The following is a 57517-nucleotide window of genomic DNA, read 5'->3' as shown; positions in this document are numbered from 1 at the left end:
TATAATTATTGAAAAATACAGGGTTTTCAAACAAAAAAGGTTGTCTTTCGACAACCTTTTCTTTTATAAATACGTATTATTTATTCTTTGATTACTTTGAAAGATTTTTCTGAATCAGAAGTTTTAACTTTAACAATATAAACTCCTTTAGGAAGGTTTTCTACGTTAATATTAGACAAATTTTCTTTTTCCTTTTTAACCAATTTCCCATCCATTGAATAGAATGTTACTTCAGTCACTTTTTTATCAGCAGAATTAATTTTCAATAGCTCTCGCATTGGATTAGGGTAAACAGCCAACTGGGATTTGTTTGTGCTTGAAACTGCTAAAGTTTTTGGTAAAACATTTACCGTGTAATCTTCAGCCTGACCGTAGCCAGCAGTTGATCCCAAAACTAAGGTTCCAGAAGAGAAACATGGATTCGAATAGGCAACTGAACTAAAATTTTTCTTAATTCTCATTCTGGTATTTCCTAGAATTGCATTTTCTGGAATAGAAATAGAACCTAAAGCAATTTTACCATCAACACCAGTTGAATTTGTAATAATTAAAGGATTTCCAGAATCGAAATAAGTTTCACCTTCATCTAAAAAATCTCCATCTTGATTCCAATCTATAAATACCATAAATCTGGAAGTATAGTCTCCATCTGTATTTCCTTGAAGTTTAATCTCGAAACTACTTCCTTGTTTCACATTTGCAATTTTATCTGTGAATACTTCATGAGGAAGCGAAGTAAATTCATCAGAAGAAGCATTGAGCATTCCTCCAAATTCAACTGAAGTTATTGGTTCTACACCATTGCTGTAAGTTAATGGACCACAGTAAGGTAAAATAGGATCAATTTTAGTTTTGAATGTATTCACTAAACATCCCACAGATTCACCAGCAGCATTTTTCGCGATAACTTTCCAGTAATAAGTCGTGTTACTTAGAAGATTAGTAAGCAATGCAGTAGGATTTGTATATACTCCGATCTTAGTAGCAGGATTCGGACTAGTATCCAGATACAATTCGTAATAATCAACTTTTCCACCAGAATTGGAAGCAGACCAATCAAATATTGCGTTGGAGAAATCTACCTCAGTTGCATTATTTTCTGGCTTAGAAAGCGCAATTGGACAAGCCGGTGCAATATTAGGTGGTGTATCATTTCTCACATCATCAAACAATAACCTAAACTTATCCGCAGATGTTGCATGAAAAGCGATGTAAATTGTTTGACCAACATAAGGAGTTAAATTAATTGAAAACGGAGTCCACTCGCTTGGTGCACTAGCAGATGGTGTAAGCACTGTAGTAAAAGCCTCTGCAGTAGAAGTGGTTGTGGAAAGTTTAACTTCATAATTTTCTAAATATGAAGCATCCTGACTTTTTGCGAAGTAGAGCAGTCGATCATTAACTCCTGAGGTAACTGTAATGGGTGGTGTAATTAGATAATCATCATGTGCAGCGGAACTAAAATTAATCTGCGCCGCATTTGGCTGTGATAAAGCAGTACCTGGTGCGCCTTCAGTAATTACAAATTCATTAGAATCTCCACCGTTAATGACTTTCCATCCTGCCGGCAACGTAGTACCTGAATCGAAGTTTTCTGAAAATTGTGCAATTGCTAAAAATGGTAAAGCAAAAAGCAACAGTAGTAATGCTCTTTTCATTATAGTATATTTAATTTAAAGGTATGATGCAAAAGTAGAATAAATAAATTTATTATTTAAAAAAATCCACTTATAATTTATTAATACTGTTTAACTTAGACAAGTTACAACTTGGAATATGCAATCATTTCATTTATCAATTAAGAAAAATAATAAGGATCAATAGGTGCCATTGACTTTAAGATAAAGGAGATTTTTCAATGCTAAAAACACTAATCTTTCTTAAAAGAAATAACTACTATAAAAGATAATGATTCAAAGATATTGATGACAAAATTCAGAGGTAAAAAGAATCGAAAATTACGTTTTAAAACTCCTCCTTCTCAATTTTTTCTTTAAAATCGATAATGGTTTCTTCGATGGTTTTCATATATTTCCCACCAGCTGCATTAATATGTCCACCACCATTAAAATATTTCCGGGAGAATTGGTTTACATCAACATCCTCTTTGGAACGGAAAGATATTTTGATGAAATCATCATACAAATCTTCCATAAAAAATGCTGCGACTTGCGTTCCCATAATGCTTAAGCCATAATTAACGAAACCTTCGGTATCTCCCTTTTGAAAACCGAACTCTTTTAATTCATCTCGTTTCAACCAAAGAATAGCTACTTTACCCTCTTTTACCACTTCTATTCTACTAAGAATCAAGGCTAAAAGATGCAGTCGGGAAACGGTATTTGTATCCCACGTATTGGAAGTAATCATCGCAGGATCCGCTCCTTTTTCTATTAAGTTTGCCGTGATTCTATGCGTATCAGCACTGGTCGAGCGGAATCTAAAACCGCCAGTATCAGTCATAATACCGGTATATAGACACTCTGCAATATCTTTATTAACCAGATTTTCTTCATTTAATTCTTGTATAAAATGATAAATCATTTGCGAAGTTGCCGGAATGGTAACATCAGAATATACATAATGAAAATCGTCTGGCTGTTGATGATGATCAATTAATATTTTCGTAGCTCTGGCTTTATCCAGCCAAGGTCCAACCAAATTTCCACTTCTGTGTGAGGCGTTAAAATCTAAAACAAATATAACATCGGCATTATAAATCGCTTCTCCTGCTTGTTTTCTTTTGTAATCTGCAATAATGATCTGTTTCGCTTCTGGCATCCATTTCAAAAATTTCGGGAAATCATTTGGAACAATTACATCTGCTTCCAGACCTTTTTGTTTTAGAAAATGTTTCAAACCGAGACTAGAACCAATCGCATCTCCATCCGGATTATAATGTGTGATGATGACGATATTATGATTGGGCGTTAAAAGTTTTTGAATCTCTGAAATTTCGGATGAAGTAAACATTTATAGGGTATATTTTTAGAAGCGCAAAGATAGGTTTTGTTTTTAATTAATATAAAAACGGATGTTTAAAAATAAAAATTTTCAAGTGTTTACACCCTAACAAAAGGGTGATTTTCATTATTTTATCTAAATAATTATATAGAGTTTTGCTGAATACAAATTTAAAACAAGTAGTTATTCATCTATTATTTAGGACGTTCCTCTATTTGTTATTTCCTTAGGGAATTTAAAACTAAAGATTTGTATTACAATTTGAATAAAATTTAATAACCCATAAAAATTAATTACCATGAAAAAAATTACTTTATTGTTGCTCACCATTTGCAACGTACTTTTATTTGCACAGTCAAATCGAGATTCTGATGTTACTGCGCCAAAAGCAGAAAGAAAACCAGTAGTTTATAAATATCCTACTAAGGCATTTGTAACTCTACAAGATTATTACAATGAGTTTAACGCACAGAATCTTATTAATCCACGGATTTATGGTCAAACTCCTTTTTTGACGGACAATGTTACTTCACAGCAATTTGACGCTGGTAATAGTACATATACTGCTAATGCCGCAGATGATTTTAAAGTTCCTGCTAATAAAATTTGGAATATTACTGCAGTAAATGTAAATGGCTATTTGCCATCAGGGAACTATCCCACCGCTTATAATGTAACTTTTTACAGTAATAGTGGAACCAATCTCCCAGGGACCGTAATAAGAACAGAAACGGTAACTCTTGCTTCAGGCTCATCTAGTCCATCATTACCTTTAGCAACTACATTATCCTTAACCGAAGGCACCTATTGGATTTCTGTACAAGCAGTTATGGATTTAAGTAATGGGCAATGGTTCTGGAGTACTTACAATGATGCTGGTACATTAAGCCGGCCATTTGCATGGAAAAATCCAGGAGGTGGTTTTGGATCAACTTGTAGCACCACTTGGAACACTGCTTCTATTTGTATAGCCGGACAATTAAAAGACTTACAGTTTAGTTTAGATGGAACAGAGTCCGCTGGTTGTAAAGTATTTACAGGAAGAATTCTAACAACAGATCCTACTCATTCTCCAAGAATCAACAGAAATGGAGTTCATTCTGTATGTGGTACTGCGAAAGCGTATCCTGGAGATTTTGGAAGTGGGAATTTTCATTACAAAACTTATTCTTTACAAAACACTTCTGCAACTCCAGATTGTGTCACATTAATCTTAAAAAACGCAGATCCAGACGCTGCCAAACAAGTGCATCTAGTGGCGTACACAGGAAGTTTTAATCCAGCTAATATTTCTCAAAACTATTTAGGCGATATCGGAAACAGCTCTTTAAGTGGAACAGCGGAAACAATGAGCGTAACCATCCCTGGAAATACTACAATTGTACTTGTTGCAACTGAACCAGTTGCAAATACCGTATTTACAGCAGATTTTACAATCACTGTACTTTCTGCAAATTGTGGCACTCTTCTTAAAACAGTAGATAGCCCTAAAGGTGCGGTAAATGTTTATCCGAATCCTACAACAGGTGTTTTATTTGTAAATGGAATGCAACCAAAACAAGCGAATGTATTTGATGTAAGTGGAAAATTAATTCCAACAAAAGTGGAGGGAAATAAGATCGATACTCAAAAACTTCCAAAAGGAAATTACATTTTGAAAATGGAAGACAAAGAAGGAAAGAGCACCACGACTAAGTTTATTAAAAAATAAAAGAACTAAATTATAAGTGAAAAGAGATTTACTTTTAGGAGTGAATCTCTTTTTGTTTATAAATATTTAAAATATTGTTTGCAGTAAATAAAAAGTTTCCTATATTTGCAATCTGAAAAATAAGATAAAGTTTTTACTTAAAAATATAAGCAATGCCAAAAAGAACATTTCAACCATCTGAAAGAAAGAAAAGAAACAAACACGGTTTCCGTTTAAGAATGTCAACCCCTAACGGTAGAAGAATATTGGCTGCTAGAAGAGCAAAAGGCAGAAAGAGTTTAACTGTAAGTGCACAGCGCGCTAAGAGATAATCTCAGGAATTATCATAACAGATTATGCTTGAAAAGTAACTTTTCAGGCATTTTTTGTTGTTAAAATTTGCTAAAGTGTAGTCTCAAAAGAAAGATTTTTTCTACTTTTGAACTGCTGTTGCAGCAAACCCTTTTTCATCAATAACAATCAATCAAGATATGCCACATACTTATCAGGAAGGTCAAGATGTAATCCATCTAAAAAATGCAAAAATTGCACAAAAGAATTTTACGGTACTTAATGAAGTTAACCTTACGATTAAAAAAGGAAAATTTTGCTACCTCATCGGAAAAACGGGTTCTGGTAAAAGTTCGTTATTGAAAACACTTTACGGACACATTCCGCTCAGCGCCGGACAAGGAAATATTGCCGGTTTTGATTTGTCTAAATTGCGAACTTCAGATATCCCGAATTTGAGAAGAAAGTTAGGAATCGTATTTCAAGACTTTCAGTTACTGCCAGACAGAACGGTTGAAAAAAATTTAAAATTCGTGCTCGAGGCGACAGGCTGGAGTGATAAAACCAAAATGGATGACCGCATTAATGAAGTTCTGGCAAGTGTAGGAATGAAATCCAAAAAACACAAAATGCCACACGAACTTTCTGGAGGTGAACAACAACGTGTTGCGATCGCAAGAGCGCTTTTAAACCATCCAGAATTGATCTTAGCCGATGAGCCTACCGGAAATCTAGATCCCGAAACTTCAAACGAAATTATGACCTTATTGAAGCAAGTTGCTTTTGAAAATAATTCGGCTGTAGTTATGGCAACTCATGATTATCATATGATTCAAAACTTCCCAGGAGAAGCGATTAGATGTGAAGATGGAAAGGTGTCGGTTTTAGATACTGCTGAACTTTTCGAATAAACTTTAAGATAAATTGAAAATATAATAAATCCTGTAAGCAATTACAGGATTTATTTTTTGGTAAAATCGGTAAGTTTAGGCTAAAGCCAAAATTGGCTAACATAAAATAAACGGGCTAAAGCCCGTTTATCTTGATATTTAAATATTGAAAAAACAATATTTAATAAAATTGAAAAATTATTACTAACCTTTGAACTGACCCATCGCGATAAATTTATCTTGTCGCTGAGTTTCTAATTCTTTACCTGTAAATTTAGAGAATGCTTTAATATTTTGAAGAATCGACGCTTTCAAATGATCATAAGCAACTTGCGGTTCATAATGCGCTCCACCAAGTGGCTCTTCAACAATACCATCAATAAACTTTTCTTTCAAAGCATCAGCAGGAGTTAATTTCAATGCATTGGCAGCATCTTCTTTATGATCCCAGTTTCTCCAAAGAATTGATGAGCAACTTTCTGGTGCAATTACGGTGTACCAAGTATTCTCTAACATATACACTTTATTTCCTACGCCAATTCCTAATGCTCCACCACTCGCTCCTTCACCAATAACGTAAACGAAAATTGGAGTTTTCAACATGGTCATTTCAAAAATATTTCTGGCAATTGCTTCACCCTGTCCACGCTCTTCCGCTTCAAGACCTGGATATGCTCCAGGAGTATCGATTAAAGAGATTACAGGAATATGAAATTTTTCTGCCAACTTCATTAACCTTAATGCTTTTCGGTATCCTTCAGGATTACTCATTCCGAATCTTCGGAACTGTCTTTCTTTGGTTGTTCTCCCCTTTTGAGTTCCAATAATCATGACTCTTTGTCCATCTATTTTGGCTAAACCGCCAATCATCGCAGGATCATCAGCAAAGTTTCGGTCTCCGTGAAGTTCTAGGAAACTGTCTTTATCGGTAATTCCTTTTATAAAATCTAAAGTGTAAGGACGATCTGGATGGCGAGAAAGCTGAACTCTCTGCCACGGTGTCAAATTATGATAGATCTCTTTTTTCTTTTCTATAATTTTATCTTCGATTTGCGAGCAGGCGAGTTTTACATCTACACCACTTTCTTCGCCTACCAATGAACAGGTTTGGTACTGATCCATCAGGTCTTTTATCGGAAGTTCAAAACTTAAATATTCCATTTCTGTTATTAAAATTATCCTTCAAATTTACTAAAAATTAAAGGAATTTATTATATATTATTAACTGCATTTTTTATTCTGGCGATAGTTTCTTCTTTTCCAAGGATTTGCATAATATCTGGAACATCTGGACCTTTTAATTCGCCTACTAAACATAAACGAAGTGGCATCATAACTTTGCCCATTCCTAATCCTTTGCTTTCTGCAAAATCATGAATTTCCTGTTTTAAAGTTGCTGGCTCGAAAACCGAATCTTCTAACTTTAATGAAAACGCATTCATCACTTCTGCTGCTTGCTCATTCCAGGCTTTTTTCACTGCTTTCTCCTCATATTGAGTTGGTGCTTCAAAGAAAAATTTGCCGTCGTTATAAATATCTTTTGCAAAAGTCGCTCTTTCTTTCATTAATGAAATGATGGTCAATAATTGTGCATCACTAGAATTACCCAAGTTAATTCCTTCTACATTCTTTAATAAAACCAAAACTTCTTCATCAGATTTTGATTTCAGATATTCGCTGTTAAACCATTCTGCTTTTTCTTTATTGAATCTTGCGCCTGCTTTATGAACTTTGTGCAAATCAAATTCGGTAACCATTTCCTCCAAAGTCAAAATCTCTCTGTCGTTTGCCGGACTCCAACCCAAAAGTGCAACCATATTGATAAACGCCTCGGGAAGATAACCTTCTTCGCGATAACCTTTGGAAGTGTTCCCTGTTTCAGGATCCGTAAAATTTAATGGAAATACAGGAAAACCAAATTTATCACCATCTCTTTTACTCAATTTCCCTTTTCCTTCTGGTTTTAGAATTAAGGACAAATGGGCAAATTGTGGTCTTTCCCAACCCATTGCTTCATACAAAAGATAATGCAAACCAAGTGATGGCAGCCATTCTTCACCACGGATTACGTGGGTAATTTCCATTTCGTGATCATCAACAATATTCGCAAAATGATAAGTTGGCATTCCGTCATTTTTCACCAAAACTTTATCATCTAAAGTATTGGTATTGACAGAAGATTTCCCTCGAATGATATCTTCAAGATTTAAAACCCGATCAACCGGCATTTTGAAACGTACGACATAAGGAACTTTTTCATCGATTAATTTTTGAACTTCTTCTTTTGAAAGAGTCAAAGAATTTTTCAATCGATTTCTGGTAATATGATCATAAGCGAACACTTCTCCGTTTTGTTCAAATTCTTTTCGAACTTCATCCAGTTCTTCTGTCGTATCAAAAGCCAAATAAGCGTAATCGGTTTTTAACAGTTCAACCAAATGCTTATCATAAATATCCCTTCTTTCTGATTGTCGGTAAGGCGCAAATTTGCCTCCATGTTTTGGACTTTCATCGGGAATCATACCGCACCATTCGAGGGCTTCCATGATATATTCTTCTGCACCTTCCACGTATCTTGCCGTATCGGTGTCTTCGATTCTCAATATAAATTCACCTCCTTGATTCTTCGCAAAAAGGTAATCATATAAAGCAGTTCTTACTCCTCCTAAATGTAAAGGTCCGGTTGGACTCGGTGCAAAACGCACTCTAACTTTGCTCATTCTCCTTTATTTTAAGTTGCAAATTTAAAGAAAAATTCAGCGTTGCGTATTATTTCTTATTTTTGCATATTAAATAATGTTTTATATGTTAGAAATCGGTGAAAGACCTTGGGGAAAATATTATGTTTTGGCAGATGAACCTCATTATAAATTAAAGAGAATTGAAGTCAATCCTGGTCAGCGATTGTCTTACCAATTCCATCATCACCGACAAGAATTCTGGACCATTGTAGAAGGAGAAGCAGTTGTAATACTAGACGGAGAAGAAATCACTGTAAAATATGGTGAGAGTATTCATATTCCTTTGGGTGCAAAGCATAGAATTGAAAACCGAACATCAGAAGTAGTTGTATTTGTAGAGGTACAAACTGGAACTTATTTTGGCGAAGATGATATTGTGAGATTGCAAGATGATTATGAACGAGGATAATCAAAGGAATAAATAGCAAAAGAAAAGTCAAATTTTCTTTTGCTATTTTACAATCTTACCAGTCTTATCGATTGAATGATTTTAAAAGTTTGGAGAGAATAGAAGTAGAGTTAGTCGTTACAGACTGCCAATTGCTTTGAAAGATGACACCGAGATATATTTTCTTTAACTTATTAATATCATAGTATTCTTGCTCCAAGTGGTACTGCTCCTGGTAATGGTAAACTTTGAAAAGACCTTCGATAGGATAAATATTAATAATTTTACTTTTCAGCAAATACTCGCCGTAAATTACGCACTCAGAAGGTGAAGTTATCTGATCGATTTCATTAAAAAAATCTTCAAAACTTTGGTTTCTTTCTTTTAAAAATTTTGTATTGAAACTTTCCCAAACTTTGCAACTCCATAAATAGGGCGACGGACCATAATCCCATTCTTTTCCCTGAATACCAAATAATGGCCTTGTTGCTCGCAATGCTTCTTTAAAAAAGATATTTTCTGAATCTTTCCCAATATTCTCCATGTCTTCTAAAAATGCTTTTGATTCATGCATGATCGTGTAAGGAGTTTCATCATCGAATAGAAAATCACTGTAAAAGAAATCACGAATAAAATCGGAATCGGAGTCTAAACATAAGTAATTCCTACAAATATTCAAGCGATAAACATTGGCTTTAACAATTTGTTGATAACGCCAAGGATCTGAATTTTCACTAAAAAAAATAGATGAATCTTTAATAACATTAAAAGAATTTTTATATTTCTCATTGAAAAAATCAAAATCCTCATCATTAACAGAAATCCAAACTGGAATCGAATCTCTATTAAATTTCTCAATAGACTTTAAAAGAGCATCAACATTTTCAAAATCTGGTCGATACGTTTTTATAAATAAGATTAGTTTTTCCATTAATTCAAGATATTCTTCCAGTCATTTTCTACTTCTTTTTCGGTAAAGTGATTATCGAAAAATGTAATTCCTTCCTGTACTATTGATTGATAGAGACTTTCTGTAGAAAGTAATTTTACGATATTTTCTGCAAATTCGCTAGCATCATTACTGATCATACATCCATTTTGGATTTTAGAATTAAAGCCATCTACCGCTTTCACGGTTCCGACTACAGGCAATCCATAAGAAAGTGCTTCTACAACCTTAATTTTAATTCCAGTTCCTTCCAACATCGGACAAATTGCAATTTTCGAATCGTAATAGTAATCATCAAGATTTTCTGCAAAAGGGATTAAATGAACATTGGGCTCCTCTTTAAAATATTCACAAATTTTTCCGATAAAACAAAGATTCAAATTTTTCGGTAAAAGTGGATAAACCATTTCGAAAAACCATTTCACTGCCTGTACATTAAAAGGATTATTTGAACCAACGAAAATTAAATCAAATTTCTTCTCAGAAAAGGTCTTGGGATTTCCTTCGTAATGACTGGGGAAACCTTGTGGAATATTAACCACTTTATCTCCCAAAAAATTAGAGAAAACTTGAAATTCATCTCGGGAAATCGTAACCACTTTATCGTAGAAATTTAAATTCTGAATCTCTTCATTAAATTTCTTACCAATATCTAATTTAGGATTTTTGTAATATTCATTTAAAGTAATCCAATCGTGGGTATCTACAATTTTTGTCGCCCCTTTTAAATTAACATTTCTAATAAGATCAGTCCAAAATTCATAACTAATAACGATATAATCGTAAGAGTTTTCGGCGAGAATTTTGTTAAAACAATCTTTAAAATTAGCCGTTAAAAAGAAATTACTTTTATTTTCTTTACTAAAGAGTTTGATTATTTTATATTTCCAATAAATAAGACTCAACAAGTTTTTGGTGGGTTTTCTTCCGACCAGATGAAAGTTTTTAATATAATTATAATCCAATCCAAAACCTTCCCCAGAATCTTTGTAAAAACCTTCACAACCAACCAAATCAACATCAATATTGAGTTTTTTAAATATTCTCAAATTGGAGTAAGCGCGTATAATGTTACCTCCTTTTTTCGAAAAGGGATTTTCGGGAAAGAAGAAGAGCATTTTTTTATTCATTTAAATCTGCTTAAAATAATTATAAACTTTACGTTTTAAATGGTGAGAAGAATTTTTAACCGTTGTCAATTTTATTTATAAATCACTTATTCCCAAAAGTACTTTCTACTTTTACCACTGATTTTATTCTGAAAATCCCTAAACTTCAATTTGATTTGAACTCCAAATAACGTTTTCATTTTATCAATTTTCTTTTGCAAAAGTTCATTTTCAAATTTATAGTATTGCAAATCTGCAGAATTCCCACTGCTTTTTTTAGGAATAATGACATCATTGATATACTTTAACCGTGCCTCAATCTTCTCGCCTATTTTAGTTGGACTCAAATTTTTCAAAACGTCTGCTTGACCTTGCAATGCGATTTTTTTTACTTCATCGGGATGTTCAACTGCATATTTCATGAGATCGGCAGCGTGGTTAATATCAGCATCTGCCCAGAAATCTTTGTCTGTGCTAAAAGAATATTCATTTCCGGTTTTCACTAAATTGTATTTCACCAAATAACTGTTGTTAACAGTCATAAATTCGATATTGGCGGAATAACCCGTTGCAATCACCGGTTTGCCCAAATACATCGCTTCTGCCATCGTTAGACCAAAACCTTCCGAGCGGTGAAGAGAAACAAAACTGTCACAACAATTCATTAAACTGTACAGTTTATCTCGCTCCATAATTTCCTCAAAAACAAAAATGCTTTTATTATCAGCAATTCTATTCATGAGTAATTTCTTTTCTTCTGGAAACTCATTACTCAACGAGGTTTTTATAACCAATAAAACATCACTGTTATTCTTACCAAAAGATTTCTCGTAAGCATCGATGGTAGCCAAAGGATTTTTTCTGGTCATCGAACTATAGTAATCAAACATGGTCATGAAAATAAACGAATACTCTGGTAGATCAAAATCACGTCTTGTCATGGTCGTTTTTTCAAGTTCGATCGAGTGCATTATTTTAATGACAGGAACTGGAGAAACTTTGGAAATTGCTTCTGTACAAAAATTACTTGGAACCCATATTTCATCAAATAACGAAAAAAACACTTTTGATTCTTCGGGGAAATTTTCTAGTTCCCAAGCCCAAAAAGCAATATTGTATTTGTCTTGAAAATAAGACTTATCGGTTTCCTGCAAAACGGAATGCAGCCGATCTATATTGATCTGAACTAAATTTATATTGTATGGATTCTCACATGAAGTTTCGATGGCATTTTGCAGTTCATCCTGAATATGTTTTGAAATAACAATATTAAAATCATTAATTACAAATGGAATAGAAGTGGTTTTTATGGCTCTAATATTGGAACGAACACCTTCTCCCAATCCAAACTGCTTATTGATGTAGCCCGAAATATTTACTCCAAAATTATTTTTTTTATCTACCATAAAATTATTTCTGAAAATAAAACAGTTTAAAAAATAAGAATTTTAAATAACTTTTACTTTTTAAATCTTTCTTTAAATTTATTTCAAAATTGTTAATAATTCGCAAAGCCTCACTAAAAACCTGATTTGTATTAAACTTATTTGCTAAGATGAACTTTTTTCTATTCTGTTTTACCGATCTTATTTTTCTTTTAATTTCCCCAAAATTAGTGCATTCATTATAAACATTAAACCTGTTCAATAAACTCATTTCGGTATTTTTGTTACGATCAAAAAAAACTCCACCAACCTGTTGAGTCTCGTGAATTCTATAAAAAGAAGGTTTTTCTTGTAAAAAACCAAAACGCTTGTTTGAACTTGCAAACAATGAAATCCACTCATCATGATGAAAATATTTTTCTGGAAAAGGCAAAGCGTTTGAAATAAAAGATTTTCTAAAAGCCATATTTGCGCCAGTGGCTAAATTACCAACGACTGAAAAAATCGTAAAAAAATCATATCGAATGTTTTTTTTATCCAAAAAACTCACTACATCCCAAATCGTATTTTTATCAATGACTTTATCATTATCGTCAATAATATTTGCGTTGGAGGCGAATACATCTATCTCACTATTTTCTCTAAATTTCTCTAAAAACAAACTCACCTTTTCTGGTTTCCAAAAATCATCTTGATCACATAAAAAAATAATTTCATTTTCGCATAACGAAATTGCCTTTTCGAAATTTTTTACACTTCGAAGGTTTTTTTCATTAATATGGATTTTAAAAATAGTTGGAAATTTCTCTTTGTAGGAATTTAAAATAAAAACGGTTGAGTCGGTAGAAACGTCATCGCAAATCACAATTTCATCAACCGGAATGGTTTGATTTAGAATAGAATCAATCTGTTTCTTTAAGAATTTCTCTCCATTATAAGTACAAAGCGCAACGGACGTTTTCATAAATTTAAACTAAAGACCGTTTCAACCCAATTCTCAATCGTATATTTTCGATACAATTCTTGCGGCAATTCTTGATAATTACCGTCGAAAAAAGATCGATCTACATTCGAAAAATCGTCGTTCAATACTAAAATATTTTCTGGTCTGTAAAAATCATAATCCTTTATAGTAGGATTGTTGGTAATGATTTTCTTTTTCAATGCCATCGCTTCGAAAAACCTAAAACTTAATCCTGTTTGATTTTCCCGCATTAAATCCAGTAAAACTTTTCCTTGACAGTAATAACCTTGAATATCCTGATGTTGAATTCGCTTTCTTGTAAAGTTGATTTGTTTATTATTTTGAACATTAATGTTTTTAGTCCAGGTGTTTTTTCCAACAACTACAAAATTATAGGTCAGTTTTAAAGAATCAAGTTTTGTAATTATTTTAGATAGAAATGTAATTCGTTTATCATATGAACCCAAATAAATTAAATCATACTTCACCGGTTTACAATTATTTACTTCTGGAAGATAATTATAATTGGTTATTAATTTAAAATTATTTTCTTTGGCATCTGCCTTGTCAAAACTAAAGATCTCATCGAACATATCAAACAAATGATTCGCAGGACAACGCGCTAAACTATCATACAAATAAGCGATATATTTCTGGGTGAATTTCTTTATTTTAAAATGGAATTCCCGGTCTATCAACTCTGGATTAATGACGAGAATTTGGTCTTGAGGGCCTAATCTTTTAAGTTCCTTCAAAATCATTTCCTGCCGCAATTCATTTTTAATGTTGCGTTTCATCAAAACTTTAGAGATGGTGTTTTTAACCCTTGCCGATAAATTTTCATGTTGATACGCACCAATATTGATGTGATGTGCATCCACACCTTTTCTGCGAAGCTCTTCTACGATATGAGCATCGTAATTCCAGAAATCAAAACTGATTACGCAGATTTTCATTGTCTAAACTTACTTTTTGTTTGTTCTCTTTTCAACGATTCATAGGTTTCATAAACACTCAGAGTTTGTAATACCGACAATTGATAACCTTCTTTCCCATCTAAAAATCCGAAACGTAAAATATAAGTTTTAAAAAATTTAAAAGCAGATTTAAGGTATTGAGTTACCACACTAAAATGTTTGCCTTTGGCAAAAAGTTCTTGTCCCTTTAATTCACCGTAATGAATCATTTTCTTTCTATAACTATCATAATCTGAAACGGAAAAATGCTGGAGTTTATTATTAAAAACTCCAATCGATCCATTTACTGCTAAAGTTTCATGTACTTTCTTTTCTGCGATATATCTGCATTTACTTTTACGAAAAAGCCGAAAATTCTTATCGGTTTGTGTTCCTGAAAAATTTACTTGCTTCCCAGCGAAATAGAATTTTCGATAAAAATAATAGGCATCTTCTTTTTCAGATTTATTCAACTCTGCAATTATTTCCTGCTGAAGTTCTGGAGTAATTCTCTCATCACCATCTAAGAAAAGCACCCAGTCATTTGTCGCAGCATCTAAAGCGATATTTCTTTGTTTGGTGAAATCTTCGAAAGCGTGTTGGATGATTTTAACCTTTGGATTTTGTTTGGCGATAGTGACCGTTTGATCAGAACTGAAAGAATCAACCACGATAATTTCGTCACAAATAGAAAAATCATCAAGAATATCCTGAATGTTTTTTTCTTCATTAAAGGTGATGATCAGACCGCTGATTTTTTCTTTCAGTTCCAATTTCTAATTTTTCTTATACTCCAAAACGGTTTTTTCGATGATCGACACACATTCTAAAAGTTGTTCCTCGGTAATTACCAAAGGTGGTGCCAATCTGATGATATTTCCATGAGTCGGTTTTGCAAGCAAACCGTTTTCTTTTAAATTTAAACAAAGATTCCAAGCAGTTGAACTTTCCGGAGTATCATTAATTAGAATTGCATTTAATAAACCTTTACCACGTACTTTGGTGATCAAATCTGTTTTAGCAATTAGTTTTTCGATTTCCAAACGGAATAGTTTTCCTAATTCTTCTGCTCTTTCAGAAAGATGTTCATCTTCTACAACGTCCAACGCTGCCATGGCAACAGCACAAGCAATTGGGTTACCACCAAAAGTTGAGCCATGCTGTCCTGGCTGAATTACATGCATGATATTGTCGTTTGCCAATACTGCTGAAACAGGATACATCCCACCAGAAATCGCCTTCCCTAAAACCAAAATATCAGGTTGTACATTTTCATGATGACAAGCGATTAATTTTCCTGTTCTTGCAATTCCGGTTTGTACTTCATCGGCAATGAAAAGAACATTGTATTTTTTGCAAAGGTCTGAGGTTGCTTTTAAATAGCCTTCATCCGGAACATAAACTCCAGCTTCCCCTTGAATTGGTTCTACTAAAAATGCAGCGATATTGGAAGCATCATTTTTCAAAACTTCTTCTAAAGCATTGATATCATTATAAGGAATTTTAACAAAACCTGGTGTAAATGGACCATAGTTTTTGCTGGCGTCCTCATCATTAGAAAAAGAAACGATTGTTGTAGTTCTTCCGTGGAAGTTATTTTCGCAAACGATTATTTTTGCTGAATTTTCAGAAATGCCTTTCACTTCATAACTCCATTTTCTGGCTAATTTCACTGCAGTCTCCACTGCTTCAGCGCCAGAATTCATCGGCAAAACTTTATCAAAACCAAAAAGAGAGGTTATCTTTTTTTCATACTCTCCTAATTTTGAATTGTAAAATGCTCTAGAAGTTAAGGCCAATTTTTTCGCCTGACTTACCAATGCATCAACAATTTTCGGATGAGAATGTCCTTGGTTTACTGCGGAATACGCAGAAAGAAAATCGTAATATTTTTTCCCTTCAACATCCCATACATATACTCCTTCCCCTTTGTCTAAAACTACCGGAAGTGGATGATAATTGTGCGCGCCATACGCATTTTCTAAATCAATATAATATTGGGCGTTCTTTAATGATACTGTTTCTGACATATATTTACTTTGTACAAATTTAATGATTATTATTGAAATTCTTTGAAACAAAAATTGCCTCAAAATGAGGCAATTTTATTATTTCGAAATACAAGTCTTTAGACATCATACATTTTATCCATCACAAAATCCTCCATAAATTTCGTGGTATAATTTCCAGCAATATAATCTTCATTTTCCATCAATTGTCTATGGAAAGGAATGGTTGTTTTTACGCCTTCAATATAAAATTCTTCTAGTGCACGTTTCATTTTCGCAATTGCTTCTTCCCGCGTTTGTGCAGTCGTAATTAATTTAGCAATCATGGAGTCGTAGTTCGAAGGAATCGTATAACCTGAATAAACATGAGTATCTACACGAATACCATGTCCTCCCGGAATATTTAATTCAGTTATTTTTCCTGGTGAAGGTCGGAAATCATTAAAAGGATCTTCTGCATTAATTCTACATTCTATTGAATGAAGTTTCGGCAAATAATTCTGTCCTGAAATCGCCGTTCCTGAAGCCAAAAGAATTTGTTCCCGAATCAAATCGTAATCTACAACTTGTTCTGTAATAGGATGCTCAACCTGAATTCTGGTATTCATCTCCATGAAATAAAAATTCCTGTGTTTGTCAACCAAAAACTCGATGGTCCCCACTCCTTCATAACCGATATATTCCGCAGCTTTTACAGCGGCATCACCCATTTGTTGGCGGAGTTCGTCAGTCATAAATGGTGAAGGTGTTTCTTCAGTCAATTTCTGGTTTCTTCTTTGAACAGAACAGTCTCTTTCTGATAAGTGACAGGCTTTTCCGTATTGATCACCAGCAATTTGAATCTCGATATGACGTGGTTCTTCAATCAATTTCTCCATGTACATTCCACCGTTTCCAAAAGCAGCAACTGCTTCCTGAACCGCAGATTCCCAATGTTCTTTCATATCTGCTTCTTTCCAAACAGCGCGCATTCCTTTTCCACCACCACCGGCGGTTGCTTTAATCATCACCGGATAACCGACTTCTTTAGCAATTTCTATGGCGTGTTCGTAAGAATCGATCAATCCATCAGAACCGGGAACACAAGGAACTCCCGCTTCTTTCATGGTTGCTTTTGCGTTGGCCTTGTCTCCCATTCTATCGATCTGTTCAGGCGTGGCACCAATAAATTTGATTCCGTTTTTCTGACAAATCCTGGAAAAGTTAGCATTTTCTGATAAAAATCCATACCCTGGATGAATCGCATCAGCATTGGTAATTTCCGCTGCAGAAATAATATTCGGGATTTTCAGATAAGAATCTTTACTCATCGGCGGTCCAATACAAACTGCTTCGTCAGCAAATCTCACATGGAGACTGTCTTTGTCGGCAGTAGAATACACGGCAACGGTTTTGATTCCCATTTCTTTGCAGGTACGAAGAATTCGCATTGCAATTTCGCCGCGGTTGGCGATTAATATTTTTTTGAACATCTATTTAAGAATTTTAAATTTTGAATCTTGAATTTTAAATTATTTTAAATGAGTACACTCATTTAAAATTTATCATTTATCATTTAAAATTACTTAAGAAGGGTCTACTAAAAATAATGGTTGATCGTATTCAACAGGAGTTGCATCATCTACTAAAACCTTCACGATTTTTCCTGAAACTTCAGATTCGATTTGGTTGAATAATTTCATTGCTTCAATTACACAAACTACTTTTCCTTCGGTAACTTCGTCTCCTACATTTACAAATAGGTCTTTGTCTGGTGCAGGTTTTCTGTAGAACGTACCAATCATCGGTGATTTGATGGTAATGTATTTACTGTCATCGGATGCAGATGACTCTGGTGAATTTGAAACAGGTGCAGCAACTGGAGCAGCAGCAACTTGTTGTTGTGGCGCAGTATGATAAACTGCTGGTGACGCCATATAATTCGTTTCGCTTGCTGCGAGCGGAGTTTTGATGGTGATTTCGAAATCTTTTGTTTTGTATTTTACTTCTGATACTTCTGCTTTCGATACAAATTTAATAAGATTCTGGATGTCTTTAATGTCCATATAATTGGTATTTGTTTATTATGCCAAAGATACTAAAAAACAATAAAAAACCACCCAAAATTGAAAAAATTGAGTGGTTTATGTATAAAATTGAAGTTTTTCTTAGGTTTTAAGCCTAGTTCTCTTCTGCAGTTTCTACTTCTTTTTCGATCACTACTTTACCTCTGTAGTATAATTTACCTTCATGCCAGTGTGCTCTGTGGTACAAGTGCATTTCACCTGATGTTGCATCTTTTGCTAATTGAGGAACTACTGCTTTGTAGTGAGTTCTTCTTTTATCTCTTCTTGTTGACGATTGTCTTCTCTTTGGATGTGCCATTTTCTAATAATTTTTTAATTTGATGAGCGATGAGTATTTGATTTCTCAATTCTCATCATTTTAAACTATTTAATATTAATCTTTAAATTTCTTCAATGCTTCCCACCGTGGGTCAATTGCTGGTTCTTCTTCTATCTCTTCCTGCGGACTGAACTTTTCAAGTATCTCTAAATCTTCCTCAGAAATATCTGGAGAAACTTTTTTCATTGGGATTGACAACATGACATCTTCATAAATCAATTGCGAAGCATTGAAGGCGTGATCCGTTCTTGGAATGGTAATCACATCGACATTACTGTCATCAAATTCTTCCCCGAAATTTACCAAAACTTCAATCTCATGTTCGATAGGATATTCAAAATTTTTGTTTGTAATATCACAAACTAAACTGACGGTCCCCGAAGTTTTAATCCAAAATTCTAAAAAAGTAGTATGCTTATCCATAAGGATATCAGCAACTATTTTAGGTTCTGTAAATTCCTGTTCAGTATCGAAAAGTTGAAAGAACTTCTTATCTATCTCAAACCTGAACTCGTGTTTTCCGTTTTTAAGTCCTGAAAACACTATCTCGTAGTTTCTAAACTTGTCCATAAAATGAGTGTGCAAAAATATGCATTTTTTTTAATATTACAAATTAATCTTAAACAAATATCTAGTAAATGTTTTTTGGAGTAATTTACTATGCCCGATCAACCGGCAAATCCTCTTCTGCATTGTTGCTAGAGTTACTTCTACGAGGTTGCATCCGGTTAGTCATTAAGTCATTATATTCCTTTCTATTCTTAAAAATTTTAATTGCCATAAAGATCGCTTCTGAAAAACTCTGTTCATCTGCAATGTTTTTTCCGGCAATATCATAAGCAACTCCGTGATCTGGAGAAGTTCTTATAAAAGGTAAACCTGCAGTGTAATTTACACCTTCTTCATAAGCCAGTGTTTTGAACGGCGCTAATCCTTGATCATGATACATCGCTAAAACAGCATCGAAATTTTTATATTTACTTGGCTGAAAATAACTGTCTGCTGGATAAGGTCCAAAAACCATAATCCCATTATCGAATAATTCACGAATTGCCGGTTCTATAATTTCAATCTCTTCTTTACCAATTGCACCGCCATCGCCAGCGTGTGGATTTAAACCCAAAACTGCAATTTTCGGTCTTTCAATACAGAAATCTTCAATCAAACATTGGTTCAAAAGTTTAATTTGTTTTTTAATTTTCTCTTTAGAAATATTTGCCGCAACTTCTGAAATTGGAATATGATGGGTAGAAACTGCAACTTTCAAATCATCAGTAACTAAAAACATGAGTCCTTTTTTACCAAACTTTTCTTCTAAATAACCAGTGTGGCCAGCATGCTGAAAACCGTGCTTCATCATTTCCTCTTTGTTAATGGGAGCCGTAACCAAAACATCAACTTCACCATTCATCAAAGCGTTAGTTGCTGCTTCTAAAGAATCGATTGCCATACGCGTAGATTCTTCTGTAGGCGTCCCCAAATCAACATTCACATTATCTTTCCACAAATTAACCATATTGATTTTATCATCCTGAGCCTGGGAAACTTCTGTGATATAATTAAAATTATGTTGAAGTTTAAAAATATTTTTCTGGTAGGTAAATAATTTTCCGGAACCAAAAATAATGGGTGTAAAAAAATCGGTAATTGATTTATCTTTCAGAGATTTCATGATGATTTCTGGACCAATTCCATTGTAATCACCGATAGAAATTCCCACTTTTATTTTATGTTGTTTCGGACTCATTTTTATTATCTTTGAAAATTAATTGAATTTTACAAATTTAACAATTTAGGATGAACTACTATTACTTTATCGAATTAATCGATTTTTAGTTCATCTTTTCTTTTAAAAATATTAAAAACATGTTCACAGGAATTGTAGAAGCCACTGGAATCGTGGAGGCGATCAATCATAACGAAAGCAATATTGATTTTATTTTAAATTGCCCTTTCACTCAAGAATTAAAAATCGACCAAAGTTTAGCACACAACGGCTGTTGCTTAACGGTGGTGGAAATTACGGAAACCAATTATCGGGTCACTGCGATTGATGAAACTTTAGAAAAAACAAATCTCGGAAAGTGGAAAGTTGGAACCGAAGTTAATTTGGAACGCTGTTTGAAGTTCAATGGTCGGCTCGATGGTCACTTGGTTCAAGGACATGTTGATAGAACAGGTATCGTAGAAAATATACAAGACAAAGATGGAAGTTTTATCATGACTATTTCCTATGAAAATTCAGATGAATACACGACTGTTCCACAAGGTTCGATTACGTTGAACGGAATTAGCTTAACGGTAGCAGAAAGTGGATCAGATGATTTTTCAGTAGCAATTATTCCTTATACTTGGGAATTCACCAATATGAAAAATTTAAAAATCGGAGATACTGTAAATCTTGAATTTGACATTATTGGGAAATATGTAAATAAACTGATGAAAAAAAATGCCGTTCTCTAAATACAAAGGTTATAGTTTAAGAAACAGAGTTTTTTGGGGATTTCTGCTGATTTGTTTTCTAAGCATCACAGGTTCTTCTACGCTCTCCTATTTTATTTTAAAGAGTAATGCTACGGAGCAAAGCAAAACCGACTTGCAGAAAAGATCAGAGTCGCTCATGTCGGCTCTGGATTATGCAGTAAGTCACACTCAGGTACAAACTGATAATCTTCCGAAAATATTGTCGAACACAATTTTCGAGATTGCAGACATTAATAGTCAAGATATCATTATTTATGATTTAGAGGGTGATTATCTTATATCTAATAAAGACGTACACTTAATTCCTATTAAGAAAATCCCTTTAGAAGTAGTAAATCAGGTTTTAAAAAGCGACAAAAGAGTAGATTTCAGAAGTTATGATAAGAAGACTGAAGCCAATGTAACTTCTTCTTATATGATTTTAAAAAACAATATGTTGGAGCCCATCGCTATTGTTTATTTCCCCTATTATCACAACGATTCTTCTTATGTGGATGTTTTCAATAAATATCTGAATTATATCATCATCGTTAATCTTCTCGTAATTGGTTTCGGTGTATGGCTGAGTTGGATCATCTCTAATAATCTGACCAAAGCAGTAACCAAGTTTTCTGACTTAATTAATCGGATTAATGTTTTTGATGACGACCCCAAACCCATTCGATATTATAAAAATGATGAATTGAATCAATTAGTGAAAGCGTATAATAAAATGATTCTTCAGATTAACGAACAAAAGGAAAGGCTTAGTTTTAAAGATAAAGAAGAGGCGTGGCGGGAAATGGCAAAACAAGTTGCACATGAAGTAAAGAATCCTTTAACTCCAATGAAATTAACCATTCAAAATTTCGAAAGAAAATTTGATCCAAATGATCCGAAAATCCTTGATAAAGTAAAACATTTAAGTAAAACAATGGTCGATCAAATCGATTTGGTGGCAACCGTTGCAAATGCATTTTCTCAATTCGCACAGTTGCCGGAAAAAAACAAGGAGATCTTTAACTTAAACAAAGAAATACGCAACATCATAAATATTTTCAGCGATGAAAAAATTTATTTTCATGCAAACAAAGAAAAAATAATGATAGAAATGGACAAGATTTATTTGTCCAGGATAATCACCAATTTGGTTTCGAATGCAAGACAAGCGAGTGATGATGAGCGAGAAAACATCATTAATGTTGACATTGAACAAAGACAAAAAAGAATTATCATCACGGTAGAAGATAAAGGTGTTGGAATACCGGAAGAACATCTCTGTCGGATTTTCGAACCAAACTTCACCTCCAAATCGAGCGGAATGGGACTTGGCTTAACCATGGTTCGTAAAATGGTTGAGGATTACAAGGGAGAAATTTCTGTAAAATCTGAAGTCGGAAAAGGAACATCATTCATCATTTCTCTTCCAAATAATTTATAAAATTATTCCTTTTAGTGAAACCTTTTCAGTTTAAACAATTCAGCATTCAGCAATCAAAAGACGTATTCCGAGTAGGAACTGATGGCGTTTTGCTCGGTGCATGTTCAAGCACAAACAATGCAAAAAAAATTCTGGAAGTTGGAACTGGAACGGGTTTAATTTCTTTGATGTTGGCTCAGCGAAATCCTGCAGCAAAAATTCATGCCATCGACATTAATGAAAATGCAGTAGAACTTGCAAAAGAAAATTTTGAAAACGCTCCTTTTAGAGATCGATTAAAGGTTAATCTACAAGATTACCGAAATTTTAATTCGACCGAGAAATATGATTTAATCGTTTCTAATCCACCTTACTTTGAAGAAAACCAATCAAGCAAAGACATCATTGCAAGACAGCAAACTGAACTTTCCTTTGAATTTTTAATTGAGAATTCGGCAAAATTCTTGTCCGAAAACGGATTGTTCTCTGTAATTATACCTTTCGATTCTGGCGTACTTTTCGAAAAGCATTGTAATAAGCATGCCTTATATTTAGAAAAGAAGATATTGATTTACGGAATCAGAGATTCTAAACCTAAAAGATTAGTATTAGAATTTGGTTTTCAGAAAAAAGAAGTAATCGAATCTGAACTCGTATTAGAAAAAACACCACGAAAATACACAGACGAATATCTAAAACTCACTAAAGACTTTCATCAATTTTTAAAATAAAATTATTTCGGCGGATTTAAAGTGATTACAATATCTTTTCCAATATTTTTTGTTGAAGAATATTTCGCATCACAAACCATCGTTGTTATGGAATAACTTCCTTTATCTACCATAATGAAATTTTCGTTATTTGCCGGAACATTCAGATTATAAAATCTCTTTCCACTAAGTTTTACGATCAGATTGCATTTGGATCTATTCACAATTTGAACATAAGCAGTTTTGCTGCTGGAATCAGTATTGAAAAGATGATTTAGTAAATCTTCGGTTCTTTTATGGTTGGTATTCGTTCCGTTTTTACTGACATCTCTTTTTACTTCATTTTTAAGTTTGCTCGTACTGACTGGTGTAATGCTAGGTTTAGCAACTTTTGCCTGTTGCGCCGGAGTTTTATCACTGTTGATTACTGCAAAAAGTTTTCTTTTAAATTCAGGAGTCTTGGGATGATTCGGATTGAATTTAATAAAATTGGCAATTACTTGCGGGTCTTTACTATTTTCAACTTGGCCAACGGTATATTTTGATTGCGCGTAAGAAAAAATTGAAATAAATAAAAATAGGAAATAGATAAATCTTTTCATCAATGGATTAGTTTTTAGATTTTTAGATATTTTTAAGAACGAAAAATTAACCTTTTTAGTTTGTGCGAAATTTATTATCTTTGCAAGGCTTAAAAACATAGCTAACTTAATCAATTTTTAATATAAAAAACAAGAATATGTATACACCAGTTGCTGCAGATGTAGCTAAATTAAGAAACATTACAGGCGCAGGAATGATGGACTGCAAAAAAGCGTTGGTAGAAGCGGAAGGAGACTTCGATAAAGCAATTGAAAACCTTAGAAAAAAAGGTCAGAAAGTTGCCGCTAACAGAGCAGACAGAGATTCTCACGAAGGTGCTGTAATTGCAAAAGTAAACCAAGACAACACCATGGGTGCAATTATCGCTTTAAATTGCGAAACAGACTTCGTTGCAAAAAATGATAATTTCGTTGAATTAGCACATGAATTGGCTGAGCAAGCAGTTATGTATGCAAACAAAGAAGAATTTTTGGCTTCTGATTTCCACGGAATGACGGTTGCTGAAAAGTTAATCGAGCAAACCGGTGTTATCGGTGAGAAAATTGAAATCGGTGCATTCGAAAGAATTGAAGGACCATTCTTAGGTGCTTATATCCACGCAGGAAATAAAATTGCTGCAATTACTTCTTTATCTGCAAACGTAGATGGTGCAGTAGAGGTTGCAAAATCTGTATCAATGCAAGTTGCTGCGATGAACCCAATCGCATTAGATGAAACTATGGTTTCTCAGGAGACGATTGATAAAGAATTAGAAATCGAAAGAGAATTATTGACAAAAGAAGGAAAACCTGCAAACATTATCGATAATATCCTTAAAGGTAAAATGCAGAGATTCTACAAAGACAACACTTTGGTTCACCAGTCTTTCATTAAAGATTCAGCAGTGTCTGTTGCGGACTATGTAAAATCAGTAAACAGCGATTTAAAAGTTGTAGGTTTTGTAAGAGCAAGTCTTACTTAATAATAAACTTTAATATTATTATAATCTCTTTCTATAATTTAGAAAGAGATTTTTTTATCGGGTAATTAGAAGTAATTTTGTAGCCTTAATTTTTATATCATTGAAAAATTTACTTTCTTTAGTTTTTGCCCTATTTTTCACATTCGCATCTGCACAGATGGATACCGAACATTGGTTCGCTCCAATGGCGGGAAGCCCTAGTACCAACGGCTCATTTCAACCAGAGAGTTATCTTTATCTTTCCACCAGCGAGACTACACCTTTTACTGTTGAAGTTTATAATAGCAATGTACTTTACACAACGGTACAAATCGCCAAAGGAAGACCGCAAGCGATTGACATCCCTTTTAATTTCATGATGACGGTTTCAGCCGCAGAAATGTTAACGCCAGTTCCAATGGGTCTTCATGTTAAAGGGACAAAGAAATTTTTTGCAAACTATCGATTTTCTGTACCTAATCACGCAGAAATTATCACCTCTAAGGGGTTAGCAGGAGTTGGTAAAAACTTTTTTGCAGTTATGGCACCTCTTACCGCAGCCAAAGATTACATTAATGCAACCATAGGAATTATTGCGACCGAAGACAATACTACGGTAAAACTATCTGGCTATAATCCAGCGGTAGTTTTTGCGGATGGAACAAGCAGCCCAACAAAAACATTCAACTTAAATAAAGGCGAATCTTATATTATTGATGCTATTAGTGATTTTGACCAAGCAAATAGAGCAGGTTTAGTTGGTGCTAAAATTGAAGCAACGCAACCTATTGCCGTGACTAACGGTAACTTCAATGCCATCTACACCAATGAAAACAACAGTAACAATGATATCCTAATGGATCAGTCTGTCCCAGTAGAACGACTGGGAAATGAATTCATTATGGTAAAAGGAAATGGACCTTCTGACAACAATATGGAATCTGCTCTTATTGTAGCCTCAGAAGACGACACTCATATTACTATAAATGGCGTAGATACAGGAGTTGTACTAAATGCCGGGAACTATCACGTTTTTGGCGCCAGTAATTATGTTGATCAATTAAAAGATCACTACAACATGAGCATTTCCACGACTAAAAATGTATATGTCTATCAATTATTGGCGGGAGTTGCTACCGGAAATGTTTATGCAACAGGTGGCTTTAATTTTATTCCTGCACTCAGTTGTTTTTTACCAAACAAGATTGATGAAATTTCTGCGATCAATCAAATTGGTCAGGATACTTATAATGCAAAATTGAATATCATCTCCGAAAAAGGAGCAACAGTAAGTGTAAATGGAAGCGTACTTTCCGGCTTCCAAGGTCCTTTTCCGGTGACAGGAAATCCGAACTGGGAAACTTACACCGTTTTAAATGTGAGCGGAAACATTACCGTAAATTCCACTAAATCGGTAACAGCAGGTATTGCTTCTGGAAATGGCGCAGTAGGATACGGTGGTTATTTTGCAGGATTTAGTTCTGTACCCGTTATCTCAAAAACAGGCGATTGCTATTCTGGAGTTTTATTACAGGTTGATGATTCTTATGACCAATATCAATGGTATTTAGATGGAGTAATAATTCCAGGTGCAACTACCTATTTCATTAATCCTGACCTCCATGGAGTTGGAAATTACACCTGTAATATTTCAAAAACGAATTGCGATACGAAGTTAACGACTGCTTACCAGTTTGCAATTTGTCCGCCAATATCTACAACAACTTTAACTATTGGCTCTTGCAAAACGACTACGGTTACGCCAGCATTTACAAGTTCAACCCAAACAATTAACACTAGCAAAACTAAAGTTACCATTAAACCACTTTATGGAAATGCTACTGTAGATTTAGCGACTGGGATTATTACTTATACTCCGAATGCTACTCTAGCCACAAACGTCTCAGATGTTTTCGTATATTATATCGAAGGTAAAGGAACACCAGAAGACAGCGAATATTTTAAAGAAATCATCAATGTCAAAACGCTACAAGTAACTGATGACACCATTCGTGTTTGTCCAAATTCTGATGGAACTGGAACGTATAATTTAAGTTTAGCAACTATTTCTTCAGATGCAACCGATACCATTCTTTACTATTCTGATCAGGGATTAAACAACATAATTTCCAACTTCACCATTTACAATACAAATCCAGGAATTGTTTATGCAAAGGTAACTTCCGCATTTGGATGTACGAAAACGGCCAAAATCACTTTAGAAATTACCAGTCCACCGATTCTGAATATAAACAACTATAATTCTAATTTTTGCGATGATCATTTTACTGGAAGTATTCCAATAAAATTCTCTACAATTTCCTCGCAGATTATATCAAATTACACCAACTCATTTATCGTAAAATATTATCTAAATCCAACGCATCAGCAAAACGGAACACCAAACTTTCTGCCAGATGACTGGTCTTATTCTACGAATACCTCTGTTTATGTAAGAGTAGAAAACACTTCGGGTTGTCCAGTTGTTTTGGGTCAAATTAATTTTACTATCGACGCTAAAATTCCATTAAGCAAAACTTTGGTTACAGATTCGGTTTGTGACGACAAACTTACCGGAAACGTAAGTGTGGATTTAAGTAATTATCTGTCAGAATTTACAGTAGACCAATCAGTTTTCCATACTTTCTACTCAACGGAAACCGAGGCAAAAAATAAACAAAACCCGATTTCTTCAAATCAAGATCTGAACGCTTCAAAAACATTTTATATTAGATTTGAAAGCAATAATGCATGCCCTAATATTGGCACTTTAACATTAAACATCAAAACGCCTAAGAAATCGACGATGTTGAAAAACGAAAAAATCTGCCCTACTTTTACCGTAGATCTAGATGCTGGTTCTGGCTTTGATTCTTACAGATGGAGCACTGGAGAAACTGCGCCAAAAATTAATGTAGGAGTTGGGACTTACTATGTAGATTTAGGTTTCAGTGGTTGCATCTATAGACAAACTGTTGAAGTCACCGGCTCCGAACTTCCAATAATTAACTATGTAGAAGTTACTGGAAACACAGCAACTGTTTTCGTAACTGGCGGAAATCCTGCTTATCTATATTCACTTGACAATATAAGTTTTCAGACTTCAAATATCTTTACTAATCTTCCACGTGGACTGCAAACCGTTTATGTAAAAGATTCCCAAAATTGCGAAACCATCACCAAAGAGTTTCTTATTCTCAATCTAATTAATGTGATTACGCCCAACGATGATGGCAAGAATGATGTTCTGGATTATTCGGATTTAAACATTAAAAAGGACGTGAAAATAGAAATCTATGATCGTTATGGAAACCAGATTTTCATCTCCCAAAAACAACCTTATATCTGGGACGGAAAACTGAATGGTCGCGTTCTTCCCACCGCAACATATTGGTATATTCTAAACTGGATCGAGCCTGGCACAAACTTACCCGTGACTTACAAAGGCTGGGTTTTACTAAAAAACAGAAATTAAATTAGCCAATCGAAATATGGTCAAAATGCTGAAACCCATTTAAAAAATCTTTAACCGACATTCTTTTCTTTCCTTCCAGTTGAAGTTCTTCTGGCAAATATAAACCGTCTTTGGTATAAATCTTAAATTGATGTTTGTCTATTTCTAAACTTCCTGGATTTTTATCATGAGTTAATTTTTCGAAACTACCTTTATAAATTTTTAAGAATTTTTCATCTTCACCAATTTTAATAGTTGTAAAAGCGGCCGGATAAGGTGACATTCCACGGATGAAATTATGCACCGTTTCAGCATTCTGATTCCACGTAATTCGAGTATCTTCTTTAAATATTTTAAAGGCATTTTTTGGATTTTCAACCATCGGTTGCGGTTTCTCTTGAATCGAATTTTCTGATAATCCATCTAAAGTTTCAACGACTAGTTTCGCACCCATTTCCATTAAACGATCATGCAATTCTCCCGCATTTTCTTCCGGAAAAATTTCAAGTTCCTTTTGTAAAAGAATATTTCCTTCATCTATTTTTTCATTAATAAAGAAAGTAGTTGCCCCCGTTTTCTTCTCTCCGTTAATAACTGCATAATTAATCGGCGCCGCACCGCGATAATCTGGCAGCAATGAAGCATGAAGATTAAACGTTCCTATTTCAGGCATTTCAAATAAAATCTTTGGCATCATACGAAATGCTACGACGACAAAAACATCTGCGTTTAAATTTTTGATATTTTCTAAAAACTCAGGATCTCTTAATTTTTCAGGTTGAAATACAGGCAAATCATTTTCTACTGCGAATACTTTCACCGCAGACTGGTGAATTTTTTGTCCACGACCACTCGCTTTATCAGCAACTGTAACAACTCCAATAACTTCGTGATGAGATTGATGAATCGCTTCCAGTGAAGTTTTTGCAAATTCTGGTGTTCCGAAAAATATAACTTTTAATGATTTCATTCTGTTTAATAATTGTTGAAGTTTAAATAAGAATCAGATTAATTTTAATCACGATTATAGCAATACGTTCTAAAATTGAGCATTTTTACTTTTCCTGAATCGAGTAAATGAATCAGATTTTCTAAAATATTTTCTTTGGCAAAATAGTTTAATTTAATTGAAATTTCTTCCACATTTGCTGGACTTAATTTTAAAGTTTCTAAAATCTCTTTAGAAATATCTCTTCCGAAAACGGTTTCTTTTTGTTTTTGGCAAACCGAACAATGACCACAGTTCTTCACATTCTTTTCTCCAAAATAAGACAGGATCAGTTTCATTTTGCAAAAATCATTATTTTCCACAAAAAACTTCATCTCTTCCCATTTTTGAATCTTATTCTTTTGAATTTGGGCAAAAAGATTCCAGTATTTTCCTTCTATCGCTCGCTGATCACGATGTTTTAAAAACTTCACACTCGACAATGCTCCGTCAATATAATCCAAATATCCTTTGTGCTGCATTTCCCGTAACCTTTCTTTGACTAAATGTGGATCTGATTCAATTTTATTACTGAAGGATTTCTCGCTAAACATTATTTTGTGAGTCGTAAGTCCCGACAGATTTCGCAATAAAAGTTCAATAAAATAAGCATCTTTTTTTGGTAGTAAATCGATTTCATCAGAACCAATTTGAAGTTCCAATGATGACAGAGAATTTTGATAGTTATAGAAAATAATTTCCTGATGATGAAGAAAATTAAGTACGTTTCTGATTTTTGCTAAAGATACTTTTGTAAATTTTTGTATTCTGTGAATATGAAGTTGAAAGACATTTTCTGGCAAATCATTTTCGGCGATTTGAAAAGTGGAATATAAATAAGAAACGATATTCTGAAACTCTGATTTCGACGGAATTTGATTCATTAAAATTTGATCAAAATTCTTTAATTCCTGCTCGTTCCACATCAAAAAGACATAGGAATCTGCACCATCCCGACCAGCCCTACCAATTTCCTGGTAATAATTTTCAATGGACGCCGCAGGAGAAAAATGGACGATAAAACGAACATTATCTTTATCGATTCCCATTCCAAAAGCGTTGGTAGAAATCAAGACTTGGTTTTGACTTTGCAGCCATAAATTCTGTTTCGCATTTTTTTCTTTCACCGGAATACCAGCATGAAAAAAATCTACATTGGTGATTTGATTTCTATGGAGAAAACTCGTGAGTTCTTCAGCTTCCTTTCTAGTTCTTACGTAAATAATTCCCGAACTGTTATTATACTTTAGAAGATTTTTAACCCTTTCATATTTGTCTGAAATTTGGTCAGAAATAATAACCAGATTATTTCTTCTAAAACTTTTTTGAACAATAAGAGGATTTTTAAGATTGAGTTTCAACTGAATTTCCTGCAAAACTTTTGGCGTTGCGGTAGCTGTTAATGCTACACAGGGAATCTTTTCCAAATTATCTCTGAACGCTTTGATATGCTGATAACTCGGTCTAAAATCCTGTCCCCATTCTGAAATACAATGTGCTTCATCTACCGCGATAAAAGAAATTTGAATCTCTTTTAGATTCTGTAGAAATAATCTATTGGTCAAACGTTCTGGTGAAATGTACAGTAATTTAGTGAGCCCATCTTTGCAACGGTTAAAAATCACTTCAGCGTCAAACTCATCTAATTCTGAAGAAAGATATTCGGCTTCAATACCAATGTTTTTCATTTGATAAACCTGATCTTTCATCAAAGCCAAAAGTGGCGACACGACGATACAAGTACCTTCTAAAATTAAAGCCGGGAGTTGATAGCATAGTGATTTCCCACCACCTGTTGGAAGTAAAGCCAAAGTATCCTTTCCAGCAATAATTGAATTAATGATTTCTTCCTGTGAATCCCGAAAGGTATCATAGCCCCAAAAATGCTTTAAGGTTTGCTGTTTTAGTTTTTCAAAATCTAGGTGGGAAATCATCGAGTAAAATTACTGAAACAAAACTCATTTAACAAGAAAAAGCCACGATTAACGTGGCTTTTTCTTTAGTATTTAAAAGCGTTTGAAAATTATTTACCTTCGAAGTAAACTCTTCTGTTCGCTCTGTTTTTCCATTCTGGACATTTAGTCGCTGGTTCACATTCTGGATATTTAAGGTTTGTTTCACCTCTACCTATGGCATCTAGTTTACCTGAATTAACACCATTTTGGATTAAATAATTCTTAACGTTATTTGCTCTTCTTTCAGACAGTTTTTGGTTGTAAGCATTAGTTCCTCTTGTATCTGTACCACCAATTACATTGTAAGTTCCTTCAGATGAGTTAATATAATTAACTGCATTGTTAAGAATTGGAGTATTTGATGGAAGGATTCTATCTGAGTTTAAATCAAATTCAATTCCTTCTAAAACTCTGGTATTATCAGAAACGGTTGATTTCGTATCTAATGGACAACCATCATTTTCAACTGGTCCTGGAACCGTAACACACTTGTCATACAAGTCGATTACACCATCTAAATCAGTATCAAGAGCAACACCAGCACCATCAACTCTCGCACCTGCAGGTGTGTCAAGTTGTCTGTCCCAATCGTCACAAACTCCGTCATTATCAGCATCTCCTTTTTTACAAACTTCTACATCTTGGTTTTTATCAGCCAAAACATCTAATTTGTAATAAATTTCTTGAAGTGGGTCATGCCAGAACAAATGTGATTCATGTTTTCCTAAATTCAACGTTGCTCCTAAAGTAATATTGATTAAGTTATCTGAAGGATTATCATTAACTTTTCCGTTATAAGAAGCACCGCCTGCTCCATCAAAAGTATCGTCACCAGAAAGAATATACATTCCTCTTGCTTCAAGATCTAAAGATTTTGTAGCACGGTATTTTAATCCCGCACCAGCTTGTCCGAAAAAACTACCTAATTTAAAAGGTTTTACTTCTGAAACTAAACTTTGATTATAGGCAGAACCAGCGTTTTGTCTGTATGCTCTATACGCTAAAGTTCCTGCTCCTGCATAACCGTGTAGAGCCCAACGGAATGGCGAGTGATTATCTACTCTTCTCAAAAGATTTGAAAAGTTAATATCTCCAAGAAGAGAAATTGCATCATACTGTGTTCTTGCGCCATCTCCTGTTGGAGATGCGACTTTATCTTTTGTATTTACAAATCCTTGTCTTGACTCTCCTTTATCATATTGAAGTTTAAGCCCAAAAGCGTGTGTAATTGCTTTATCAACACTTAAATACGCAGACCAACCAAAAAGATTTTTCCCTGCTCCATACCCTTTAAGTGAAGTAAGGTCAGAAGACTGCATCAACGGTACACCGGCACCTGCTGAAATCGCCCAATCATTAAATCTTTTAGATTCCTGTGTAAAAGGAGACACATTTGCAGAACCGGAAGTATAAGAATTTGGATAGTTCTTGGTTGAACTCACAATTGAATCCTGTGCAAAAACTGCTGCCGGAAATATTAAAGCAACTGCAATACTTGTTAAATTTAGTTTCATATTTTTGTTATTTTTTTATTAAATAAAAGTTGTCTTGTTCGTATTGATAACGACATGTCAACTTCTTTTGTGTTTAATTTATTATTTTACATTGACTGGACAGCCGTTGTTTGATGCAGGACCTGGAACAGTCACACATTTATCGTAAAGATCAATAACACCATCTAAGTCCATATCTAATGCGACACCAGCACCATCAACTCTTGCACCTGCAGGAGTATCAAGTTGTCTGTCCCAATCATCACATACCCCATCATTATCCAAATCTCCTTTTTCACATACAACGAAATCAATTTCTTTACTGTCTAAAATAGAAATTCTATCATTAATATTATTTAAAGGATCAAACCATTGAAGATTTGGACTTTGTTTTCCAAGTTTAAATGAAAGACCTAAGTTAACAGTAAACATGTTATCCGAGTGTCCATCTTTAAGTGCATTATATCTCGGAACTCCGTCTTTTCCAAAACCACCTCCATCGAAAGAATCATCACCAGATATGATGTACATTGCCCTAGCTTCAACATCTATTAATTTTGAGGCATTAAACTTAACTCCTGTTCCTACTTGATAAAAGAAAGTATCTAGTCCTAATTTTTGTTCAATCTGAATAGGTATTCTTGCAGGTGTCGTGCTCCATCTCGACATATCATTATCAAGCAGTAAAGTATCATAACCTTGTAATCCAACTCCAGCATAGCCATGTAATGCCCATCTGTAAGTTGAATGATTATCAACACGGCGCATTAAATTAGAAAAATTAATATCTCCTAATACTGCAACTTGATGATATTTAGTGTAAGCAGTTGCTACACCTGCTGCTGCACCTGCCGCTCCTGGCAGTAAAGCTTTCTGATTGGTCTTACCCATTTGATATTGGACACTCATACCAAAAGTATGAGTGATCTGCTTATCTATACTTGCGTAAGCGTTCCAGCCAAAATCTACTTTTCCATCATAGAAGGAATTAACGTCGGCATTTTGTAAAAAAGCACTTCCACCTCCTATAGACACAGACCAGTCGCTAAATAATCTTGATGAGTTATCAAATCGATATACATTTGCAGAGCCGCTGGAATAAGCGTTTGGGTAATCCCCAGTAGTATTAGCAGCGGAATTATTTTGACCAAAGAAAGCCGTGGGTAATGCTAGTGCTAATAATAAATTTAATTTCATATTATTGTGTTTTAATGTGTTTTATAAGACATTTAACAACTTTCTAGAAAAATCACGCTGATAGAAATGCTTGTGATGCGGAATTGCTAATTCTTTACAACAAAAATGAAGATTACCAAACAATACGATATCTATATCGATTATCCTGTCTTGGTACTCTCCTGCAATCAATGTATCATCGCCTCTGCCCATTTCTCTCTCAATTAATTTTATTCTATTTAAGAGGGATATAGGAGAAAATTGTGTTTTTATTACTATTGCAATATTACAAAAAATATTATTACTAACAAATTCCACAGGGTCAGTAAGTAACATTTCAGTTCGTTTTAAAATGACTCCAATTTCTTTTTCTATTATCGCTAGCGCTAATTCAATATTCTTTTTAGGATCTCCTAAATTACTACCGAGTAACAAAGTGACATCATGCTGCGACATATCGTTCAAATATATATAGATTATGAAGAGTTTCTTTAAAAACGTTATGGCAAATATAGTAGCTATTATCATTATAGCCGCAGTGTTTTCACTGTTTTTAATAATGATTATTACAGCAAGTGCCTTTAGCGGAGACCAAAAACCCAATATTAAAAACAATACGGTACTCACACTCGATTTTAAAACCAATATTATCGACAGTCCTACTGAAGATCAAGAAGATCTATTCGCTTTTAGCAGTAAACAAAAAAACGTACTTATTCTTGATATGCTTGAAGCCATTAAAAAAGCGAAAACAGATGATAAAATAAAAGGCATAAGCATAGAGACCGACGGAATTCGTGCTGGATTCACGCAATTAGATGATATTAGAAATGCTTTAGAAGACTTTAAAAAAAGCGGAAAATTTGTTTACGCATATGGTAATTCTGTATCACAACCCGCCTACTATTTAGGCTCTGTCGCTGATCAGTACATCTTAAATCCCGCAGGTGGAATTGATTTAAAAGGCTTATCGATAGAGGTTTTATATATGAAAGACTTTGCAGATAAATACGGAATTGGCATTCAGGTTATTAGACACGGAAAATACAAATCTGCAGTTGAACCATACATGAGAGAAGACATGTCTCCAGAAAACAAGGAACAACTTTCTACTTTGTTAAATGACATCTGGTCTATTAATGCAAAAAAAATAGCCACTTCCCGTAAAATTGATTCCGCGCAGTTCCGAGTTGTAGTTGACAGTCTTTACGGTGTTATTCCTGATTTAAGTATTAAGTACAAATTAGCAGATCGCTTGATGCAGAAATCAGAATACGATCAAATGATTAAAACAAAATTAAACCTTAAAGAAAAAGATAAATTAACCAAAGTTTCTTTTAAGAAATATATTAATTCATTCAGCGAAGATTCTTCTAAGAAGGACAACCAAATTGCAGTACTTTATGCTTCAGGGGCAATCTACAATGGTGAAGGATACCAAAATGTTTATTCAGATAATTTTATAAAAGAAATTAAAAAGATTACGGAAGATAATAAAGTAAAAGCAGTAGTCTTTAGAATAAATTCTCCCGGTGGAAGCGCAAATGCCTCTGATGAAATATTGTTCGAACTGGAACAACTGAAAAAGAAAAAACCAATCATCGTTTCTTTTGGTGATTATGCTGCTTCAGGTGGCTATTATATCGCAATGGCTGCAGATAAAATTTATTCAGAACCCAATACCTTAACAGGATCAATTGGAGTTTTCGGAATGATTCCCTATTTTAAAGAACTTGCAAATAAAAACGGTCTTTCTGCACACGCCGTTACAACCAATGCGAATTCTAACATGTATTCAACAATTAATGGAGTTACCCCTGGTGGAGTTTCTATCATGACGAAAAGCGTAGAACAGACTTACAAAAGATTCGTTCATTTTGTAACAGAAAATCGTAAAAAATCATTTGAACAAATAGACGAAATCGGTGGCGGAAGAGTATGGAGCGGAACTCGTGCGAAAGAAATTGGTTTGGTCGATGAATTGGGAACCCTTCAGGACGCCATTACTTACGCCGCACAAAAAGTAAAGTTGAAAGAATATGGAGTAACGAATTACCCGAAAAAACTGACTGCATTCGAGCAAATATTTAAGGACATTGATGAAGATGAAATTTCGGCAAGACTGATTAAAAATAAAATTGGTACAGAAAACTATAAGATGTTTGAACAAATAACCAATCCCAAATTACAAGAAGGCGTAATGATGCAAATGCCTTTCGACTTAAAATTCGATTAGGAATAAACTAATTATTAAAACTAAATATCCCGCTAATAAAACTAAATATCCCGCACTGAAATTCAGTGCGGGATATTTTATAATGTTTTTTGGTATTAACCGCGTTTGGTTGCCATACCATAAATCCATAGAACAATTAAAGCTCCCGCAACTGCTAAGAACATACTTCCTATATTAAAGCCTGTTACATCACCTAAACCTAATAGTTGACCAACAAATGCTCCTACGTATGCACCTACAATTCCTAAAATAATTGTCAATAGCCAACCCATACCTTGATTACCTGGCATAATGAATTTTGCTAATGCTCCTGCGATAAGACCGAAAATGATCCAAGTTAAAATACCCATAGTTTTAAATTTTTAATGTTAATATTAAGTAATTATTATTTCTATTGAATTATCAAACATAAGACCAAAATAATCAAAAACATGATTTTTATCATTTTTAAAATAATAAAAAACACTTCTAAGATCAGTAAAAACTCAACCTAAACGCCTGTAGATCATCTCTTTTTAAAGAAAGAATCAACAAACTCTGCTCCATTAAATAATTGTAAATCCGTCATTTTTTCTCCAACTCCAATATATTTTACTGGAATCTGAAACTGGTCAGAAATCCCAATAACCACTCCACCTTTCGCAGTTCCATCTAATTTGGTTACTGCCAAAGCATTAACTTCAGTTGCAGCCGTAAAGTGTTTTGCCTGCTCAAAAGCATTTTGTCCCGTAGAACCATCCAAAACCAATAAAATTTCATGAGGAGCGTCTGGGATTACCTTTTGCATCACTCTTTTAATTTTAGTCAACTCATTCATCAAGTTGACTTTGTTATGCAATCTTCCCGCAGTGTCTATTATCACAACATCGGCCTGATTTGCAACCGCACTTTGCACCGTATCAAAAGCCACCGACGCAGGATCGCTTCCCATATTTTGTTTTACGATTGGTACGCCAACTCTTTCGCTCCAGATCACCAACTGATCCACCGCCGCAGCACGGAAAGTATCTGCAGCGCCAAGAACCACGCTTTTTCCTTCTGATTTGAATTGATGGGCAAGTTTACCAATAGTTGTCGTTTTCCCAACCCCATTTACACCCACAACCATAATTACATATGGTTTTTTAGTTTCGTCGATATTCCCAGTCCCAGCGTGTGGATTTTCTAAAAGCAAACCTGTAATTTCTTCACGAAGAATTTGATCCAATTCGTCAGTTCCCACAAATTTGTCCCTTGCAACACGTTGTTCAATTCTTTCAATGATTTTAATGGTGGTAGACGCACCGACATCAGATGCGATAAGGATCTCTTCTAGATTATCTAAAACATCTTCATCAACCGTAGATTTTCCAACAACCGCTTTAGAAATTTTTTCAAAAAAACCTTGACTCGATTTTTCTAAACCTTTATCTAAAGATTCTTTTTCCTCCTTCTTAAATATTTTTTTATACCAACTCATAGTTCATTTTTAAAAAAAATTGCGTCTTTATTACAAACGCAAACAAAGATAAAATAAAAAAACTATCCATTTAGGATAGTTTTATATATTCTCGTGTGAGTGAAAATTATTTTTTCAAATAAGAATCAACTTCATCAGCGTTCATTACTTTTTCATCAAAAACGTAAGCTCCACTTTTAGCAGACTTTACCATTTTAATAACTTTGGTCATTTTCTTTGAACCTGCACCACCTTGTAGGGTTGCTACTACTTTTTTTGCCATTTTTTATTCTTTAAAAAATTACTTAATTTCTTTGTGAACAGTATATTTCTTAAGAACAGGGTTGAATTTTTTCAACTCTAATCTTTCGGTAGTGTTCTTTTTATTTTTAGTAGTGATGTATCTTGACATTCCTGCTACTCCAGTTTCTTTGTGCTCAGTGCACTCCAAAATCACTTGTACTCTATTCCCTTTTTTTGCCATGATTATGATTTTTTAATGAAACCACTTCTGATTCCTCTTAGTATTGCTTCGTCAATCCCTATTCTATTGATAATTCTCAATCCATGAGCTGAAACTTTTAAAGTTACAGATTTCTCTTGCTCTGGAAGGTAAAATTTCTTTTCCAATAAGTTAATTTCAAAACGACGTTTCGTTCTGTTTTTCGCGTGAGAAACATTGTTTCCTACCATGGCACGCTTTCCTGTTATTTGGCAAATTCTTGACATATCTCGATGTTCTTATTTCTGAATGAATATTTGAGAGTGCAAAATAACGAAGAATATTTTAGTTAGACAAATATTTATAGATTAAATATTTAAATTTCTTAAAAAGTTTTTTGTGCGCTTTTCTAAAAAGTCTCCAAACCTAATTCCTATGCTAATTGTTTAAATCTTTTGCCCGTTTTTCTGCGCTCAAAATTCCTTTTATTAAAATCTCTTTTAACTGATAATCTTCAAAGGTTTTTAGTGCCGCTTCAGTTGTTCCGCCTTTTGAAGCAACATCTTGTATTAAATCATCCAAATTTTTATCTGAATTATTTAGGAGATGATACGCACCAAGCATAGTTTGCTTCACAAAAAGTTTAGAAAGATTTTCCTCAATTCCCATTTGTTTTCCTGCTTCAATCATGGCGGCAACGATATAATAAAAATACGCAGGACCACTTCCAGAAAGTGCTGTAACACCATCAAGCAATCCTTCATCTTCTAAATAAACAGACCGCCCAGTAGAGTTCAGAAAACGTTCAATCTGAATAAGATCCGCAAAAGAAATTCCTTCTGCAGAAGTGTAACCTGTAATTCCCATTCCCAAAACGGTAGGCGAATTTGGCATGGCTCGAACTACTTTTTTATGGTTTAATAAATGCTGAATTTTCTCAATAGAAATCCCCGCCATAATCGAAAGAACCATTTGGTTTTCATTCAGTTGAAAAGGTAAATTCTCTGCCACAAATTGAAAATCCTGAGGTTTTACGGCAACGATCACTAAATCTGCATCGATGGCAGAAACATCAGCAAAACAAGACACTTTCGCACTAGGAAATTGCTTTGAAATCTTCTGAATCTTTTCTTTTTTCCGCGTAATTAAATTTAGGTCTTCTGGCCGAATCAATTCAAACTTTAAAAAAGATTTTGAAAATGATAAACCCATATTTCCGGCTCCGAGAACGGCTATTTTCATTGTTTTTGTGTTTTTAGTATTTTATTTTGGAAATAAAGAAGTAAATAAATGAGAACAACAGCAACAGCAATAATGCTCTTCATATTGACAATTGCAGCACATAAATCACTTCCCGAAATTAGAGAAATGCAATCTCCAGGATTAGCAGTTTCATATTTCAAACTGGTCATTGCGTTTACGATTCCAAATGCATTAAGCAGAGCCGAAAGGATTAAAACAATAAGGAAAACAAAATAAATTTTCCTTTTCATCTAAATAATATTCACCTCTCTTTCCAGATCAATTCCAAATTTCTCTCTCACCGACTCAATAATCGTGGTCGAAAAATCATAAATCTCTTTTCCTGAAGCCAAGCCGGTTTTATTGACGATTACCAAACTTTGAAGTTCGTGAGAAGCCACATTACCGATTTGTTTTCCTTTCCATCCACATTGTTCAATCAACCAACCGGCAGGAACTTTTACCAAGTCTCCATTAGGATAATGAGGCATTTCAGGATATAATTTCTGGACTTCTAAAAACTGCTCCATCGGAATCGATGGATTCTTAAAAAAACTACCCGCATTTCCAATTACTTTCGGATCAGGAAGTTTGCTTTGTCGGATATTAATAACGGCTTTAGAAACCTCTTGAATCGTTGGGTTTTCAATTCCTAAATTTTTCAATTCAGATTGTATCGCGCCGTATTCCGTTTTTATTAAATGATCTTTCCGAGTCAATTTAAAAGTCACGTCCAGAATCACATATTTCCCCTTTCCTTCTCTTTTGAAAATTGATTCACGATAACCGAAATTGCATTTTTCATGATTAAATATTTCAACGACCAAAGTCTCCAAATTCAACACTTTGCAACTTACAAACCTATCTTTTATTTCAGTTCCATAAGCACCAATATTCTGCATCGGCGAGGTTCCTACATTGCCTGGAATTAATGATAAATTTTCTAAACCACCGTAATTTTTATTTAAGCAAAACTGAACAAATTCATGCCAGTTTTCACCCGCCTGCGAAGTCACCAAAACCTCATTATCATTCAGAATCTTTTCCGAGATACCTTTCAAATTTAACTGAAGAACAACTCCATCAAAATCTTGAGTGAATAAAACATTACTTCCTCCACCGAGGAAAAGTAACTTAAATTTCTGAACAGAAGTATTCCGAAGAATCTGAGTCAAAGCATCCAAAGATTTCACTTCTGCGAAATATTTAGCAGAAACATCAACACCAAAAGTATTGTGATTTTTAAGGGAATAATTTTCTAGAATATCCATATTTTATTAAGAAATAGTTGCGGGCATTTTGTGAATTCTTTTTTCGGCTTCCTCTTTGGTAATTCCGTGATAAAAATCAACCACAAACGGATGGCTAAAATCCAGTTGAGGATAAACTTCCGGTCGCTCATTCCCTGGTTTTGTTTTAACATCCATGGCAATACTTTTTTCAAATTGATAATCCGGCAGCGCATTGCTCAGCCAACCAAAGTAAACCGTTTCGTGATTTTCATTATTGAAATTGGCCTTATAATCTTCGAAATCTTCTTGATTTAAATAAACCCAAAGTCCGTATTCCAAATAACGGGAAGACTGCATAATCTTCTGATTCAACACGACCCGAATAAACCGATCCGTTCGATCCGGATATTCAATCGTACAAAAATCACCATCAATATGAATTTTGTACGTATTTTTTTGTTCTTCTGTCAGCCAATAATACGAATTGGGATAGGCAAAAGTGAGCGCGGGATAAGCATCATGCACTTCACCGCAAACCGAACATTTATTTTCTAAACTCATTTTTAAAATTGATAAAAATTCTATTATTAAAAATATCAAACTAATTGTAACTACAAATTATTTACAATCTTTGCTAAGTGAAACGCCTTTGCGCCCGTAATTTCAGCAGCATTAAGAATTAAATCTTCGCGCCTTTGCCTTAAAATAAAAAGCGGGCTAAAAAACCCGCTCTTATTTATTTAAAGACCAAATTCAATCTTATATTTTTGCAGTGCATCATTCAATAACTCAACACTTCTTCTTAAATCTGCTTCATTCAAAACGTAAGCAATTCTCACCTGTTTTTTACCCAATTCCGGATTGCTGTAAAAACCACTCATTGGCGCTACCATAATAGTTTCGTTGTTATGCGAATAACTTTCAAGCAACCATTGCGCAAACTTATCAGTATCATCAACCGGAAGTTCAACCGCACAATAAAATGCACCTTTAGGTTTCGGACAAATAACGCCCGGAATTCCGTTCAGTAAATCTACCAAAACATTTCTACGGTGTGTATATTCCGCACGAACTTTCAAGATATATTCGGTGTCATTTTGGTGAGCCGCTGCCGCTGCAATCTGCCCCAATAAAACCGGACTCAATCTCGCCTGTGCAAAAAGCATCGCAGCATCGTGAATTGTTTTCGAACGCGTCACCATAAAACCGATTCTTGCGCCACACATCGAATATCTTTTTGATTCAGAATCAATGATGATACAGTTTTCCGCAATTTCAGGAAAATCCAACATCGAAACCGCCTGCTTTCCATCATACACATATTCTCTGTAAACCTCATCAGAAATAATGACGATATCGTGTCTCAAAGCAATGTCAGCCAACTTCTGCAACTCTTCTCTGGTATATAAATAACCGGTTGGATTTCCAGGATTACAAATTAAGATCGCCTTTGTTTTGGGCGTAATTTTTTTCTCAAAATCCTCAATCGGAGGCAAAGCAAATCCAGTATCAATCGTAGACGAAACTGCCACAACATTCACATTGAAAGTATTTGCAAAACCGTTATAGTTCGCATAATAAGGTTCCGGAATAATAATCTCATCACCATCATCACACAAAGTAGAAATCGCAAAATTCAATGCCTCCGAACCACCATTGGTAACGATGAAATTATTGGTTGTAAGATCCGTAAATCCAAGAGAATGATAGTAATCGTTCAAGGCTGTTCTATAGTCCAGATTCCCTTCAGAAAGTGCGTATTCAAAAATTTTCAATTCATTATTTTTCACAGCATCCAATGCAGTTTGCGGTGTTTCAATATCGGGTTGACCAATATTCAAATGATAAACTTTAATTCCTCTTTGTTTTGCTTGTAAGGCAAAAGGAACTAATTTTCGCACTGGCGAGGCAGGCATATGTTGTGCTCTTTGAGAAATTTTTGGCATGATGCTATATTTTTTGCAAAATTAAGGATTTTTTTTGGAGCAAAAAGATTTTCGCTTCTTAGAAAAATCGGGCCGGCTGTCCATTGCAATCTTTTTTTTCTGCCATCCTGAACCCTGACAAAAAAAAGGATTTCCATATCCATCCGGGCTAGAAGTTCAGGCGGTTTGTCTTTCCATATTTTTTTAAACACAAATGGCACAAATGCTTTTCACTAATGACACTAAATTTTAAACTAGAAAAATATAGAACTTCTTGAATGATTATAATAATTTTCAACATTTTAATATTTAACTCTGTATTCGAGAATGAAAAAAATTAGAAATCGTGGATTTAAACAATCACTTTCTGTAATTATTACAAAAATTATTTTATCTTCATATTAGAAAAGGGTTCGTCTATCAATAGTAATATCTGGGAGATGCTGGTCTTTTAAATTTTAACAAATAAAACAATAAGTAAATGATCTATAAAAACCTCTTTCTTTTAGCAATGTTATCTTTTTGCATCTTTGGGTATTCTCAAGATTACGAAATTGTATACAAAGTGAATTTCAGACCTCAAAAAAGCTCTAAAGTCATCAAAACATAATACATGGCTTTGCAAAATTCAGATAAACAAAGCCTTTTCTATAATCTTAATTTAAAAAAAGATAGTGCGCAAAATTCTAAAATTTCAGAAAAACCTTATTTGAAATTCACCATTTTAAACGATTTCAAAACAAATACTTATTACGGAACTTTTAATGGTTTCAACTTTAAATATACCGAACCAATTCCTCAACATTGGAAAATCTTAAATAAAACTTCGGATTATGAAAGTTACAAAACACAAGAAGCAAGTTTAGAATTTGAAGGCAGAAAATGGATTGCTTTATTTGCACCTGAAATTTCTGTTTTTACTGGACCTTATAAGTTTTCTGGCTTGCCTGGTTTAATTTTAAAAGTATTTTCTGAAGATGGTGATTATAGTTTTGAAATGGTAGAATTGTCTAAAAATAAGAAACATGATGATTCCAAAATTCTAAATTCACAATCTGCATTCATCAAAAAAAAGGATTTAGAAAAAATGATTTCAGAATTTATTAAAGATCCTGGTTCTCATAATATTGTAATCATGGTAAGTGAAAACGATCGATTCGATTATGAATTTAGTGGTCAAAAAGATGAAGCCTACAAAGACATGAATAATTATGTGAACGATCTTATCTCAAAATATGATAATCCGATTGATAAGAAAACTTATTTACTAGTTTATTAAATAAATTGTGTGTTTTAAAAAAAATCCAAAACAAAAAAACCGCAGAAATCTCTGCGGTTAACTAATACCTATTATCTACATCCTACGACCTATTTAATAAATCCTTTATCTTTCAACAACGGTTTTAAATCTGGATTTCTTCCGGTAAAGTTTTTAAATGCTTCGTTTAAATCCATTGAATTTCCAACAGACAAAATATATTTACGGAAACGGTCTCCATTTTCACGGGTCATTCCGCCGTGTGTCGTAATCCAATCCCAAGCATCAGAATTCAACATATCACTCCACATGTAAGCGTAATATCCGGCTGAATATCCACCGCCCCAAATGTGAGCAAAATACGGAGAATGATATCTTGGCGGAACTTCTTTCAAGTTAAAGCCATATTTCGCCAACACGCCTTTTTCAAATTCTAACGTTGGTTTAAACTGAGACGCATCGGTTACTGAATGCCAGTTCATATCAATCGTTGCTGCAGAAACCAATTCAGTTGTAGAATATCCTTGGTTAAACGTTCCTGCTTTTTTAATTTTATCAACTAAGGCCTGTGGCATCGGTTGTTTGGTTTGATAATGTAAAGCGTAATTTTTCAACACTGAAGGTTCCAACGCGAAGAACTCATTAATTTGAGAAGGGAACTCAACAAAATCACGCGGCACATTGGTTCCGGAAATTGAAAGGTATTTTTGATCAGCAAACAATCCGTGTAAAGTATGTCCGAACTCATGGAACATGGTTGTCACATCATCATACGAAATTAAAGAAGGTTTTCCTTCTGCCGGTTTTTGATAATTAAAGACATTTACAATGACCGGTTTTTGACCTAGCAAATGAGATTGCTCCACGAAGTTGCTCATCCAGGCACCACCATTTTTATTATTTCTCGTATAGAAATCCAAGTAGTAAATCGCTAAAGATTTTCCATCACGATCAAAAACTTCGTAAGCCACCACATCCGGATGATAGACTGGTAAATCGTTTCTTTCTTTAAAAGTGATTCCGTAGAATTTTTCAGCAGCATAGAAAACTCCTTTTTCTAAAACCGTTTTCACTTCAAAATAAGGTTTGATCTGATTTTCATCTAAATCGTATTTTTCTTTTCTAACCTGTTCTGCATAGAAATTCCAGTCCCAAGGTTCAACCGTAAATCCACCTTTTTGCTGATCGATTAATTTCTGAATTTCGTCGCTCTCTCGTTTTGCAGTTGCTACTGCAGGAGTTGCCAATTGCGCAAGTAGATTCATCGCATTCTCCGGAGTTTTCGCCATTTGATCCTGAAGTTTCCATTCAGCAAAAGATTTCTTGCCCATTAAATGTGCTTTATCCATTCTCAGTTTTGCTTCTCTTTCGAGGATGCTTCTGGTGTCGTCAGCATTTCCTTTTTCGGCGCGGTACCAAGATGCTTTAAATAACTTTTCTCTCGTTGCTCTATTTTTCAAATTCTGAAGAAGTGGCTGTTGAGTCGTATTTTGCAATGCGAGAAGATAACCTTCTTTTCCGGCTTCTTTTGCATCAGTCGCTGCGGCCGCAATTTCGTCAGCAGAAAGTCCATCTAATTCTTTTACGTCGGTAATTAAAAGTGCTCCATTTTTTCTCGCATCTAATAACTTATTAGAAAACTGGGTAGAAAGTGTCGCTAATTCTTCATTCACTTTCTTCACTTTCACTTTGTTTTCAGGTGATAAATTAGCGCCGGCGATTTCGAAATTAATCGTATATAAATCCAGAACTCTTTTTTCTTCGGAACCTAAGTTGTCTTTTTTAATGGCTTTAATTCTGGAAAACAATTTCTCATTTAAATAAATTTTATCAGAAAGTCCCGCAAAAATCGGTGCATATTCTTCTTCAATTTTCTGAAGTTCCGGATTGGTATTTGAACCTGTTAAATTATAGAAAACGATTTGTGCACGTTTTAAAACCTCACCACTATTCTCTAAAGCGAGAATGGTATTTTCAAAAGTTGGTGAATCTGTATTATTAGCAATTTGATCGAGTTCTGCCAGTTGAACTTTTATTCCGTATTCAAAAGCAGGTTTAAAATGCTCATCTTTAATTTTATCGAATTCGGGTGCTTGATATTGCAACGAACTCTTTTTCATGAAAGGATTGTTCGCCATATCAGCAGGAACAGTAATTTCTGTGGAAGTATTTTCTGTATTTTTCATAGTAGTACAGGCAGTTGTAATCGCCAGTGATGAAATTAAAAAAACTGATGTAATGTTTTTCATTCGTAAATTGTTATTAAGGTATAAAGATATTAATTTTAATTTTATCTTTAACATAATAAATCCCAAACACTAATCAACCATGAAAATCTTATCTATTTCTATTTTTTCTGCGTTCTTATTACTTACCTCTTGTAACGTAAAATCAGACGGTGGATTTCCATTTAACATCACTCCAAAAGAAGGAAACGGCATCATAAAAAACAAAGAATTATTAATGTCTTTTGACGAGATTAAAGTCGCACAATCCATCAACGCAGAAATCGTAAAATCTGATGAAGAAAAAGTTATAGTTACGGCGCCATCTGATATTTTAGATGAGATTTTAGTGGAAAATTCTGGTGGGAAATTGTACATCCATTTTAAACCAAACCTCAATATTTCGGCACGAAATGTATCGGTGAAAATTTTTGCGAAAGATTTCTCGGCGGTTAAAGCAAGTTCGTCCGCCACCATTACTATCCGTGATCAGTTCACACAGGAACGCACAGCAATTGAAGCCTCCAGTTCCGGAACGGTAAAAGGAAATTTAGAAGCCAACGATTTATCGATTGATGTTTCGAGTTCAGGAACTTATAAAGGAAAAATCTGGGCGGTCAATTTAGAATCTGCCGTAAGTTCTTCAGGCGACATCATTATTTCGGGAAAAACAAAGAATGCCAATTTGAAAGCATCCTCATCAGGTACTTTAAACGCTAAAAATGTTATTGCTGAAAATGCTGAAGTTAGCGCTTCGAGCAGTGGCGATGTAAGTTTATCTGTATCTAATCAGTTAAGAGCATCTGCAAGTTCTTCGGGTGATGTTTCGATTACGAAAAAAGGTTCATTAAATATTATCAGTCAGAATAAAAGTAGTGGCGGAAGTATTTCAATTCAATAGATCTTAATTACTTTAATGAAAATCAGCCAACTATAAGGGCTGATTTTTTTATTGATGAAAATATAATCCATCCAGATCCTTACGTTATTAAGCGTTTTCATTTATAATAAGTTTCGGGTAAAACCACTATAAAACGTCATAAAAAAAACGGGCTAAAGCCCGTTTCTATTGAATGTAAATTTTTAATTAGCAGAAATACTTTTTAATTAAAAGCATATTCTCAACTTGGCTATAACAATATTACCAACCTCCGGAAGCACCACCACCGCCGAAACTTCCGCCGCCGCCAAAGCCGCCGAATCCACCACCGCCACCTGAGCCACCGCCAAATCCCCCGCCACCGAAACTACCTGGGAACGGGAAGAATCCGCCCGGATAAGTCCGTCGACCTCTTCGGGAAAGAATGACATCGTCATCATCATCGTAACGACCGCCATTGCCGCCGCCACCTTTAAATAAGATGCTTATAATAATGAAAACAAAAAACGCAATCATTAAAATTTGCGCTGGACTTAATCCTTCCTGACTGGTATCTTTAGCAATGGGTTTAAATTTCCCTTGCACGGCTTCCATCAAAGCATCTGTGCCCTGATTAATTCCATTATACCATAATCCTTTTTTAAAATTCGGCGTTACGATATAGTCTAATATTTGTCCGGCTACAGAAGCAGTTAAATAGCGCTCAACGCCTCTTCCTTGCTGTATAGCAAACTTCCGATCTTCGGTAGCAATCAGAAAAACGATTCCGTTATCCTGTTCCTTTTCTCCAATTCCCCATTTCTCGCCATACATCGTTGCGAGATAATTAATGTCTTCTCCACTTGTGGTTGGAACAATAATTACCGCAATTTCTGTGGACGTAGAATCGTAAAACTTAATAAGTTTTTGATTGATTTGATCTTTCTCTGTCTCCGTTAACAATCCAACATTATCCGTAACAGGAAATATCTTTGCCGGTTTTTTAGGTATTAATTGGGCAAAAACAAGAATGTTTAAACCTAATAAAAGAAATGCGAAAAAGTATTTACGAGAACGTAATCTCATTAGGAAGTTCATTTGGATTTTCTCCCACGATTGGGAAATGATTTTTTAGTTCGATACCCGTTTCCAAAATGGCTTTTTTCAAACCATCAAAGTACTTGCCTTTGGAAAATGCCGTCGTAATTTCGTCATGCATATGATCCCAGAAACTTTGGTGAACTTTCTTATGAATGCCTTCATCACCAATAATCGTAAGATATTGCTGTTCAAAGTTGACATGAAAAAGGACTGCATTTTTTTCAACAGTTTTATCCTTGCACAGTCTTTTGAAAACTTCAAAAGCAATCTCTGCATTATGACCTTCAGTAGTGGCATCAATGTGCACCCGAATTTCTCCAGTAGAATGATTTTCGGCTGTTTGAATGGCTTCTACAAGAGAAGCCATTTGATAATCTGTAAGAAAAGTATTCATTAATTAGTAAAAACTTCCGGCGCCTTTTGTGCACCTGCTTCTGCTTTGAAATATGGTTTTTCTTTGAAGTTTGTAAAGTTGGCCAAAATGTTATTTGGGAACGTTTTAATCGAAGTATTATAATCCTGCGCGGCTTCGTTATAATAAACAGTTTCGCTTCTGATGCTGTTTTCGATCGCCGTATATTCTCTTTGGAAATTGATGTACTGTTGATCTGCTTTCAAGTTTGGATAACTTTCAACTACCGCCATTAATCTGCTTAAGGCTCCACTTAATTCACCTTGCGCTGACTGGAATTTTGCCAGATCTTGCTCCGTCATATTCGTTGGATCTATAGTTATTGAGGTTGCTTTTGAACGCGCTTCAATTACTTTGGTTAAAGTTTCCTGCTCGAATTGAGAATATGATTTTACGGTGCGTTCTAAGTTTGGAATTAAGTTCGCTCGTTTTTGATAAACCGTTTCTACATTCGACCATTTTGTGTTCACCGTTTGCTCTTTCGTTACAAAATTATTGTACCCATTTTTTCCCCAGAAAAAAACCAAAACGGCAATTACAAGAAGAGCAATACCGATTGTCCCGGCGCTCATACATCCCTTATTTCTCATAGTTTATTATTTTTTTTAATTTAATGTGATACCCAAATATACAAATTATGTGCTAAATTTGTAAAAATTATATAAGAATGATAACAATTGTTGTGGCAATGGGGTTAGACAATGAAATTGGTGCAGATAATCAGTTACTTTGGCATCTTCCAAAAGATCTCAAACATTTCAAAGAACTTACGTCTGAACATCCAATTATCATGGGTCGAAAAACTTATGAAAGCATTGGTAAACCACTTCCGAACCGCACAAATATTGTAGTCAGCAGAAAAAAAGACTGGTTTGAAGAAGGAATTTTAATTGTTGGAAGTGTAAAAGAAGCCGTAAAATTTGCCAAGAAAATCGATGAGCAGATTTTCATCATCGGAGGCGGAAACATCTACGAACAAACGCTGGACTTGACGGATAAATTAGAAGTGACTTTAGTTAAAACCAAATTAGAAGCAGATACTTTTTTCCCGAAAATCAGTCCGAAAATCTGGAATAAGACCGAAGAAGTTTGTCATGAAAAAGATGAAAACAATGAGTTTGATTTCTGTTTTCAAACCTACGAGCGAAAAGTACCATTAGTATAGCATTTAAGAATTCTGAACTTGACTTCTACTTTCGGTACAAATTATTATCTTTGCACCACTAAAATTTAACAATGAACAAATACATAAAATTCGTCATCACCGCAATAATGATTGCTTTCGGGATTTACCTGATGATGAACAGAAATATCGGTTGGGGAATCGTGGTGGTTATTTTATCTGCCATTCCTATTTTGCTTTTCTTTAAAAACGAATATATCTTAATGGCATTTTGGTTCTTAAGAAAACAGAACATGGTAAAAGCGGCAAGTTGGCTGACTAAAATCACCAATTACAAATCACAATTACACAAATCACAATATGGATATTTTCATTATTTACAGGGATTGACATTAGCACAGGACAACCCAAGTAAAGTGGAGCCGTTCATGAGAAAAGCGCTGGAATATGGTTTAAATATGAAACATGATCGCGCCATGGCAACTTTAAATATTGCGGCCGGAGCGATGCAAAAAGGCAGACGGCAGGAAGCGAAAAACCTATTGGAAGAAGCGAAGAAATTAGATACGGCAGGAATGATGACGGATCAGATCAAGATGCTGAAAGATCAGTTGAAAATGCCATCAATGCAGAAACACATGCACAATCCGAATATGAGAAACAGAGGGAAATTCTCTTAAAAGAACAGTACTTAATTAAGGTAAGTAATATATGGAGTCCGAATTAGTTCGGGCTTTTTTTGTGGGGAGGCGCGAGCGAAGCGAGCGCGAAAAAGAATGATTGTTTTATGTGAGATAAGTTCTCAATGAGATTCTATTTTCGGGAGAATCTTAAATATTGTTCTGTGGCTTTTGAAATAACAAACTGAAAGATATTCTAGCCGCGATCGTAACGGCATTCTTTTTTTGAGGAGGAACGACGAGAAAAAGATAGAGTGAAGAGCGGGACTGATATTTAGAAGAAGCGAAAATCCTGTTGCTCCTAAATAAAGCAATAATGATTTACATTTCCGAACTATTATCGACTCCGTAGAATTTCGGGATTTGCCACTGAAACTTAACGGCAAGCGTTCTGATTGCTACAATGAGGAGAATCGTGAAAACCTGTGCAAAAGCATAAGTAAGCGAGGTATATTTCACTAATGCAATAAAAATCCCACCTCCCACAATACAAGCGGTTGCATAGATTTCTTTATGGAAAATTAAAGGGATTCTATTCAACAAAATATCACGACTGATTCCACCAAAACATCCGGTGATTGTTCCTAAAGTAATACATATTAAAGGGTGCAAATCAGCGTTCATTCCTTTTTGAATTCCAACAATGGTAAATAATCCCAAACCGAAACTATCGAAAAGAAATAAGGTGACTTTAAATTTTTTCTCGAGCGATTTAAAAATCATCGAGACGATACAGGTGATAAAAATTACGGTACAAATGACCATATCATGCATCCAAAAAACAGGAACATCTAATAATAAATCACGGATTGTTCCGCCACCAACAGAAGTTACGAAGGCAATAATGAGGACACCAAAAGGATCCAGGCGTTTTTGCATCGCCGCAAAACTACCGGACATCGCAAAAGCAATTGTGCCTAAAATCTCGATGATTAAACTAAAGTTTTCCTGTACCATATTTTTAATTAGTAATGAGTAATGTACAATGTTAATTTGCAAAAAATAAATAATTAGTAATGCATAATTTATAATGACTAATCAATACTGTACATCACCTATCGTCCATTGCTATTTCGGTGAACTATCCGAAAGTTTCTTTTTGTAAGTTGTCATTACTTTTACAATTTCATCACATTCTATTTTTAAATATTTTAATTTTTCCGAAGGTAAGTACGAAAGTTCTTCGATTATTTCTAATTAAAATTGAGTTTAATCTGCTTCTTCTGCGACAATGCACAGTTAAGCAAATTTTTCTTTTTCTGATCTTGCTCGTGCAACAGATCTATAATTCGCGGCTATCGAAGTTGAGGAGCGATAAATTTGTTTTCTAATGACGATTGCTTATTATTTATTGCTCATTTTATTAACGCGAACCGCTGGCGGAACCAATATTTCATAATTACCACCAAAGGTAATAATCTCCCGAACAATACTGCTGCTGATAAATGATTTCCCGGAAGATGTTAATAAAAATATGGTTTCAATTTTATTATCTTTCGTCAATTCTCTGTTGGTTTGAGCAATCGCTTTTTCGAATTCGAAATCGGCGGGATTACGCAGTCCACGCAGAATAAAATTTACATTTTTACTTCGACAATAATCTACCGTTAATCCTTCAAAATGATCCACTTCGATATTGGGGAATTTCTCAAAGGATTGGCGGATAAATTCCATTCTTTGCTCTAAAGAAAACATATATTTCTTTTGTGAATTCTGTCCAATCGCAATAATAATTTTATCGAACAAAGGATAAGCCCTTTCGACAATATCATAATGACCAAGCGTGATAGGATCGAATGAACCCGGAAAAACTGCTACTCTCATAAATTATTTATTTTCGTTAGACCGTTCAAAAAACAATTTTAAATTTTCATCATCTATTGAACAGTCATTATTTAAAACCTGATTTGAAGACAGGTTTAATATGAATGGATTTCTACCTACAATTTTCGAATTTTTATAGATATTTTTGTCAAGTGTATGAAATGTAATTGGATTTTCAAATACTTTCATTGAGTTATTATTTGATATTTCTCCAGAAAAAAGCAGATCTTTATTTAAAGACCTTATTTCGTAGTAATTTTTAATAAGTCGCCCATCTACTTCATAATCATGAAAAAGTTCATAATTAAAACATTTTTTATCATCTAAAAATATTCCTGTTTTATCAAACGAAACAACTTTTGGCTCCAGATTATTTTTGGGTAAATCAAGTTTTAACGGCTCAAAATTTCCCTTTTGTGCAAAAAGAGTTAAGGTAAGAAAGACAAAAACAACCGTGAAAGATAATTTCATATTTATTTCTTGGCTAAGGCTTTTTCGACTTCATTTCCGCACAAATCTTTAATGGAAATTCCATAAATTTTTGCCTGTTGCGGAAGAATTGAGGCTGGTGAAAATCCAGGATTGGTATTCATTTCGAGCATATAAGGAATTCCGTTCATGATGATGAATTCACTTCTTGAGAATCCACTCATTCCTAAGGCTTCATAAGCGCGTTTCGAAATTTCCTCTACTCTTTTACGAGTTTCATCATCAATTCTGGCGGGCGTAATTTCTTCGGAAGCGCCTTCATATTTTGCTTCATAATCGAAGAATTCTTTAAAAGGAACAATTTCGGTAATTCCTAAAACGATTGTTTCATTATTAAAATCAACAACGCCCACAGAAACTTCCATTCCATCAAGGAAACTTTCAATTAAAATTTCTTCGTCTTCAGCAAAAGCAAAGTCCAGGGCTTTCTTTAATTCTGATTGTTCTTTAACCTTAGAAATTCCTAAAGAAGAACCGGATTGATTTGGTTTTACAAAAAGAGGCAAGCCTAATTCTGCAATGATTTGTTCTTCATTAATTTCTTCACCATGTCTTAAATAAATACTTTTCGCAGAGGGAATCCCATATTTTGAAAGTACGGCTAAAGTATCTTTTTTATTAAAAGTTAAGGCACTTTGATAGAAATCGCAACCTGTATATTTTTGTCCAATCGTATTCCAATATGCTTGAAGTTCGCCATTTTCACCAGGTCGCCCGTGGATAATATTAAAACAAACATCAAACTTTACTTTAAAACCACTGCTTAAACTTACCGAGAAATCAGATTTATTGATAGTTGCTTTCTCCCCGCGATCGTCGACGAAATACCATTCATTTTTAAGAATGACCACTTTGTAAACATTATATAGATCACGATCCAGAGAATCGAAAATCAACTGACCACTTTTCAGGGAAACTTTATATTCATCAGAATATCCGCCCATAACGACGGCTACATTTTTTTTGCTCATCAGGTAAAACTATAAAAGCAAAATTAAACAAATTGTTTAAAAACCACGGCTATAATTAGGAAATTTATATCATCAACAGCAATCTTTCAATAAAACCACGGAAGTTATAAAAATGAGGTTTTTACTATTTCCTTTACTGTTAAAAATTCGTAATTTTGCCCACTATGAAAAGATGGTATCTCTACCCTTTTTCCCTGGGTTATCATTTGGTAACTGCCGTTAGAAACACAATGTATGACTGGGGAATTTATAAATCGACTACATTTAAAACTCCGATAATTAATGTCGGTAATCTTTCGGTGGGCGGAAGCGGAAAATCGCCAATGGTCATGTATATCGCAGATTTACTGTCTAAGCATTACCGAACCGGAGTTCTGTCCAGAGGTTACGGAAGAGTGACCAAAGGTTATGGAATCACGAACTACGACAGCAATTACAAAACGGTGGGCGATGAAGCCATGCAACTTTTTGAACGGTTCAAAAATCGTTTTGTTATCGGTGTGTCGGAACAAAGAGTGCCAGGTGCAAAAAAGATGATTGGCGATATGGATCTGAATGTCTTATTATTAGACGACGCTTATCAACACCGAGCCATAAAACCTGGATTCAATATTTTGATGACGGATTATAACGATCCTTATTTTAAAGATTTTCTTTTACCTGCAGGAGATTTACGTGAAAGTCGAAGCGGAGCAAAACGTGCTCAAATAATCATGGTTTCTAAATGTCCGGAAGATTTAACGGACGAGAAAAAGCAATATTATATTTCGAGAATTAAACCTCAACATTACCAGAAAGTTTTCTTTTCGAGTATTGGTTATGATGAAAACGTTTATTCAAGAGATAAAATGCTTCCGGATAATAATCTGGATTACTACGATATTCTGTTAATTACCGGAATTGCAAATCCGAAACCTTTGCTTAAACATCTATCTAGATTCTCTAAAAAAGTAAAACATTTGAAATTCAGAGATCATCATAATTTTACTGATCAGGACATTAAAAATATTGTAGCAGAATATAAGAAACTGGGCGAATACAAACTCATTCTTACGACTGAAAAAGACTATGTAAGACTGAAAACTTTTGATTACCTTAGAGACCTTGTTTACTATTGGCCTATCAATGTGAACATCGACAGAAAGGAAGATTTTAATCAAATTATATTAGATTATGTTAGAAAAAATTAAAGAGACCGCAAGTTTCATTAAAAACATTATTCAGGATACGCCTGATTTTGCAATCGTTTTAGGTTCTGGTCTGGGAAAATTAAAGGATGAAGTAGAGCCGATTCATGTTTTAAATTATCCTGAAATTCCAAATTTTCCACAAACAACTGTGGCCGGACATGGTGGTCAATTAATTTACGGAACGCTTGAAGGTAAAAAAGTGTTGATGATGAGCGGCAGATTTCATTATTATGAAGGTCACGATATTCAAACCGTAGTTTTCCCTTTCCGAGTTTTTCATTTATTGGGAATTAAAAATCTGATTTTATCAAATGCTGCTGGTGGCGTACATCCGGACTTTAATGTCGCCGATGTGATGATTATTAATGATCACATCAACATGATGCCGGAACATCCATTGCGTGGGAAAAATATCGACGAACTCGGCCCGCGGTTTGTGGATATGAGTGAACCTTACAATAAAAAAATGATTGAAGTAGCGGCGAATGTTGCTAAAGATCTAGGCATTAAAGCGCACCAAGGTTGTTATGTTGCTTTGCAAGGACCAACTTTCGAAACGCCGGCAGAATACGGAATGATTCGCGCCATCGGTGGAGATGCTGTTGGAATGAGTACTGTGCCGGAAGTGATTGTAGCGAAACATCAGGGAATGGATTGTTTTGGAATTTCAATTATTACGGATGTTGGCGGACCAGATATTGCTTTAACCGTTTCTCACGAAGAAGTTTTACAGGCCGCGGATAAAGCAATGCCGAACGTCATTAAAATTGTAAAAGGTTTGGTGAAAAATTATAACGCTTAGTTTTCATCAACAATATAAATAGAGAAACGCATCTTTTCGGAGATGCGTTTTTTTGTTTTCAAAGTAGTAATGATTATCTTAAAAATTCCGATTTAAAAATGAAAGGATTAAACCATTAAGATTTCGGTTAAGGAATTTAGAGAATTAAGATTCCCTTCGGAAATTATTAGTCCTGTATCTTTGATGCTGTTTTAAAAATTTTAAAAACAAAATATTGACGCGCAAACTATTTCACTTTCACATAAATATGTCTGATATTATTCACACCGGTTTCGCGCTCATCAATTTCAATCTTCCCGATGCTTTTAATTAAAGGTAACAGTTTCGCAAATCCAAAGTTTCGTGGATCGAAGTCCGGTTTCTTTTTAATGATAAAACTGCCAAGATTCCCAAGGAAAGTCCAGCCATCTTCATCACCCAAATCGTTGATGCTTTCTGTAATTAATTTTATGGTTCTGGAATCCACTTTACTGAGTGGTTCTTTTTTTCGTTTTACTTTTTCAGTTTTCTTCGTTACTGTATTCTCTGAATCTTTCTCTGAATCTTTTTCGGAATCATCTGTACTATTTAAAATTTCCAAATAAATAAATTTATCGCAGGCAGAAATAAAAGGTTTCGGCGTTTTCTTTTCGCCAAATCCTATAACATTCATACCGGCTTCCCGAAGTCTTGTTGCCAATCTGGTGAAATCACTATCGCTTGAAACAATACAGAAGCCATCCACTTTTTCAGAATACAGAATATCCATCGCATCAATGATCAAAGCACTGTCGCTGGAGTTTTTCCCGGTCGTGTAACTGTATTGTTGAATTGGTGTAATTGCATTTTCGAGCAAAACATTCTTCCAGCCAGAAACGGTGGGTTTCGTCCAGTCGGCGTAGATTCTTTTAATTGTTGGGGTTCCATTTCTGGAAATTTCCTCCAACATTTCTTTTACATTTTTATAGGGAACATTGTCCGCGTCGATGAGGACTGCTAATTTATCGTCGGTCATATTATTTTGTTTTACTTGAGTTTTTTTGAAATTCAAATTTACGTCATTTAGGTGAAAGTCATTCTGACATCCAAATTAAACATTATAAACACCTGATTTAGTAATCATTTCACAAATAAATATACTTTGTAGATTTGTAATTATTAACATTGAATAAAATATAATTTTTAAATATAAAAATATTAAGATCCTTTAAATAAATCAGTTTTAATCTTGAAATCAGTTTTTTATAAAATTCCAATCTGTTTATCTTATTCTAAAGTCTTCTTTTCCCACCCTCATTCCCTAATTTTGCACCATGCAAACCGACCGAAAAATAATTCATGTTGATATGGATGCGTTTTATGCTTCTGTGGAGCAACATGATAATCCTGAACTTCGAGGAAAACCTTTAGCAGTGGGCGGAGGAATGTATGGCGTTGTTGCCGCAGCAAGTTACGAAGCCCGAAAATTTGGAGTCCGTTCTGCGATGCCTGGAAGAATTGCGATGGAAAAATGTCCGCATTTAATTGTGGTAAAACCGCGTTTCGCGCGCTACAAAGAAATTTCGCAACAGATCAGAAAAATTTTCTATGAGTTTACCGATTTAGTCGAACCGCTCTCTTTAGATGAAGCCTATCTTGACGTGACTGAGAATAAAAAAGGAATTGAATCTGCACAGGAAATTGCCAAACAAATCCGGCAGCGTATTTTCGATGAAACCGGTCTTACTGCTTCGGCTGGAATTTCGGTCAATAAATTTCTGGCGAAAGTCGCTTCTGATTATCGGAAACCCAACGGACAAAAAACCATTCATCCGACCCAAATATTGGAATTTATGGAAGAACTACCGATTGAAAAATTCTACGGAATCGGAAAAGTAACGGCCAATAAAATGCACGAACTTCATATTTTTAAAGGTTTACATCTAAAGGAAAAATCACTGGAAGAATTGGTGCGCCTTTTTGGAAAATCAGGCAGTTACTACTACAACGTGGTTCGTGGAATTCACAACAGCGAAGTGAAACCAAACCGCATTCAAAAAAGTGTCGCTGTAGAAGAAACTTTCTGGGAAAATCTGGTAGACGAAGAATCGGTTTTTAAACAGTTAGAAATCATTAGCGAAGATCTGCATACCCGAATTTCAAAGAAAGAGATCAAAGGAAAATCTT

59 protein-coding genes (1 of these 59 running past the window's edge) are annotated in these 57517 nt (G+C 34.5%); 18 read left to right on the top strand and 41 right to left on the bottom strand.

The window, feature by feature from the left end; translation table 11 throughout:
- Window positions 1-80 precede the first annotated feature (80 nt).
- Window positions 81-1658, bottom strand: coding sequence for a T9SS-dependent choice-of-anchor J family protein (locus PUH65_RS11950; protein ID WP_305520227.1), 1578 nt, complete (start codon window positions 1656-1658; stop codon window positions 81-83).
- A 307-nt stretch (window positions 1659-1965) separates the two neighbouring features.
- On the bottom strand, window positions 1966-2973 hold the full coding sequence (locus PUH65_RS11945; protein ID WP_305520226.1) for a bifunctional oligoribonuclease/PAP phosphatase NrnA: 1008 nt from the start codon (window positions 2971-2973) through the stop codon (window positions 1966-1968).
- Window positions 2974-3262: 289 nt separating this feature from the next.
- On the opposite strand from PUH65_RS11945, the gene PUH65_RS11940 reads away from it, so the two are divergent.
- From PUH65_RS11940 to PUH65_RS11930, 3 genes are all read left to right on the top strand, one after another.
- The gene (locus tag PUH65_RS11940) at window positions 3263-4675 is read left to right on the top strand and encodes a T9SS type A sorting domain-containing protein (RefSeq protein ID WP_305520225.1); all 1413 of its coding nucleotides are present in this window, start codon (window positions 3263-3265) and stop codon (window positions 4673-4675) included.
- Between the two features lie 152 nt (window positions 4676-4827).
- Window positions 4828-4986 (top strand): 50S ribosomal protein L34, encoded by a 159-nt coding sequence (rpmH, locus tag PUH65_RS11935; protein WP_290219627.1) that lies wholly within the window; start codon window positions 4828-4830, stop codon window positions 4984-4986.
- A gap of 159 nt (window positions 4987-5145) precedes the next feature.
- Window positions 5146-5856 carry a cell division ATP-binding protein FtsE gene (locus PUH65_RS11930; protein ID WP_305520224.1) on the top strand — a complete coding sequence of 237 codons (711 nt, stop codon included), beginning with the start codon at window positions 5146-5148 and terminating at the stop codon, window positions 5854-5856.
- A 183-nt stretch (window positions 5857-6039) separates the two neighbouring features.
- Here PUH65_RS11930 and PUH65_RS11925 read toward each other — a convergent pair whose 3' ends face one another.
- Together PUH65_RS11925 and gltX are read right to left on the bottom strand one after the other, a co-directional pair.
- Window positions 6040-6996 (bottom strand): acetyl-CoA carboxylase carboxyltransferase subunit alpha, encoded by a 957-nt coding sequence (locus PUH65_RS11925; protein WP_305520223.1) that lies wholly within the window; start codon window positions 6994-6996, stop codon window positions 6040-6042.
- Window positions 6997-7046: 50 nt separating this feature from the next.
- Complete coding sequence (gene gltX, locus PUH65_RS11920; protein WP_305520222.1) at window positions 7047-8555, bottom strand: glutamate--tRNA ligase; 1509 nt, start codon at window positions 8553-8555, stop codon at window positions 7047-7049.
- An 85-nt stretch (window positions 8556-8640) separates the two neighbouring features.
- On the opposite strand from gltX, the gene PUH65_RS11915 reads away from it, so the two are divergent.
- Window positions 8641-8985: a phosphomannose isomerase type II C-terminal cupin domain gene (locus tag PUH65_RS11915; RefSeq protein WP_305520221.1), complete on the top strand. Its 345-nt coding sequence runs from the start codon at window positions 8641-8643 to the stop codon at window positions 8983-8985.
- 64 nt (window positions 8986-9049) lie between these two features.
- Here the strand turns inward: PUH65_RS11915 and PUH65_RS11910 are convergent, their stop codons facing one another.
- The 12 genes from PUH65_RS11910 to pdxA form a co-directional block, all read right to left on the bottom strand.
- Entirely contained in the window at window positions 9050-9895 is an 846-nt protein-coding gene (locus PUH65_RS11910) for a DUF6492 family protein (RefSeq protein ID WP_305520220.1), read from the bottom strand.
- On the bottom strand, window positions 9895-11031 hold the full coding sequence (locus PUH65_RS11905; protein WP_305552601.1) for a glycosyltransferase: 1137 nt from the start codon (window positions 11029-11031) through the stop codon (window positions 9895-9897). The genes PUH65_RS11910 and PUH65_RS11905 overlap by 1 nt, the downstream gene beginning before the upstream one ends.
- A gap of 98 nt (window positions 11032-11129) precedes the next feature.
- Window positions 11130-12428, bottom strand: coding sequence for a glycosyltransferase (locus tag PUH65_RS11900; RefSeq protein WP_305520218.1), 1299 nt, complete (start codon window positions 12426-12428; stop codon window positions 11130-11132).
- 4 nt (window positions 12429-12432) lie between these two features.
- Window positions 12433-13371 carry a glycosyltransferase family 2 protein gene (locus PUH65_RS11895; protein ID WP_305520217.1) on the bottom strand — a complete coding sequence of 313 codons (939 nt, stop codon included), beginning with the start codon at window positions 13369-13371 and terminating at the stop codon, window positions 12433-12435.
- A complete protein-coding gene (locus tag PUH65_RS11890; RefSeq protein WP_305520216.1) occupies window positions 13368-14327 on the bottom strand; it encodes a hypothetical protein in 960 nt (319 codons plus the stop codon). Before PUH65_RS11890 ends, PUH65_RS11895 begins: the two co-directional genes overlap by 4 nt.
- A complete protein-coding gene (locus PUH65_RS11885) occupies window positions 14324-15100 on the bottom strand; it encodes a glycosyltransferase family 2 protein (RefSeq protein WP_305520215.1) in 777 nt (258 codons plus the stop codon). The genes PUH65_RS11890 and PUH65_RS11885 overlap by 4 nt, the downstream gene beginning before the upstream one ends.
- Before the next feature lie 3 nt (window positions 15101-15103).
- A complete protein-coding gene (gene rocD, locus PUH65_RS11880; protein ID WP_305520214.1) occupies window positions 15104-16357 on the bottom strand; it encodes an ornithine--oxo-acid transaminase in 1254 nt (417 codons plus the stop codon).
- A gap of 98 nt (window positions 16358-16455) precedes the next feature.
- Window positions 16456-17808 (bottom strand): acetyl-CoA carboxylase biotin carboxylase subunit, encoded by a 1353-nt coding sequence (accC, locus tag PUH65_RS11875; RefSeq protein WP_305520213.1) that lies wholly within the window; start codon window positions 17806-17808, stop codon window positions 16456-16458.
- Window positions 17809-17901: 93 nt separating this feature from the next.
- Entirely contained in the window at window positions 17902-18381 is a 480-nt protein-coding gene (accB, locus tag PUH65_RS11870) for an acetyl-CoA carboxylase biotin carboxyl carrier protein (protein ID WP_305520212.1), read from the bottom strand.
- A gap of 115 nt (window positions 18382-18496) precedes the next feature.
- Window positions 18497-18700 (bottom strand): 50S ribosomal protein L32, encoded by a 204-nt coding sequence (gene rpmF, locus PUH65_RS11865; RefSeq protein WP_133439628.1) that lies wholly within the window; start codon window positions 18698-18700, stop codon window positions 18497-18499.
- A gap of 75 nt (window positions 18701-18775) precedes the next feature.
- Entirely contained in the window at window positions 18776-19291 is a 516-nt protein-coding gene (locus tag PUH65_RS11860) for a DUF177 domain-containing protein (RefSeq protein ID WP_305520211.1), read from the bottom strand.
- Window positions 19292-19379: 88 nt separating this feature from the next.
- The gene (gene pdxA / locus PUH65_RS11855) at window positions 19380-20468 is read right to left on the bottom strand and encodes a 4-hydroxythreonine-4-phosphate dehydrogenase PdxA (RefSeq protein ID WP_305520210.1); all 1089 of its coding nucleotides are present in this window, start codon (window positions 20466-20468) and stop codon (window positions 19380-19382) included.
- A gap of 119 nt (window positions 20469-20587) precedes the next feature.
- Here pdxA and PUH65_RS11850 point away from each other — a divergent pair, with 119 nt between their 5' ends.
- From PUH65_RS11850 to PUH65_RS11840, 3 genes are read left to right on the top strand one after another with little or no spacing between them, the layout of a single operon-like run.
- Entirely contained in the window at window positions 20588-21184 is a 597-nt protein-coding gene (locus PUH65_RS11850; RefSeq protein ID WP_305520209.1) for a riboflavin synthase, read from the top strand.
- The gene (locus PUH65_RS11845) at window positions 21171-22625 is read left to right on the top strand and encodes a PAS domain-containing sensor histidine kinase (RefSeq protein WP_305520208.1); all 1455 of its coding nucleotides are present in this window, start codon (window positions 21171-21173) and stop codon (window positions 22623-22625) included. The genes PUH65_RS11850 and PUH65_RS11845 overlap by 14 nt, the downstream gene beginning before the upstream one ends.
- A 14-nt stretch (window positions 22626-22639) precedes the next feature.
- The gene (locus PUH65_RS11840; RefSeq protein WP_305520207.1) at window positions 22640-23335 is read left to right on the top strand and encodes a tRNA1(Val) (adenine(37)-N6)-methyltransferase; all 696 of its coding nucleotides are present in this window, start codon (window positions 22640-22642) and stop codon (window positions 23333-23335) included.
- Window positions 23336-23337: 2 nt separating this feature from the next.
- Here PUH65_RS11840 and PUH65_RS11835 read toward each other — a convergent pair whose 3' ends face one another.
- Entirely contained in the window at window positions 23338-23916 is a 579-nt protein-coding gene (locus PUH65_RS11835; protein ID WP_305520206.1) for a DUF6759 domain-containing protein, read from the bottom strand.
- A gap of 137 nt (window positions 23917-24053) precedes the next feature.
- Here PUH65_RS11835 and tsf point away from each other — a divergent pair, with 137 nt between their 5' ends.
- Together tsf and PUH65_RS11825 are read left to right on the top strand one after the other, a co-directional pair.
- The gene (gene tsf / locus PUH65_RS11830; RefSeq protein ID WP_305520205.1) at window positions 24054-24878 is read left to right on the top strand and encodes a translation elongation factor Ts; all 825 of its coding nucleotides are present in this window, start codon (window positions 24054-24056) and stop codon (window positions 24876-24878) included.
- A gap of 100 nt (window positions 24879-24978) precedes the next feature.
- Entirely contained in the window at window positions 24979-28332 is a 3354-nt protein-coding gene (locus tag PUH65_RS11825) for a T9SS type B sorting domain-containing protein (RefSeq protein ID WP_305520204.1), read from the top strand.
- Window position 28333: 1 nt separating this feature from the next.
- Here the strand turns inward: PUH65_RS11825 and fmt are convergent, their stop codons facing one another.
- The 5 genes from fmt to folK form a co-directional block, all read right to left on the bottom strand.
- Window positions 28334-29281, bottom strand: coding sequence for a methionyl-tRNA formyltransferase (fmt, locus tag PUH65_RS11820; protein ID WP_305520203.1), 948 nt, complete (start codon window positions 29279-29281; stop codon window positions 28334-28336).
- 44 nt (window positions 29282-29325) lie between these two features.
- The gene (locus tag PUH65_RS11815; protein WP_305520202.1) at window positions 29326-31233 is read right to left on the bottom strand and encodes an ATP-dependent DNA helicase RecQ; all 1908 of its coding nucleotides are present in this window, start codon (window positions 31231-31233) and stop codon (window positions 29326-29328) included.
- Between the two features lie 89 nt (window positions 31234-31322).
- Window positions 31323-32768, bottom strand: a complete 1446-nt coding sequence (locus PUH65_RS11810; RefSeq protein ID WP_305520201.1) for an OmpA family protein — start codon at window positions 32766-32768, stop codon at window positions 31323-31325.
- Window positions 32769-32849: 81 nt separating this feature from the next.
- Window positions 32850-33782 carry an OmpA family protein gene (locus PUH65_RS11805; RefSeq protein ID WP_305520200.1) on the bottom strand — a complete coding sequence of 311 codons (933 nt, stop codon included), beginning with the start codon at window positions 33780-33782 and terminating at the stop codon, window positions 32850-32852.
- Window positions 33783-33965: 183 nt separating this feature from the next.
- Window positions 33966-34379 (bottom strand): 2-amino-4-hydroxy-6-hydroxymethyldihydropteridine diphosphokinase, encoded by a 414-nt coding sequence (folK, locus tag PUH65_RS11800; protein WP_305520199.1) that lies wholly within the window; start codon window positions 34377-34379, stop codon window positions 33966-33968.
- A 22-nt stretch (window positions 34380-34401) separates the two neighbouring features.
- Between folK and sppA the strand changes: the two genes are divergently transcribed.
- Window positions 34402-36159: a signal peptide peptidase SppA gene (gene sppA, locus PUH65_RS11795; RefSeq protein WP_305520198.1), complete on the top strand. Its 1758-nt coding sequence runs from the start codon at window positions 34402-34404 to the stop codon at window positions 36157-36159.
- A gap of 95 nt (window positions 36160-36254) precedes the next feature.
- Here sppA and PUH65_RS11790 read toward each other — a convergent pair whose 3' ends face one another.
- The 6 genes from PUH65_RS11790 to proC all read right to left on the bottom strand — a co-directional run bounded on the left by PUH65_RS11790 (window position 36255) and on the right by proC (window position 39281).
- A complete protein-coding gene (locus PUH65_RS11790) occupies window positions 36255-36509 on the bottom strand; it encodes a GlsB/YeaQ/YmgE family stress response membrane protein (RefSeq protein WP_305520197.1) in 255 nt (84 codons plus the stop codon).
- A 155-nt stretch (window positions 36510-36664) separates the two neighbouring features.
- Entirely contained in the window at window positions 36665-37618 is a 954-nt protein-coding gene (ftsY, locus tag PUH65_RS11785; RefSeq protein WP_305520196.1) for a signal recognition particle-docking protein FtsY, read from the bottom strand.
- A 106-nt stretch (window positions 37619-37724) separates the two neighbouring features.
- Window positions 37725-37880 carry a DUF4295 family protein gene (locus tag PUH65_RS11780; RefSeq protein ID WP_193811745.1) on the bottom strand — a complete coding sequence of 52 codons (156 nt, stop codon included), beginning with the start codon at window positions 37878-37880 and terminating at the stop codon, window positions 37725-37727.
- An 18-nt stretch (window positions 37881-37898) separates the two neighbouring features.
- Window positions 37899-38081 (bottom strand): 50S ribosomal protein L33, encoded by a 183-nt coding sequence (rpmG, locus tag PUH65_RS11775; protein ID WP_193811744.1) that lies wholly within the window; start codon window positions 38079-38081, stop codon window positions 37899-37901.
- 2 nt (window positions 38082-38083) lie between these two features.
- The gene (gene rpmB, locus PUH65_RS11770) at window positions 38084-38326 is read right to left on the bottom strand and encodes a 50S ribosomal protein L28 (RefSeq protein WP_193811743.1); all 243 of its coding nucleotides are present in this window, start codon (window positions 38324-38326) and stop codon (window positions 38084-38086) included.
- 151 nt (window positions 38327-38477) lie between these two features.
- Window positions 38478-39281, bottom strand: coding sequence for a pyrroline-5-carboxylate reductase (gene proC / locus PUH65_RS11765; protein WP_305520195.1), 804 nt, complete (start codon window positions 39279-39281; stop codon window positions 38478-38480).
- Window positions 39282-39329: 48 nt separating this feature from the next.
- Between proC and PUH65_RS11760 the strand changes: the two genes are divergently transcribed.
- Entirely contained in the window at window positions 39330-39518 is a 189-nt protein-coding gene (locus PUH65_RS11760) for a hypothetical protein (RefSeq protein ID WP_305520194.1), read from the top strand.
- 14 nt (window positions 39519-39532) lie between these two features.
- On the opposite strand, the gene murB is transcribed toward PUH65_RS11760, so the two are convergent.
- The 3 genes from murB to PUH65_RS11745 form a co-directional block, all read right to left on the bottom strand.
- On the bottom strand, window positions 39533-40552 hold the full coding sequence (murB, locus tag PUH65_RS11755) for a UDP-N-acetylmuramate dehydrogenase (RefSeq protein WP_305520193.1): 1020 nt from the start codon (window positions 40550-40552) through the stop codon (window positions 39533-39535).
- Between the two features lie 6 nt (window positions 40553-40558).
- Window positions 40559-41074: a DUF2199 domain-containing protein gene (locus PUH65_RS11750; protein ID WP_305520192.1), complete on the bottom strand. Its 516-nt coding sequence runs from the start codon at window positions 41072-41074 to the stop codon at window positions 40559-40561.
- Between the two features lie 179 nt (window positions 41075-41253).
- A complete protein-coding gene (locus tag PUH65_RS11745; RefSeq protein ID WP_305520191.1) occupies window positions 41254-42459 on the bottom strand; it encodes a pyridoxal phosphate-dependent aminotransferase in 1206 nt (401 codons plus the stop codon).
- Between the two features lie 592 nt (window positions 42460-43051).
- Between PUH65_RS11745 and PUH65_RS11740 the strand changes: the two genes are divergently transcribed.
- Window positions 43052-43717: a GLPGLI family protein gene (locus PUH65_RS11740; protein WP_305520190.1), complete on the top strand. Its 666-nt coding sequence runs from the start codon at window positions 43052-43054 to the stop codon at window positions 43715-43717.
- An 89-nt stretch (window positions 43718-43806) separates the two neighbouring features.
- On the opposite strand, the gene PUH65_RS11735 is transcribed toward PUH65_RS11740, so the two are convergent.
- A complete protein-coding gene (locus tag PUH65_RS11735; protein WP_305520189.1) occupies window positions 43807-45945 on the bottom strand; it encodes a M3 family metallopeptidase in 2139 nt (712 codons plus the stop codon).
- 79 nt (window positions 45946-46024) lie between these two features.
- Between PUH65_RS11735 and PUH65_RS11730 the strand changes: the two genes are divergently transcribed.
- The gene (locus PUH65_RS11730; RefSeq protein ID WP_305520188.1) at window positions 46025-46822 is read left to right on the top strand and encodes a head GIN domain-containing protein; all 798 of its coding nucleotides are present in this window, start codon (window positions 46025-46027) and stop codon (window positions 46820-46822) included.
- Window positions 46823-47062: 240 nt separating this feature from the next.
- Here PUH65_RS11730 and PUH65_RS11725 read toward each other — a convergent pair whose 3' ends face one another.
- The 3 genes from PUH65_RS11725 to PUH65_RS11715 are packed head-to-tail and all read right to left on the bottom strand — an operon-like array spanning window position 47063 to window position 48883.
- Window positions 47063-47866: a YgcG family protein gene (locus PUH65_RS11725; RefSeq protein ID WP_305520187.1), complete on the bottom strand. Its 804-nt coding sequence runs from the start codon at window positions 47864-47866 to the stop codon at window positions 47063-47065.
- Window positions 47847-48275: a TPM domain-containing protein gene (locus PUH65_RS11720; RefSeq protein ID WP_305520186.1), complete on the bottom strand. Its 429-nt coding sequence runs from the start codon at window positions 48273-48275 to the stop codon at window positions 47847-47849. Before PUH65_RS11720 ends, PUH65_RS11725 begins: the two co-directional genes overlap by 20 nt.
- A complete protein-coding gene (locus PUH65_RS11715) occupies window positions 48275-48883 on the bottom strand; it encodes a LemA family protein (RefSeq protein WP_305520185.1) in 609 nt (202 codons plus the stop codon). Before PUH65_RS11715 ends, PUH65_RS11720 begins: the two co-directional genes overlap by 1 nt.
- Before the next feature lie 77 nt (window positions 48884-48960).
- Between PUH65_RS11715 and PUH65_RS11710 the strand changes: the two genes are divergently transcribed.
- Window positions 48961-49458 (top strand): dihydrofolate reductase, encoded by a 498-nt coding sequence (locus PUH65_RS11710; protein WP_305520184.1) that lies wholly within the window; start codon window positions 48961-48963, stop codon window positions 49456-49458.
- A 71-nt stretch (window positions 49459-49529) separates the two neighbouring features.
- Window positions 49530-50096 (top strand): DUF2892 domain-containing protein, encoded by a 567-nt coding sequence (locus PUH65_RS11705; protein ID WP_305520183.1) that lies wholly within the window; start codon window positions 49530-49532, stop codon window positions 50094-50096.
- Between the two features lie 321 nt (window positions 50097-50417).
- On the opposite strand, the gene PUH65_RS11700 is transcribed toward PUH65_RS11705, so the two are convergent.
- The 5 genes from PUH65_RS11700 to PUH65_RS11680 form a co-directional block, all read right to left on the bottom strand.
- Window positions 50418-51053 (bottom strand): trimeric intracellular cation channel family protein, encoded by a 636-nt coding sequence (locus PUH65_RS11700; protein ID WP_305520182.1) that lies wholly within the window; start codon window positions 51051-51053, stop codon window positions 50418-50420.
- A gap of 282 nt (window positions 51054-51335) precedes the next feature.
- Window positions 51336-51428, bottom strand: a complete 93-nt coding sequence (locus PUH65_RS11695) for a four helix bundle protein (protein ID WP_305520291.1) — start codon at window positions 51426-51428, stop codon at window positions 51336-51338.
- A 12-nt stretch (window positions 51429-51440) separates the two neighbouring features.
- The gene (gene coaD, locus PUH65_RS11690) at window positions 51441-51920 is read right to left on the bottom strand and encodes a pantetheine-phosphate adenylyltransferase (RefSeq protein ID WP_305520181.1); all 480 of its coding nucleotides are present in this window, start codon (window positions 51918-51920) and stop codon (window positions 51441-51443) included.
- Between the two features lie 3 nt (window positions 51921-51923).
- Window positions 51924-52391 carry a hypothetical protein gene (locus PUH65_RS11685; protein ID WP_305520180.1) on the bottom strand — a complete coding sequence of 156 codons (468 nt, stop codon included), beginning with the start codon at window positions 52389-52391 and terminating at the stop codon, window positions 51924-51926.
- A 2-nt stretch (window positions 52392-52393) separates the two neighbouring features.
- The gene (locus tag PUH65_RS11680; RefSeq protein ID WP_305520179.1) at window positions 52394-53380 is read right to left on the bottom strand and encodes a D-alanine--D-alanine ligase; all 987 of its coding nucleotides are present in this window, start codon (window positions 53378-53380) and stop codon (window positions 52394-52396) included.
- A gap of 164 nt (window positions 53381-53544) precedes the next feature.
- Between PUH65_RS11680 and lpxK the strand changes: the two genes are divergently transcribed.
- On the top strand, window positions 53545-54570 hold the full coding sequence (gene lpxK / locus PUH65_RS11675; protein WP_305520178.1) for a tetraacyldisaccharide 4'-kinase: 1026 nt from the start codon (window positions 53545-53547) through the stop codon (window positions 54568-54570).
- Window positions 54554-55372, top strand: a complete 819-nt coding sequence (locus tag PUH65_RS11670; protein ID WP_305520177.1) for a purine-nucleoside phosphorylase — start codon at window positions 54554-54556, stop codon at window positions 55370-55372. Before lpxK ends, PUH65_RS11670 begins: the two co-directional genes overlap by 17 nt.
- 226 nt (window positions 55373-55598) lie before the next feature.
- Here PUH65_RS11670 and PUH65_RS11665 read toward each other — a convergent pair whose 3' ends face one another.
- Complete coding sequence (locus tag PUH65_RS11665; protein WP_305520176.1) at window positions 55599-56366, bottom strand: NYN domain-containing protein; 768 nt, start codon at window positions 56364-56366, stop codon at window positions 55599-55601.
- A 298-nt stretch (window positions 56367-56664) separates the two neighbouring features.
- Here PUH65_RS11665 and dinB point away from each other — a divergent pair, with 298 nt between their 5' ends.
- On the top strand, window positions 56665-57517 hold the 5' portion of the coding sequence (gene dinB, locus PUH65_RS11660) for a DNA polymerase IV (RefSeq protein ID WP_305520175.1). The gene runs 230 nt beyond the window's last position; the window shows 853 of its 1083 coding nt (coding positions 1-853); its start codon is at window positions 56665-56667; its stop codon lies off the right edge, out of view.

Source organism: Kaistella sp. SH40-3 (genome assembly GCF_030686865.1).
Classification (GTDB): Bacteria; Bacteroidota; Bacteroidia; order Flavobacteriales; family Weeksellaceae; genus Kaistella.
The sequence above is the reverse complement of the archived record's forward strand: the minus strand, read 5'-3'. Positions and strand labels throughout refer to the sequence as shown.

Excerpts from the sequence above, each read along its gene's own strand:
- PUH65_RS11950 (WP_305520227.1), bottom strand. The coding sequence starts at position 1,658 with ATGAAAAGAGCATTACTACTGTTGCTTTTTGCTTTACCATTTTTAGCA.
- PUH65_RS11945 (WP_305520226.1), bottom strand. The coding sequence starts at position 2,973 with ATGTTTACTTCATCCGAAATTTCAGAGATTCAAAAACTTTTAACGCCC.
- PUH65_RS11940 (WP_305520225.1), top strand. The coding sequence starts at position 3,263 with ATGAAAAAAATTACTTTATTGTTGCTCACCATTTGCAACGTACTTTTA.
- rpmH (WP_290219627.1), top strand. The coding sequence starts at position 4,828 with ATGCCAAAAAGAACATTTCAACCATCTGAAAGAAAGAAAAGAAACAAA.
- PUH65_RS11930 (WP_305520224.1), top strand. The coding sequence starts at position 5,146 with ATGCCACATACTTATCAGGAAGGTCAAGATGTAATCCATCTAAAAAAT.
- PUH65_RS11925 (WP_305520223.1), bottom strand. The coding sequence starts at position 6,996 with ATGGAATATTTAAGTTTTGAACTTCCGATAAAAGACCTGATGGATCAG.
- gltX (WP_305520222.1), bottom strand. The coding sequence starts at position 8,555 with ATGAGCAAAGTTAGAGTGCGTTTTGCACCGAGTCCAACCGGACCTTTA.
- PUH65_RS11915 (WP_305520221.1), top strand. The coding sequence starts at position 8,641 with ATGTTAGAAATCGGTGAAAGACCTTGGGGAAAATATTATGTTTTGGCA.
- PUH65_RS11910 (WP_305520220.1), bottom strand. The coding sequence starts at position 9,895 with ATGGAAAAACTAATCTTATTTATAAAAACGTATCGACCAGATTTTGAA.
- PUH65_RS11905 (WP_305552601.1), bottom strand. The coding sequence starts at position 11,031 with ATGCTCTTCTTCTTTCCCGAAAATCCCTTTTCGAAAAAAGGAGGTAAC.
- PUH65_RS11900 (WP_305520218.1), bottom strand. The coding sequence starts at position 12,428 with ATGGTAGATAAAAAAAATAATTTTGGAGTAAATATTTCGGGCTACATC.
- PUH65_RS11895 (WP_305520217.1), bottom strand. The coding sequence starts at position 13,371 with ATGAAAACGTCCGTTGCGCTTTGTACTTATAATGGAGAGAAATTCTTA.
- PUH65_RS11890 (WP_305520216.1), bottom strand. The coding sequence starts at position 14,327 with ATGAAAATCTGCGTAATCAGTTTTGATTTCTGGAATTACGATGCTCAT.
- rocD (WP_305520214.1), bottom strand. The coding sequence starts at position 16,357 with ATGTCAGAAACAGTATCATTAAAGAACGCCCAATATTATATTGATTTA.
- accC (WP_305520213.1), bottom strand. The coding sequence starts at position 17,808 with ATGTTCAAAAAAATATTAATCGCCAACCGCGGCGAAATTGCAATGCGA.
- accB (WP_305520212.1), bottom strand. The coding sequence starts at position 18,381 with ATGGACATTAAAGACATCCAGAATCTTATTAAATTTGTATCGAAAGCA.
- rpmF (WP_133439628.1), bottom strand. The coding sequence starts at position 18,700 with ATGGCACATCCAAAGAGAAGACAATCGTCAACAAGAAGAGATAAAAGA.
- PUH65_RS11860 (WP_305520211.1), bottom strand. The coding sequence starts at position 19,291 with ATGGACAAGTTTAGAAACTACGAGATAGTGTTTTCAGGACTTAAAAAC.
- pdxA (WP_305520210.1), bottom strand. The coding sequence starts at position 20,468 with ATGAGTCCGAAACAACATAAAATAAAAGTGGGAATTTCTATCGGTGAT.
- PUH65_RS11850 (WP_305520209.1), top strand. The coding sequence starts at position 20,588 with ATGTTCACAGGAATTGTAGAAGCCACTGGAATCGTGGAGGCGATCAAT.
- PUH65_RS11845 (WP_305520208.1), top strand. The coding sequence starts at position 21,171 with ATGCCGTTCTCTAAATACAAAGGTTATAGTTTAAGAAACAGAGTTTTT.
- PUH65_RS11835 (WP_305520206.1), bottom strand. The coding sequence starts at position 23,916 with ATGAAAAGATTTATCTATTTCCTATTTTTATTTATTTCAATTTTTTCT.
- tsf (WP_305520205.1), top strand. The coding sequence starts at position 24,054 with ATGTATACACCAGTTGCTGCAGATGTAGCTAAATTAAGAAACATTACA.
- fmt (WP_305520203.1), bottom strand. The coding sequence starts at position 29,281 with ATGAAATCATTAAAAGTTATATTTTTCGGAACACCAGAATTTGCAAAA.
- PUH65_RS11815 (WP_305520202.1), bottom strand. The coding sequence starts at position 31,233 with ATGATTTCCCACCTAGATTTTGAAAAACTAAAACAGCAAACCTTAAAG.
- PUH65_RS11810 (WP_305520201.1), bottom strand. The coding sequence starts at position 32,768 with ATGAAACTAAATTTAACAAGTATTGCAGTTGCTTTAATATTTCCGGCA.
- folK (WP_305520199.1), bottom strand. The coding sequence starts at position 34,379 with ATGTCGCAGCATGATGTCACTTTGTTACTCGGTAGTAATTTAGGAGAT.
- sppA (WP_305520198.1), top strand. The coding sequence starts at position 34,402 with ATGAAGAGTTTCTTTAAAAACGTTATGGCAAATATAGTAGCTATTATC.
- PUH65_RS11790 (WP_305520197.1), bottom strand. The coding sequence starts at position 36,509 with ATGGGTATTTTAACTTGGATCATTTTCGGTCTTATCGCAGGAGCATTA.
- ftsY (WP_305520196.1), bottom strand. The coding sequence starts at position 37,618 with ATGAGTTGGTATAAAAAAATATTTAAGAAGGAGGAAAAAGAATCTTTA.
- PUH65_RS11780 (WP_193811745.1), bottom strand. The coding sequence starts at position 37,880 with ATGGCAAAAAAAGTAGTAGCAACCCTACAAGGTGGTGCAGGTTCAAAG.
- rpmG (WP_193811744.1), bottom strand. The coding sequence starts at position 38,081 with ATGGCAAAAAAAGGGAATAGAGTACAAGTGATTTTGGAGTGCACTGAG.
- rpmB (WP_193811743.1), bottom strand. The coding sequence starts at position 38,326 with ATGTCAAGAATTTGCCAAATAACAGGAAAGCGTGCCATGGTAGGAAAC.
- proC (WP_305520195.1), bottom strand. The coding sequence starts at position 39,281 with ATGAAAATAGCCGTTCTCGGAGCCGGAAATATGGGTTTATCATTTTCA.
- PUH65_RS11760 (WP_305520194.1), top strand. The coding sequence starts at position 39,330 with ATGAGAACAACAGCAACAGCAATAATGCTCTTCATATTGACAATTGCA.
- murB (WP_305520193.1), bottom strand. The coding sequence starts at position 40,552 with ATGGATATTCTAGAAAATTATTCCCTTAAAAATCACAATACTTTTGGT.
- PUH65_RS11750 (WP_305520192.1), bottom strand. The coding sequence starts at position 41,074 with ATGAGTTTAGAAAATAAATGTTCGGTTTGCGGTGAAGTGCATGATGCT.
- PUH65_RS11745 (WP_305520191.1), bottom strand. The coding sequence starts at position 42,459 with ATGCCAAAAATTTCTCAAAGAGCACAACATATGCCTGCCTCGCCAGTG.
- PUH65_RS11740 (WP_305520190.1), top strand. The coding sequence starts at position 43,052 with ATGGCTTTGCAAAATTCAGATAAACAAAGCCTTTTCTATAATCTTAAT.
- PUH65_RS11735 (WP_305520189.1), bottom strand. The coding sequence starts at position 45,945 with ATGAAAAACATTACATCAGTTTTTTTAATTTCATCACTGGCGATTACA.
- PUH65_RS11730 (WP_305520188.1), top strand. The coding sequence starts at position 46,025 with ATGAAAATCTTATCTATTTCTATTTTTTCTGCGTTCTTATTACTTACC.
- PUH65_RS11725 (WP_305520187.1), bottom strand. The coding sequence starts at position 47,866 with ATGAGATTACGTTCTCGTAAATACTTTTTCGCATTTCTTTTATTAGGT.
- PUH65_RS11720 (WP_305520186.1), bottom strand. The coding sequence starts at position 48,275 with ATGAATACTTTTCTTACAGATTATCAAATGGCTTCTCTTGTAGAAGCC.
- PUH65_RS11715 (WP_305520185.1), bottom strand. The coding sequence starts at position 48,883 with ATGAGAAATAAGGGATGTATGAGCGCCGGGACAATCGGTATTGCTCTT.
- PUH65_RS11710 (WP_305520184.1), top strand. The coding sequence starts at position 48,961 with ATGATAACAATTGTTGTGGCAATGGGGTTAGACAATGAAATTGGTGCA.
- PUH65_RS11705 (WP_305520183.1), top strand. The coding sequence starts at position 49,530 with ATGAACAAATACATAAAATTCGTCATCACCGCAATAATGATTGCTTTC.
- PUH65_RS11700 (WP_305520182.1), bottom strand. The coding sequence starts at position 51,053 with ATGGTACAGGAAAACTTTAGTTTAATCATCGAGATTTTAGGCACAATT.
- coaD (WP_305520181.1), bottom strand. The coding sequence starts at position 51,920 with ATGAGAGTAGCAGTTTTTCCGGGTTCATTCGATCCTATCACGCTTGGT.
- PUH65_RS11685 (WP_305520180.1), bottom strand. The coding sequence starts at position 52,391 with ATGAAATTATCTTTCACGGTTGTTTTTGTCTTTCTTACCTTAACTCTT.
- PUH65_RS11680 (WP_305520179.1), bottom strand. The coding sequence starts at position 53,380 with ATGAGCAAAAAAAATGTAGCCGTCGTTATGGGCGGATATTCTGATGAA.
- lpxK (WP_305520178.1), top strand. The coding sequence starts at position 53,545 with ATGAAAAGATGGTATCTCTACCCTTTTTCCCTGGGTTATCATTTGGTA.
- PUH65_RS11670 (WP_305520177.1), top strand. The coding sequence starts at position 54,554 with ATGTTAGAAAAAATTAAAGAGACCGCAAGTTTCATTAAAAACATTATT.
- PUH65_RS11665 (WP_305520176.1), bottom strand. The coding sequence starts at position 56,366 with ATGACCGACGATAAATTAGCAGTCCTCATCGACGCGGACAATGTTCCC.